Here is a 57,671-nt window from a genome sequence, read left to right as displayed (position 1 = left end):
CGCGGTGTCGAAGTCGCAGTCGGTGAAGACGATGTTGGGGTTCTTGCCGCCCAGCTCCAGGGCCAGCTTCTTCACCGTGGGCGCGACGGCCGACATGATCCAGCGCCCGGTGACCACTCCGCCGGTGAAGGACACCAGGTCCACGCGTTCGTCGGTGACCAGCGGCGCGCCCGCGGTGGCCCCCGAGCCGAGGATCAGATTGGCGGCGCCGCCCGGCAGCCCGGCCTCGGTCAGCAGCCGCATCAGATGGATCGCGGTGTGCGGGGTCAGCTCGCTGGGCTTGAGGACGAAGGTGTTCCCGGCCGCCAGCGCGGGCGCCACCTTCCAGGCCGTCTGGAGCAGCGGATAGTTCCACGGCGTGATCAGCACACATACCCCGACCGGTTCGTGCACCACCCGGCTGTCGATCTCCGGACTGCCCACCTCCACCACGCGGCCGCCGCTCCCGGAGGAGGCGAGGGTGCCGAAGTAGCGGAAGCAGTTCGCGATGTCGTCGAGGTCGTACTCGCTCTCGACCAGCCGCTTCCCGGTGTCCAGGGACTCGGCGCGGGCGAGCGTCGGCTTCTCGCGCTCCAGCAGATCGGCCACCCGCAGCAGCAGTCCGCCCCGCTCACCGGCCGGGGTGCCGGGCCACGATCCGCGGTCGAACGCGTCCCGGGCGGCCGCCACCGCCGCGGCGGCGTCCTTCGGCCCCGCCTCGTCGACCACGGCGACCAGTGAGCCGTCCGCCGGGCAGCGGATCTCGCGGCTGTGTCCGTCGAGGGCGGTCGTCCAGTGGCCGCCGATGAAAAGCTCCGGCATGGGTTCCTCCGGGCTCGGACGACAGGGCCGGTCCCGAGTGGATCCATCGACGCACCCGTCCGGCCCACACACCGAGCGTAAATGGCCCGGGTCCCCCTCGCACGACGTACGGGGGCCGCGGATGCGGGCGGGCGCGGGCGTGGGCGGGCGCGGGCGTGGGCGTGGTGGGGGATGTGCGTGGGCGCGGTGGGGACGTGCGGGCCCGGCGGCCCCGCGAGATCGGCGTGCCCGGTCCGGCGCGTGCCGGGGGTCGTTGCGGGGGTGTGGCTCGGCTCGGTGGGGCGTGGGGCGCGGGCGTGGGCGTGGTGGGGGATGTGCGTGGGCGCGGTGGGGATGTGCGCGGGCGTGGTGCGGACGGGAGTGGGCGCGGTGGGGGCGGGAGGGCGCGTCCCGGCGGCCATGCTGAGATCGGCGTGCCCGGCCGGGGTGTGTTCCCGGGGCCTTCGCCGGGGGCCGTCGCCGGGGTGCGGTTTGGCGGGGTGCGGTTTGGCGGGGCGTGGGGCGTCGGGGCCATGCGGATCGTGGCTCAGATGTGGCACGCGCGGGCGGGACGCGAGGGGGCGTGGCGGGCACGCGAGGGGGCGGGGCGAAGCCCCAGATGAAGCCCCAGATGTGGCACGCGCGAGCGAGCGTGGCCGGGCGCGAGGCGCCGGGGCGACGGGTGTCACGGGAAACCATCTTGCGGCGGGACGTGTGACCGCACGCGTGGGCGGCACAATCCCTGGCATGGTCAACGCGTCCGAAGCCCACCGCGGCCCCGAGCCTCCCCGCGCTCCCCAAGCCCATGGGGCTCCCGGAGCCGACGGCGGCTCCGAAGTCCTCGGCGTCCCCGATCCCCGGCGCGCCCTCGCCGACGAGCTGCTCGCCGCCCTCGACCCGCTGCCCTTTCCGCGCCGGATGCGGGAGCTGGCCGGGCGGGCGCGGGCGGCCAGCGCCGAGGGGCGGCTGGGCGCGCTGATTGAGGAGTTGGAGCGGCGCGGGACGTACGAGCGGCGGCTGGCGGCCGTGGCCGCGGCGGCGGGCGGGCGCACCGGCCATCTCGCGGCGCGGCTCGCCGACCCGGACCCCGTGGTGCGGCACCGCGCCCTCGACACCGCACGTCGCGGCGGCCCCGGCGCGGTCCCGGACGATGCGCTGGAGGCGGCGTTCGAGGACGCGCCCGCCACCGTACGGCGCGAACTGGCGCGCACCGTCGTGGCCGGGCGGCGCACCGCGCTCGCGGACCGGCTGATCGAGCCGTTCCGGGAGCGCTGGGGCGACGGCGAGGCCGCCCGGCTGCTCCCGGGCTGCGGGCCCGAGACCGTGGGGCGGCTGCTGCCCGAGCTGTTCCACGCCGTCCGCGGCTGGCGGCCCCTCGTCTCCCGGCATCCTCGCACCGTCCTGGACGAGGTGGCCCGCCAGCTCACCGCCCTGCCCGCACCGCTGCGCGCCGACTGGTGGACCCGCTACGCGCCCTGTATTGCGCTCGCCGCGCCCGTCGAGCCCGAGCGGGTGCTGGACCTGCTGGAGGACTACGGCCAGGGCCCGCTGCCGACCCCCGTACGGGCCCGGCTGTCCGCGCTGGTGGCCGCCGAGCCGAGCCGTACGCTGCGGCTGCTGCTCGCCCCCGAGCACGGTGGCACCCGGCGGCGGCTGGACCGGGCCGTGCTGCGCCGGTTCGTCCGCGCCGACCCGCCGGAGCTGGCCGAACTGGGCCGGGCCCTGCGGCACGACGCGGACCCCGACGCTCTCGCCCGGCTGCTGGCCACGCTGCCGCCCGCCCGCCGCTCCGCGTTCTACGACCAGGCGACCTTCGACCAGGCGACCTTCGACCGGGCCGCCGGCCGGGCCGCTCACGGTCAGGCCGCCTACCGCCAGGCCACAGACCGGGCTGCCGACGAGGGGGCCACCGACGGCCGGGTCACCGACGACCGAGCCACCGACGGCCAGGCCACAAACGCTCAGGCCACCCACGACCAGTCCGCCCACGACCAGTCCGCCCACGACCAGGCCACCCACCGCCGCGATGTCTCCCACGCCGTGATCGAGCCCGCCGTGCTCGAGGTCCTGCCGCGCCCTCGCCGTCAGGCCGAGGCCCGTCGGATGGCCGCTCAGGCGCGCGAGCGCGGCGCGCCCTGGACCACCGTGCTGGAGTCGGTGGCCCAGTTGCCGGTCGAGGAGGCGCGCGAGGAGCTGGAGGCCGCCGTGCGGCGCTCCTCGGCCGAGGACCGCGCCCTGGCCCATCCGCTGCTGATCCGGTGCGTCGCCCGATCCGCCGACCCGGACGCCCTCACCGAGCTGCTGCGCCTGCTGGAGCGGCTGCGCAACGAGCAGGACCCGGTGCGTTCCGCGGCGCTCGGCGCGCTCGCCCGCACCCATCCCGCGCTGTTCACCGACGACGCCGCCGAGCACCTGGACCGCATCGCCGCCGACGCCATCTCCGCGCGCGACTCGTCCTCCGCCACCCGCCAGGCGCTGCGCCACCTGGCCGTGGCGCTGCTGCGCGAACACGCCGTCACCGGGCGGCGGCAGCTGCTGGGCTGGGCGCTGCGCACCCTCACCCGGCTCGCGGGCAGCGTCGGCGCCGCCGACCTGGGCCGTCTCGACCACCAGTTGCGGCGCGGTCAGGAGCAGGCGGTGTTCGAGGCGCTGCGGCCGTGGCTGGAGGCGGGTGCAGAACGGGTCGACCACGAGCTGACCTTCGCCCTCGCCCGCTCCCTCGGGCGGCGCGCCCACGCCCTGCCCGAGCTGCAGGAACTCCTGTGGCAGGCCATCTCGTTCGGCAGCGACGCGACCGCCCGCACGGCCATCGGGCTGTGGCTGGAGCCACCCGCCGAGCGGGACGCCCGCGTGGCCGAGCTGCTCGCGCACGAGCCCTCGGCGGCCGTGCTGCCGCCCGTCCTGGCCGTGCTGACCCGCCGTCGCACCGATCTGCTCGACCTCGTCCTCGGCGACACCCCGCCGTACGGGCGCTTTCTGACCCCCGGCACCCACTGGACCCCGCCCACCGGGCGGGACACCGGCCGCTGGCTGCCCCGTCAGCAGGCCGCCGCCGCCCGCGTCCTGGACCGGGCCGCCGCCGACACCTCCCTGCGGCCGGGGCAGCGGGCGGCCGCCGTCGCCGACGCCGCGCCGATCCCCGGCCACGGCGCGGCCACCGTCCGGACCTGGACGGACACCGACGATGTGGTCCTGGCCGAGACCGCGCTCGCCGCCCTCGCCCGCACCGACCGCCCCGGCGAGGCCCTGCCCGCCCTGCTGGCCCACGCGGGCGACGACCGGGCCCGGGTGGCGATGTACGCGGCCACCCGAGCGTCCCGGTACGCCGAGCCGTCACGGCTGGGGCGACTGGTGCGCGGGGTGCTCGCACCGGACGGGGTCGCCACCGCCGTACCGCCCGTCCCCGCGAAGGTCACCAGCCGTAAGGAGGCCATCCGGCTCGCCGCCACCCTGCTCCCGGTGGCCGACGCCGCCGCACTGCTCGCCGACGCCTTCGAACTGCCCGGCCAGCACCCCGATGTGCAGGCCGCCTGTGTCGCCTTCGCCGCCGGGCTGCTCGACACCAAACGCGCCTGGGAGTTGCTGACCGCCGCCGCGAGCGGCCGCCGCGAGCTGCGCCACGCCGTGCTGCGCACCCGCCCGCTGGACCTCCCCGAGGCCCACCGCGGCCGCTACGCCCAGCTCATACGTGCCGTCTGCGACACCGACGACCCCGAGGTGGCGGCGGCCGGTTACGGGGCGCTGGCCCGCTGGTCGCCGTGGGCGCCGGACGCGGCGGCCGTACTGGTCGCGGCCGTCACCGACCTGGGCAACCGGGCGAGCTGGCGGCCCGCCGCCGACGCCCTGCTGGACCTGATGGCCGCGGCGCCCGACGGTTCGCCCGGTGACAACCCGCTGGCCTGGGCGCTCGCCGCGCTCGCCACCGCCGACGCCCGGCCCGGCGGCCCCGACGCCGAACCGGACCGGGACCGCCCCGCCCACCGCCGCATCCGGCACCTCGCCGACCGGCTCGCCACCCGGGCCCGGATGCGGCCCCGGGTGACCCGGCGCACCGCGCGGGCCGCCGGTGAACTCCTCGCCGGATACGAGACGTTCGTCCAGGAGGCCGCCCATGTGCTGGTGAACGCCCTCGACCTGGACTCCCGCCCCGGCCCGCTGACCGCCGCCCTCGCCCGCCTCGCCCGGCTGCACACCACCCGCCCCGCACTCGCCGTCCGTACCGCCGACACCCTGCGCCGACGGCTGAACACCGCCACGCGGCCGGGCTCCGACGCGGCCCTGCTGCGCGCCGCGCGGGAACTCGACGAGGACGGCGGCCACGCCTCCGGACTGTTCGCCGCGACCCTTACAGAGGTGGCCGGGGCCCGTACGGAGTGGGCGGAGCCCTGGCGGGAGCGGCTGCGCACGCTGCGCGGCCATCCGCACGCGGATGTGCGGGACGCGGCGCTGCGGCTGACGACGACGGTGGAGTGAGATGGCGGTGTGGCCGGGGGCCAGGGTCCGGGGGTTCCGGGGATTCCGGGGATTCCGGGGGTTCCGGGGATTCCGGGGGCGCGGGGGGCCCGGGGTCCCGGGGGCCCGGTATCCCTGGGACCCTCGGGTCAGTCGCTCTTGTGCCAGGTGCCGTCGGTGTAGTCGTAGGCGTAGGCGGGGCGGCCCTTGACGCTGCTGGTGCGGAACGGCGAGCCGTCGTCGTCGATCCGCACCGTCCCCGAGCGGCCGCCGCTCGACCAGTCCAGCTCCAGGTACCAACTGCAGTCGCAGCCCGCCGTCCGGGCCTTGACCAGTAACACCTCGGGGTCGGAGGCCGAGACGCGGTAGGGGAACTGGACGGCGGGGATCGGCTTGCCCGCGTCATTGCCGTCGATGGGGTGGGCCAGCGGACGGGCGGCGTCCAGATTCACCGAGAAGGCGCGCGGGGTGAGGGAGCCCCCGCAGCCGTTGTCCATGGCGAACGACGACCACGCGAGCGTGGTGCGGCGGCCCACGACCCGTACGTGCAGGGCTCGCAGGACGACGGCCGACGAGGCCCGGCCCTGCACCGTGACCTCGACGTTGGTGGTCCCGCCGTGCACCGCGTCATGGGCGGCGGCCCATGTCGGGGCGTCCTGCTCGGTGGGCGGCGGGGCGACCTGGGACGGGGGCCGGTCGATGAGATAGCGGTGGCCGCAGCCGTTCTCCCAGACGTGGGAACGGGTGGCGAGGGTGAGCGGGACCTGGGTGGACCCGCCGTGGCCCGGCCCCTTGGTCGCGCCGGACGTGGGGGACCCGGAGGCGTCCCCGTTGGCCCTCCGCTCCTTACCGCGTTCACCCTTCCCGTCGTCGCCGCGCGGTGCGCCGGACGCCTTGTCGTCGCCGTCCGTCGTCTGACGGTCCAGATGGCCCCGGGCGGTCGGCCCGGCGGGCGGCGTGGAGGACGGTGCGGCGGAGGGAGGCACGGCCGCGGTGTCCTTACGGTCGTCATCGCCGGGCGGCCGCACCTCGACCGCCGTAACGGCGAGCACGACAACGGCGGCGGCCCCGGCGAGCAGCGCCCATGGCCGGCGCACGCGTGAGGGGACGGCGGTGTCGGTGGTCCCTGCCGCCACGGCGCGCAGCCGGGCTCGTTTGGCGGGCGGGGGGTCGGTCTTGTTCGTGAGGGCGGGTTCGGCGTCGCCGCTGGGCGCGGGTCCGGGCTTGCCCGTGGGCGCGGGGCCGGTCTTGCCGGTGGGCGCGGGGCCGGTCTTGCCGGTGGCCGTGGCCGTGGGGCCGGCCTTGGCCTTGGCCGTGGATGTGGCCGCGGCCGTGGTCGCCGATCCGGCCTCGCCCGCGGGCACGCCGGGCGGTTGGGGCCGGGGGTCGTTGGTCCGTGTGCCGTCGGCCCGGTCGGTGTCGTCGGCGCGCCGGTGTGGGTCGCCGTCCGGATGTGCGGCCGCGCCGCGGTGCGCGGCACCACGAGCCCGTGCCGACCGGTCCGGGCCGTTGTCTTCTCCGGGGCGGCCCGATGCGGGGTCGGCCGCGGCGGACGCGCGGTGTGCGGCCGGGCGGGCGTCGGGCGTCGGAGCGGCCCTCGACGCGTCGTCGGCCGGGGTGGCGGCCTCGTGTCGCTCATCGGCTGCCGCGCGCGGCTGAGCGTCGCGCGAGCGCGCACCGGCCTCCGGCCCGGTGGCGCTGCCTCCGGCCGGCCCGGTGGCCGTGGACGCATCCGGGTGCGGGCCGGTCACCGGCCCCGGGCCGGGCGTGGCGACCCGCCCCTGACGACGGTCGGCGGCCAGAGGCACGGCGGGCGCCGCGGTGGTCCCGGACGCGTCCGACGCGGCGTCGGCGCCTCGTAAGTCGGCCGACTGCCGCGGCTCACCGCCACCGGACCGGCCGTCCGTCCCCCGTGCGGTGCCGTCCGCGGCCGGGCGGTCGGACGCGTCCCCGCCGTCGGACGCGTCCCCGCCGTCCGCGTCCCCGCCGTCGCCCCCGCGCGGTGCGGACACCTCGCTCTCGCGCGCACGGCGCTTCGCTGCGTCCGCGAGGATCCAGCGGCGGTGGAGGGCGACCAGCTCGTCCGGGGTTGCGCCGCACAGCCGGGCGAAGCGCTCGACGGGGGCGTAGTCCGCCGGGACCGCGTCGCCGTTGCAGTAGCGGTGCAGCGTGGACGTGCTGACGTGCAGTCGTGTGGCCAGCGAGCCGTAACTGCGGCCCGAGCGCTCCTTCAGCGCCCGCAGTCTCTCGGCGAAGTCCTCAACCTCTTTGGCGTTCCCCACGCCCACCACCCCCCAATATCGTCCCCGGGACCGCGAGTCGTCCCGTGGGCGTCCCACGAGCGCGTTCCAGGGTGTTGTCATACCCCCAAGTCAGCGTACGTGCAGGCGTTCCAGCGTCCCGAATGCCCCGCCGGTCGTAGCCGCCACGGCCAGGTGGCGCACACGCTTGTCCTGCCGCCGCGACCTCCCGGTGCGGCGGCGACATGCTGAAACCCTGAGATCGGGAAGAGACGAGGAAGCACCTCATGCGCAAGCCCACGCACTCATTCCGCGGCGCCGCGCTCGGCGTCGTGGCAGCGGCCGTGGCAGCGGCCGCGGTCGTGGCCGGGACCGGGCCGGCCCAGGCCCAGGCCCAGACCCAGACCCAGGCCCAGGCCCAGGCGGGGGCGCGGGCGGCCGTGCCCCAGCGCACCCCCGGCCACCTCGTGCCGAGGGAACTCCCGCCGCACCGCAGCTCCGACTGGTACGCGAGCGATGTCACCAAGGGCCTGCCCGAGACCCCTCCGTTCTGCGTGGAGCAGACCTTCCCGTCGGCCGGGACGACCCACCGCACGTTCTGGACCGAGTACGACACCGGCGCCACCCAGGTCGTGGTCAGGACCGGCACGGTGGAGGCGGCCCGCGAGCTGGCCGCCGCGGCCGAGAAGAAGATCCGGAACTGCGCCGCCGACTGGGAGCGCCAGTACCCGGAGGGCACCGCCTCCTGGCGGGACTACGGCGCTCTGACCGCCGAGGACGGCGCCCATGCCTACGGCGTCCACACCTCGTACCCGGACTCGGAGCCCGGCATCCACCTCTTCGGCGTGGGCCGCGACGGCCGGACCGTCACCGTGGTGACGTGGGGCGAGATGGGCGGCTACGACCAGGCGCCACTGGCCGACTTCAAGCGCACCACCACGACTGCCGTGGTCAAGCTGTACCACCCGTGAGCAGGGTCTGACGGAACCTGACGGGGTCTGACGGGGGACGGGGGACGGGGGATGCGCCCCGAGGGGCTGACGGGGGCGGGGTGGGACCGGTGGCGGCCACGCGTACACACGGGGGTACGCGTAGCCGCCACCTCCGCGTATCCCCGGGCCGCCGACCTGGGGGCCGTCGTGTCCGGGGAGGAGCCATGTCCCCGGGGGATGCCAAGAGCCGGGGAGGTGACGTGTTCCGGGCGACCGGGCCTCGGTCAGGTGACGTGTTCCCAGGAGGCGCGGAGACGCGTGGCGGAGGGTCGATCATGAGGGTGCGTGGCGGATATGGTCGAAGCACGCCCCCCACCGGACGCCCGACCGTCGGAGGTTTCCCGTGCCGAACGGATCGCTCTCCCTTGCCGCCTCGCTCTACCTGCTCTCCTACGACCCCGAGACCGGCGAGCCCGCCGGTGCTCACACCGCCCTCCTCGTCCGCGCCGCCGCGCTCACCGAACTCGTTCAGCGGGGCATGCTCACCGACGCCGACGGCAGCCCCTGCCCCGTGCCCGATGCCGCCACCGGCGACCAAGCGCTCGACGGGCTGCTGGAGCTGATCGGCGAATCCCGGCCGCGCAGCTGGCAGATCTGGGTGGGACATCAGCCGCGGCTGACCGAGCACGCGGTCCGCGACCAGATGGTGGCGGCCGGATATGTGCGGGCGAAGGGGAAGCGGATGCTGGGGCTGTTCCCGGCCAAGGAGTACACGCTGGAACGGCCCGACCAGGTGGTCGGGATGCGGGACGACGCGGTGCGCGTGCTGCACGGCGAGCAGCCGACGGCCGAAGTGTCCGAACGGGACGCGGCTTTGGTCACCCTGGCGGCGGCGGGTGAGCTGAGGTCCGTGGTGACGGCCACGGACGCCAAGGTCCGCAAACGGCGGATCCTGGAGCTGGGGGAGCGTTGCGGGGGTATGGGCCCGGTGCTGGAGAAGGTGATCGCGCAGGTGCGGACGGCGCTCGCGGCCGCCGTCGTCACGACCATGCTGGCGTCGACCACGGCAGTGACCGCCACCTGACCCCGCACCGCGAGGGCGGGCTCGAGCGTCCGTACGGGCCAGGGCGTCCGTACGGGCCAGGGCGTCCGTAAGGGCCAGGGCGTCCGTAAGGGCCAGGGCGTCCGTACGGGCTCGGCGTGTCCCGTAAGGGCCAGGGCGTCCCTACGGGCCCGAGCGGCCCGTACGGGTCCGGGGCCTCCGTGTACCAGCCAGGCGGCCTCCGTATACCGGCGCGGGCTTCCGTACGGGCTTCAGGCGTCTCTCAGCAGCGACGCCAGCCCCTCGTCCAGGTCGAGCTCCCCGGCCTCGCTGCCCTCGGGGACGACCGCGTACGACCGGCCGAGGAATCTGCGGAGGTCGGCGGTGTCGAACTGGACCATGGCCATGCCCTCGGGGGCGTGGAACTCCAGGACCGTCCCCTGCGGTCCGCTCGGCCACATCTGCACATCCCCGCTGCCCGCGGGGCCGCGCAGCCCGGCCGCGAGCAGCTCGCGGCCGAACGTCCACTCCACCGCGGAGCCGTCGAGGGACGCGGAGGGCGGGAAGGAGACGCGGACGGCGAACGGGTCGTCCCGCTCGTAGCGCAGGCACGCCGGAATCGCGCGTGACTCGGGTGTCGACGCGATGAGCTGTGCCTGGACGGCTTGGTCGATGACTGTGGTCACGTCGGCTCCCTTGCGATAGGTGCGGGGCGCGTCGCCCTTACGACCGTTAAGACGTTTGGGCGATCAGGCCAGTGCACCCACTTTCGACGTGACGTGCGTCACGACTGATTTTTCGTGGGGACATAGGGCATTTAGGCTTGCCAAACCATGCAAGGTCTCGGGCGCCGTGCGGAGCTGTTACAGAAACGTCGGCAATGACGAGGCACCCACCCCAGGGGTTGTTCCACCATGACCGAAGGTCACGCGGCGCTCGACGCGGCCGCCTACAGCCGAATCTACGAAGCCGAATATTCGCGTCTGTGCGGATATGCCCGAACTCTTACCGGTAACCCCTGGGTTGCGGGGGACCTGGTGGCCGAGGCGCACTACAGCGTGTGGCGTCGGATCCGCGCCGGGCATCCCCTCGGTGCCGACGCCGTCCCGGCCGAGCTGACGGGCGCCGTAAGGGCGCTGTCGGTCGGGGTGGGGAACGGGGGTCCGCCGCAGCAGGCGTCGTACCTCGAACCGCTCGTCCAGGTCCTCGACGAGCTGCCGCAGCGCTGGGTCAAGGTGCTGTGGCTCGCCGAGGTGGACGGGCTCCCGTCGGAGGAGGTGGCGTGGCGGGCCGGGGAGAGCCCGGACGGCGCGGCGGCCCTGGTGGAGCGCGTCCGGGAGAGCGTGCGCCAGGAGTTCCTGCGCGCCCAGCCCGGCTATCCGGCGAGCGCCGCGTGCGGTGGGCACTGGGAGGGGCTGCCCGATCATGTGCGGGGCGCGGACTCCCCTCACCAGGCCGAGCAGATCGCGGTCCACATCGACGGCTGCCGGGACTGCCGGGGCCGGATGGAGCAGTTGGTCGCGGCCGACGGCCGGCTGTCCGCGCTGACCGGCCCGGCGCTGCTCGCGCTGTACGACCGGGACATGGCGCGCTTCCTGGCGCCGCTGGCGGCCGCTGCCGCGGTGGGTGGCGCGGGGGTCGCCGGAGCGGCTGCCCTGGCGACCGGCGGCGGTGCGCACGCGGCGCCCTCGAACGGGCCGCTGGTCTCCTCCCGCCGTTCCATGCACCACCTCGTCCGCGGCCAGGTGCGCCAGGCGGGACCGGTGGCGGTCGCGGCGGCCGCGGGCGCTGTGCTGCTGGTCGCGGGGGCGGCGGTCATGACGGGGCTGGCGCTGACGGACGGCGGCTCGGCGGCGGCACAGCAGCCGGCGGCGGGCTCGGAGCCGTCCATGTCGGATACATCCGACTCCGCTGATTCTTCCGCTTCCTCCGCCACCCCGGGCGCCTCGCGGCACTCGGAGGGGGCGCGGGTGGGCGTTCCGGGGGAGGCGTCCCGGAACCGGCCGTCCACCGCGAGCGTGCCCACCGGGCACTCCCCGACGGATGTGCCGTCCAGCGCCGTATCCCCCTCGCGCAAGGCGCCGACGTCCGGTTCCTCCGCTTCGCCCTCGTCGCGACCGTCTTCGCCCCCTTCGTCCTCCGCGTCGAGCGGTCCGTCGCACCGGCCGACCGACGAACCGACCCAGAAGCCGACCGCGAAGCCGACGGACGGCGGTACGTCGGACCCGGGCAGCACCCCGAGTGGGCAGCCGACGCGGCAGCCCACGGACGAGCCGACGCAGCGGCCCACGGCCAAGCCGACCGACCCCGGAGGCTCCGGCTCCGGCGACTCCCGGGGCTGTGTCTCGCTCGTGGTCCGGCTCTGCGTCTCCCACTAGGCCGCTGGGGGTGCCCGCCGTGTCTTGGCGCCTGCGGCGGGCTGTTCCCCTCCCCGGGCTTCTTCAGACGCCCCAGCTCGCCGAACGCGGACTGCGCTGTGGACGCCCCCACGCTCAGGACGCAGAAATCGAGGCCATGGTGAAGGCCCGCTTGGATCGTCAGACGGTGCTGGATCGACCCAAACCGCCGCGCTGCTGGTTCATCCTCGACGAGGCCGTGCTACGTCGTCCCGTTGGCGGACATGAGGTGATGGGCGCTCAGCTGGCGTCTCTCCTCAAGCGTGGGACACAGTCACACGTGACCATCCAAGTGCTGCCCTTCACCGCCGGTGACCATCCTGAGAGAGGCGGATCTCTGACGCTGTTCACTATTCCCGGTGAGCCGTTGGTGGCGTACGACGAGGGCAGCCAATCCGGGGTGATCATTGAGGACCAAGAGGCTGTCGCACGACGTAGAGAGAACTACGATCTGCTCAGGGCCATGGCCCTCTCGCCTCTCGACTCGGAGGCGATGATCCGAGCCGTTTTGAAGGACTGGACCCCATGCCGACCACCCCGGACCTGAGCTGTGCCGCCTGGCGTAAGAGCAGCTACAGCAACAACGACGGTGGCAATTGCGTCGAGATCGCGGACAACCTCTCGGGCGTCGTCCCGGTCCGCGACTCCAAGTGCTCCGATGGCCCCGCCCTCATATTCCCTGCCGGGGCATGGGCCACGTTCATCGCAAGCCTCAAGATGGGCTGAACTCATGCCAACCACCCCGGACCTGAGCACTGCCGCGTGGCGCAAGAGCAGCTACAGCAACAGCAATGGCGGCAATTGCGTCGAGGTCGCCGACAACCTCCCGGGCCTCGTCCCCGTCCGTGACTCGAAGAACCCTGACGGCCCCGCCATCCTGTTCCCCGCCGGATCGTGGGTCGCGTTCATAGTCTCTCTCAAGGCGTGAGCGATCGCCGCATGCTGGAATACGAACGGTTTCATGACCATGCACCGTAGCGCCCGAGCGGTGAACAGGCGTCCGTAGAAGTCGAGTTGGGCAAGGCTCCGCCGGGGCCATCCGGACTTGGCGGTGGAGGTGAGCCATGAGGAAGGCGCGTGCGGGTCTTTCGGCGTTCGAAGCGAGAGCAGGAGAGGCCGCGCGGACCCTGCTGCACAACCAGGGCTACGACGGCGGGTGGGGTCTCACGCTCACGTCGGTGTCGTCGATCGTCAACACGAGCGAGGTCCTTCCGATCCTGCGGGCCGCCGGGCTCGCGGGGCAGCCGGTGCGTGAGGCACTCGACTTTCTGACCGGCGCCATTCCGGAGCACTGCCGACCCCGTCACAAGGGCGGCCGTGGTGAGCACACCCGTTTCGTCGCCTTTGGCCTGACCGGGCTGCTGTCGCACCCGCGTTTCTTCCACCATGACGGTGTCGTGGAGGCCGCCGCCTGGTGCGTCGGCTGGCTCGAGGACCATCGCGTTGACCACGGCTGGCCCGAGGTACTCGGTCTCGACGACACCTCGCTGCACCAGACCGCCCTCGCCGTGCAGGGGCTCGCCCAGCTCAGGGACACCCTCCACGAGCTCGGCCCGGGTTTCGTCCTCCCGGGCGGGGCGGACACCACGAGCCTGCTGGGGCGAGTCGAGCCACTGATCGACCACGGCCTCCATGGTCTTCTCTACCACCGCCGGTTCAGCGGCGCCTGGGGTTGGCGCACCTACGTGGATACCGACCCGAGCCCGAGCAAGACCGCGCTGTGCCTGCTGGCGCTCTCAGCAGTTGCCTCCGGGGCCGGTCCCGGAGGCGAACTGGCCTACCGGGACGCGCCCCGGGACGCCGGAGGCGTCCACGGCCCGGTGCAGAAAAAGCGGCTGTCCGAGGCGGTCGTCGAGGCCGGGCAGTGGCTGCTGCGCAACCACCACCGCTGGGAGAGCTTTGTCGAGGACGACAAGGACGTACAGGGCACCGCGTGGGAGCATATGGCGTACGCGCTGTGCACCCAGGCCGTCATTCGGGCCGGTGCCAACCCGCGCGATCCCCGGCTGTCCACGGCGTGGCGGCTGATGAACGACCTGTGGGAGCCCGAGGCCGGGATGTGGAACGAACCCGGCGCCTCTGGCAAGCGCGCCACCATCCGCGCGGCGTACTACACCGTCTCGGCCTACCAGGAGGCCCTCGGCCGTCTCGCCCGGATCGGCATCGGCGAGGAAGCCGGGGCCGGTGACAGCGACATTGCGGCGGAGATCCCCCTCATGGGCGCCGAGCTTGCCGCTGGGCACACGGTCCTGCTGATCACACCGGACAGCGACGGCCCGGTGGCATGTCAGCTCTCGGAGCGGCTGTTCGACCTGGCGAAGGTCGTGCACGACGGTCCTCGTGAGGGCATGTCGACCGAGCAGATCGCCCAGGCCCTGTTCGTTGCCCCGTCCTCGGTTCCCAAGTACGTCCAGCGACTGAACCAGGCGGTGTCCGCCGCCCTCGGCGGCGCCCAGGCCCGGTTGCTGATGGCCGACACCGTGAACGGAGCTGGCGGCTACGCCTGGGCCCGCTCGGAGGTGACCGGGTAGTTCAGCAGGGCGAAGCGTGCCAGGGAGCGGACCTGCTCGAAGGTCGGCAACCGCTCCAGGTCCTCCAGGCTGAACCACCCAGCCCCGTGCACCTCCTCCAACTGCGCCTCCACGGCCTGCTCGCCGGTGCCTGCCTGGCGGCGGACGTAGAAGAACTGGACCAGGGCGGGGATGGCGAACCCTTCCCGCTCGATGTCCACGTAGAACGGCACCGGCTCGGGGGTGGCGTTGTCGTCGGCCGGGTGGATGGCGGGCTGGCTGGAGATCGCCTCCACCAGCAGGCCGCTCTCTTCTTTGAATTCCCGCACGGCCGTTCCGGCGAACGACTCGCCAGGCTCGATGTGCCCGCCGGGCGGGACCCACTTGTCGAAGCGGTTGTGGTGGACGAGCAGCACCTTGCCGCGCTCGACGAGGTAGCCCGAGCAGATGTACACCAGACCGATGTCGCTGGTGGTCCGGCCGTCGTGAATGAGAATCGAGCGAGGCACGCTCGCCACGATAGCCCACTGGCCTTTTCCTGAACTCGCCGGCAGAGCAGGGGCTACGGGCGCCGGATGACATGTCATCGGCGATGACATCGCAATGTCATCGCATACACGTTATGACAGGCCGGAAGGTGGACGCGTGCCCCGCCACTGCCGATCGGCTGCGCGGGCGAAGGCCCTGTTCGGTGAGGGAAAGGACCGTGATGCGCATCCGCATCTCCGGCTGGCGTGCCCGCTACGATCAGTGGTTCACGGTCCCGCAGACCGTGGTTGTCCAGCCCACGACCTGGTGCAACCTCGACTGCCATTACTGCTACCTGCCTTTCCGCAAGCTCAGGCACCACATGCACCCGGATGTCGCGGCCGCCCTGGCGATGTCGGTCGCTCAGCTCACGGCCAGCGGCAGCCCGCCCATCGGGATCGTCTGGCACGGCGGGGAGCCCCTCGCGCTCGGCCCGCAGAAGTTCAGGGCGCTGCTCGCCCCCTTCGAGGATCTGCGCCGCGCGGGCCGCGTCCACCACTACGTGCAGACCAATGCCACCCTGATCACCGACACCTGGTGCGAGCTGCTGACCGCATACGACATCCGCGTGGGCGTGAGCATCGACGGCCCGGCCGCGTTGAACACCGAGCGGGTCGACCTGCGCGGCAAGCCTGCCTTCGACCGGATTCTCCACGGCATCCGGCGATTGCGTGAGCACGGCATCCCGTTCTCCGTGATTTCGGTCGTGGCCACCGAGTCCATCACTCGGCCCGATGAGCTGCTGGGATTCCTGGCGGAGCTGGGCTGCCACTCGGCGGGGCTCAACATCGAGGAGGTCGAGGGCGTCAATACCGACCGGCAGGCACCCACGCCCGCGCAGGCCGAGGAGTTCTGGCGCCGCACCCTCATCTGGACCCGCTCCCACGGCGACCGCCTGAAGGTGAGGGAACTCGAACGCCTCGCCGAGTACTTGCACCTGATCCGCACTGGACAGCGCGCGGCATGGGACGAGCGGCGCCTCGATCCGATCCCCACCGTCTCCGTCGCCGGTGACGTGGTGCTGCTCTCCCCGGAGCTTGCGGACACCACCGACCCTGCCTACGACGACTTCCGCGCCGGCAACATCCTCCACCAGCCCCTGCCCGTGATCCTTAGCGGCGCGCACCGACTCCGCTACGTCCGAGACTTCCTCAACGGCCTGGACCGCTGCCGGGCCGGGTGCGCGTTTTTCGACTTCTGTCGCGGCGCCCAGGCCGCCAACCGCTACTTCGAGAACGGCAGCCTGAAGTCCACCGAGACCAACTACTGCCGGGTCTCCCGGCAGGCCCTGGTCACGGCCCTGTCCACCCTCGCAACCAAGGAGAAAGGGCAAGCAACATGACACTCCTCGACGGATTAGCCACTTCCGACGCGCCGGTCGTGATGGACTTGATCTCCACCCACGTCGCTCCGGCTCCCATGACCACTGGGGTGGTGTGGGACAACCGGCCTACATGGGACAACTGGCGGAAGAGCCCCGCCCCCTTCGATAATCGGCCCACGTGGGACAACTGGAACAAGAAGAGGTAGCCCACCGTCGGCGGCGTGCCCGCGCGAGGGCGCACCGCCGGTGCCGCACCAGGCCCACCTCGTTGGAAGGCATCTCAATGGGAACCCGCACGATCCGTCGCACGAGCGTTACCCTGCCCTCGCTGGAGGAGCCCGGTCTGTACCTGACCCACGTGACCTCGCTCGAAGGCGGTCGTGGCCGGGTCGCGGAGTTCCACTACGGCGACGCGGATCTGCGCGTGCTGGACCTGGCCGACACGCACCTGATCGATGGGCGGATCTCCGGGCTCAAGACCCAGCGCGCCCGGCTGGAGAAGCTCCGCGTCGACTCTGTGGAATTCACCGGCTGCGACCTGTCCTCCCTGCGCTGGACCGACAGCAAGGTCACCCGCGCCGTCTTCCGAGACTGCAAGCTGATGGGCGCCATGTTGGAGGACGTCACCCTAGACGACGTCCTGTTTGAGAACTGCAAGCTCGACTACAGCACCTTTACCCGCGTCCGGGCCGTCGGACCCCTGATCTTCTCCCAGTGCTCCCTGCGCGAGACCACGTTCGATGCGGCCGACCTGAGCACAGCTGCGTTCGAGGACTGCGATCTACGGCTTGCTGAGTTCGACGGCGGCACGTACCGCCACCTGGACCTGCGCGGCAACGACCTCTCCCAGCTCCGCGGCCTCGCCTCACTCAAGCAGGTGATCATCGACCATGGACAGACCCCGCAGCTGGCCGAGGCTCTCGCCGCAGAGCTCGACGTCACCTACGGCGAAGACCTCGACGACAAGTAGCCCCTTACCCGCCCTCGGGAGGGCGCCATGGGTCCGCGGCTCTTATACACAGCGTTTGACGACATACGCGGCCAGAGCGGGCATGTGGCTGTCCGAGGTGCTGAACTACAGCAAGTCCGCCAGCGCCCGTGTCGTCCTTACGGTCCCCGTGCCGTCTTACGGTCGCTGCTGGCGGTGTTCGGCGAGCGCCGGGGCCGTACGCGTGGCCAGGAACTCGGTGATGGTGTAGTCGCCGACGCCCGCGACCACGAAGGGGTCGCTCGCCACCATCTCCTCGATCCTGGCCCGGTCGTCGCCGAGCGCCAGGATGACCCCGCCGTCGCGGGGGTTCTTGGGCCCGGAGGCGAGGAAGACGCCGTTCGCGAAGTGGTCGTCCACCCAGACGAGGTGCTCGGGGAGGGCGGCCTCGACGCGGTCCGCCGAGGCGGTGTACGTGATCTCCAGTACGAACATGACGGGCAGGCTAGTAACGTGAACCGCACGATGACCAGGGCCGTCGATCCACGATATGAGCTGCCCCGCGACTGGCCCACGACCGAGGCCGAGGCCATCGCCGTCCAGGAGCGGACGCGGGGGTCCGTGGTCGTCGGCGGGGAGGTGCCCGAGCCGGGCACCGGCACCGGCGCGGTCGTCGGGGTGGATGTGGCGTACGACGACGAGCACGACCTGGTTGCGGCCGCCGCCGTCGCCCTGGACGCCCGTAGCCTTGCCGTCGTCGCGGAGGCGACCGCGGTGGGCCGGGTCTCCTTCCCGTACGTCCCCGGGCTGCTGGCGTTCCGTGAGATCCCGGCCGTCCTCGACGCGCTGGGCGACCTCGACCGGCGGCTCGGCCGCCCAGCCGACCTGGTGGTGTGCGACGGCTACGGCCTCGCCCACCCCCGCCGGTTCGGGCTGGCCAGCCATCTCGGGGTGCTCACCGGGCTGCCCACCATCGGCGTCGCCAAGAACCCCTTCGGCTTCCGTCACGCCGACCCGGGGCCGCGCCGCGGTGACTGGTCGCCCCTGCTCGACGGGGACGAGGAGGTCGGCCGGGCGCTGCGCACCCGCGACGCGGTGAAGCCGCTCTTCGTCTCCGTCGGCCATCGGGTGACCATCGCGGACGCCTGCGCGTACACCCTGCATCTGGCCCGTGATTTCCGGCAGCCCGAGACGACGCGGCGCGCGGACGCGCTGTGCCGCCGGGCCCTGAAGGCCGCCACGCCCTGAAGGCGGTGCGGTGAGCCCGACCTCCGGACGTGGCGGCTGTGCACGCGGTACTCCGAGCGCTGTGCGTGCGGTACTCCGAGCGCGGCGCCGGGCGAACCCCTGTACCCCCCGGCGTCGCCCGCCCCGGGGTCGCCCCAGGGTCGCCTCAGACCCGCCGCGTCTCGGCCAGGAAGCAGCCGAACTCGACGGCGCGCACATGCACCGCCGCCACCCGCGGGTCCCCGTACAGCTCGGCCAGCCCCTCCTCGATCGTCGGCTCGCCGTCGTTCAGCAGCCGGCCGCCGAGGATGTTGCCCTCGGCCGTGTACGCCCGCAGCACCCGCCGCCGGCCCCGGACGCCGTCCGCGATGCCGGGGCCGGTCCAGCCGTCGCACTCGTCGAGGTGGATGAAGACCGGGCCGACCTCGTTGTAGGGGCCGGGCGTGGCCCCCGTCTCCCGCGCCCAGCGGCGCAGCGGGGCGTAGGAGACGAGCGCGATGGTCTCGTGCGGCCGGCTCCGGCCCAGGCAGCAGCGCATCGGGCTGCCGCCCTCCTCGTCCTCCACCACCAGGCGCGGCGGGTTCCCCGCGTCATCGGTGATCCGTAGCTGCTTCAGCGCCTCGGGCGCGATGGCCCGCATCTCATGGTTTTCGTCCATGTGCCCAAGACTGGCCGGTGGGCTCGCGGACCGCTGGCGGGATTCGGACGAGGCGCTGCGGCGGGAATGTACTTGACAGGGCGATGGCGCTCCGTCAGATTCGGGCCCAAACATAGGACGTCCCACGTCCCAATTGTCCCGCTATCCAGAAGGCTGGGTGTCGATGAGTCTTCCGGCTCCCCTTACCGGTGTCGTTCCGCCCCTGTGCACCCCGCTCACGCCCACGGGCGAGGTCGACACGCGTTCCCTCGCCGCGCTCGCCGAGCGGCTGATCGACGCGGGGGTGAGCGCGCTGTTCGCGCTCGGGTCCAGCGGAGAGGCCGCCTATCTGAGCGACCGCGACCGCCGTACGGCCCTTACGGCGGTCATCGAGGCCGCCGACGGCCGGGTTCCCGTGCTCGCGGGGGCGATCGACATGACGACCGCGCGGGTGCTCGATCACGCCCGTACGGCGGCGGAGTCGGGCGCGGACGGCATCGTGGCCACCGCGCCCTTCTACACCCGCACCCACCCCCTGGAGATCGCCGACCACTTCCGGCGGCTGCGCGACGGCGTGGACAGGCCGCTGTTCGCGTATGACATCCCGGTCTCCGTCCACTCCAAGCTGACGCCCTCGATCCTGCTGCCGCTGGCCGCCGACGCCACGCTGGCCGGGGTCAAGGACAGCAGCGGGGACGACGGGGCGCTGCGGCGGCTGCTGGTCGAGGTCCGCCGGCGCGGTCTCGCCGACACCTTCACGGTGCTCACCGGCTCCGAACTGTCGGTGGACGGCGCCCTGCTGGCGGGCGCCCATGGCGTCGTCCCGGGGCTGGCCAACGTCGATCCGGCCGGGTTCGTCCGGCTGTACGAGCACGCCCGCGCGGGGCGCTGGGAGCAGGCGGCCGCCGAGCAGGACCGGCTGGCCGCGCTCTTCGCCATCACCGACGCCGGGGATCCGGCCCTCATGGGCGGCAGTTCCTCGGGCCTGGGCGGTTTCAAGGCCGCGCTGCGGCTGCTGGGCGTGATCGATTGCGCGGACACCGCCGCGCCCCAGGTGCCGCTGGGCGAGGCGGCCGTCAAGACCGTACGTCAACTCCTGGAGGAGGGAGGGCTGTTGCCGTGACCGAAGCCGCCAGGGTGCCCTGGTACCGCGAGGTCTCACCCGGTCAGTGGAAGTCCCTGTTCGCCGCCTGGATCGGCTATCTGCTCGACGGTTTCGACTTTGTGCTGATCACGCTCGTCCTGACCGAGATAGCCGACGAGTTCGACCTGAGCACCGCGTCGGCGGCGAGCCTGGTCTCGGGCGCCTTCATCACCCGCTGGCTCGGCGGGGCGGTGCTGGGCGCGCTGGGTGACCGCTACGGCCGTAAGGCCGCCATGATCACCAGCATTCTGCTCTACTCGCTCGCCACCTTCGCCTGCGGGTTCGCCTGGAACTACATCAGCCTGTTCGCGGCCCGCCTAGTGATTGGCATGGGCATGGCTGGCGAGTACAGCGCGAGCGCCACCTATGTCCTGGAGAGCTGGCCCGCGCGACTGCGCAACCGCGCCTCCGGCTTCCTCATCTCGGGCTACTCGGGCGGCACCATCATCGCCTCCGAGCTCTACAAGTGGGTGGTGCCCCACTGGGGCTGGCGCTGGATGTTCTGGATCGGCGTGCTGCCGGTGCTGGTCGCCCTGTGGGTGCGGCGCGCCCTCCCGGAGGCCGGGGACTGGCACGAGGAGGTGGGGGCGGCGCGGGCGCGGCCGAACCCCTTCCGGCCGCTGTTCGCCGGACGTGTCCGGGCGAGCGTCAACACGGCGCTGACCGTGGCCGCGAGCGTCGCGCTGTTCCTGGTCTTCACCCCGGCGGGCGCGGGCTGGCGCCGGCCGCTGTCGGTCCTGGCGGCGGGGTGCCTCTTCGCCTTCGCGGCCCAGCTCGGCGGGCGGCGCCGCTGGCCGCTGTATGTGTCCCTGATGTGCACGGTCTTCTGCGCGTTCCTCTACAGCTGGCCGATCCAGGCGCTGCTGCCCACCTATCTGAAGGAGCAGCTCGAGTACTCCCCCTCCGAGGTCACCGATGTGATGTTCTACGCCGGGTTCGGGACCATGGCCGGCTGCTGGCTGGCGGGCTTCGTGGGCGACTGGCTCGGCACCCGCCGCGCCTACGCGGTGACCCTGCTCGCGTCGCTGGTCTTCGTCTTCCCGGTGTTCGCGGTGCAGGACTCGCTGGTCGGGCTGGGCGTGCTGCTGTTCTTCCTGCTCGCGTTGAGCCAGGGGATCTCCGGCATCCTGCCGAGGTACATCGCGGGCCACTTCCCGACCGGGAGCAGGGCGGCCTCGCTCGGCTTCGTCTACAACACCGGGGCGCTCGGCGGCGCGGTGGCGCCGGTGCTCGGCGCTCATCTGGCCGAGGGCATGTCCCTCGGGCGGGCGCTGGCCGTGCTCACCTTCGGGCTGACGCTGGTGGTGATCGTGCTGGTCGGTGCGGACGTGCCGGGCCGGCTGGGCCGGCTGACCGATCCGGAGGGCGACGAGGACCATCTCGTGCCCGGACAGCGACCGTCGATGGCGGGGCCCGATCCGAAGAAGACCTGATCCGAAAAGCCCGGTCGGCGCCACACCCGGCCCGCCGCGCGCCCGCACGGCCGAACCCCCTTTCCGGCCAAGGGGTTTGGTTGTCCACAGGCCCGGGAGAGGGCTTGTGGAATGCGGGACGCGTTCTTAGCATCGGCGGTGTTACAGCGGTGGTGTCACACGATTGGGGGACGGCATGACGGTGGCGGCGGAAGGGGCGGCGAGCGGTCCGCTGGCCGGAGTGCGAGTGGTGGAGCTGGCCGGGATCGGGCCGGGCCCGTTCGCCGCCATGGTCCTCGCCGACCTCGGAGCCGATGTGGTGCGCGTCGACCGCCCCGGAGGCGCCGGGGGCCTGCGGATCGACCCGGAGTACGACCTCGCCAACCGCAACAAGCGCTCGGTGCTGATCGACCTGAAGGCCGACGGGGGCACGGCCGCCGTGCTCGACCTCGTCGAGCGCGCCGACATCCTCATCGAGGGCTACCGCCCGGGGGTCGCCGAGAAGCTGGGTCTCGGCCCGGACGACTGCCTGGCCCGCAACCCCAAGCTGGTCTACGGCCGGATGACCGGCTGGGGGCAGGAGGGCCCGCTCGCCCGGACCGCCGGCCATGACATCGGCTATATCGCCGTCACCGGCGCCCTCAGCATGATCGGCGCCGCCGACGGCCCGCCCATCGCCCCCGTCAACCTCCTGGGGGACTACGCGGGAGGCTCGCTGTACCTCGTCATCGGCCTCCTCGCCGCCCTGCACCACGCCCGCGCGGGCGGCCCCGGCCAGGTCGTGGACGCCGCGATCGTCGACGGCACCGCCCATCTGACCGCCGTCACCCACGGAATGATGGCCGCCGGCGGCTGGCGGGACCAGCGCGGCACCAACCTCCTCGACGGCGGCTGCCCCTTCTACGGCACCTATGAGACCGCCGACGGCGGCTATATGGCGGTCGGGCCCCTGGAGCGCAAGTTCTACGAGGAGTTCATCGAGTTGCTGGGGATCGCCGACAAGGCCCCGGCCCGCGACGACTTCGACAGCTGGGCCGCGCTGCGCGCCGCCATCGCCGACCGCTTCAAGGAGCGCACCCGCGAGGAGTGGACCGCCGTCTTCGGCGCCTCGGACGCCTGCGTCGCCCCCGTACTGTCGCTGCGGGAGGCCCCGGCCCATCCGCAGCTCGCCGCCCGCTCCACCTTCGTCGACCACGGCGGGATCACCCAGCCCGCGCCCGCCCCTCGCTTCTCCGCCACCCCGGGCGCGGTGCGCCGCGCGCCCGCCCGGCCAGGGGCGGACGCCGACGAGGTGGCCCGCGACTGGGGAGTCACCTCGCTCATCGAGGGAAACCCGTCATGAGCCCCCTGTCTCCTTCCCGCCGGACCACCGAGCCGTCCCCGCCGCACCCCTCCCCTTGAAAGGCCGCTGACGTGAGCACCGAAGCGTATGTGTACGACGCCATCCGCACCCCGCGCGGGCGCGGGAAGGCCGACGGCGCCCTGCACGGCACCAAGCCCGTCGACCTGGTGGTGGGCCTCATCCATGAGCTGCGGCGGCGGTTCCCCGAGCTCGATCCGGCGGCGATCGACGACGTGGTCCTCGGCGTCGTCAGCCCCCTCGGCGACCAGGGCTCCGACATCGCCAAGATCGCGGCCATCGCGGCAGGGCTGCCGGACACCGTCGCGGGCGTCCAGGAGAACCGCTTCTGTGCCTCGGGCCTCGAGGCCGTCAACCTGGCGGCGGCCAAGGTCCGTTCCGGCTGGGAGGACCTGGTGCTCGCGGGCGGGGTCGAGTCGATGTCACGCGTGAAGATGGGCTCCGACGGCGGGGCCTGGTTCGCGGACCCGATGACCAACTACGAGACCGGTTTCGTACCGCAGGGCATCGGGGCCGACCTCATCGCCACCATCGGCGGCTACAGCCGCCATGACGTGGACAGCTACGCGGCGCTCTCCCAGGAGCGGGCCGCCCGCGCCTGGAAGGAGGGGCACTTCGACCGCTCCGTGGTCCCGGTCCGCGACCGCAGCGGGCTGACCGTCCTCGACCACGACGAGCACATCCGCCCCGGCACCACCCCCGAGACCCTGGCGGGCCTCAAGCCGTCCTTCGCCGCCATCGGCGAGGCGGGCGGTTTCGACGCGGTGGCGCTGCAGAGGTACCACTGGGTCGAGGCGATCGACCACGTCCACCACGCGGGCAACTCCTCGGGCATGGTGGACGGCGCCGCCCTGGTCGCCATCGGCAGCCGTGAGGTCGGCGAGCGCTTCGGGCTGACACCGCGCGCCCGGATCGTCTCCGCCGCCGTCTCCGGCGCCGACCCGACCATCATGCTCACCGGCCCGGCTCCCGCCACCCGTAAGGCGCTCGGCAAGGCCGGGCTGACCATCGACGACATCGATCTGGTCGAGATCAACGAGGCGTTCGCGGCGGTGGTGCTGCGTTTCGTGGACGACATGGGGCTGAGCCTGGACAAGGTCAACGTCAACGGCGGCGCGATCGCCATGGGCCATCCGCTGGGCGCCACCGGCGCGATGATCCTCGGCACGGTGATCGACGAGCTGGAGCGGCGCGACGGGCGGTTCGGGCTGGTGACGCTGTGCGTGGGCGGCGGGATGGGCATCGCGACGGTGGTCGAGCGGCTCTAGGGGTGTCCGACGGATCGTGACGGACACCGCGTAGAGCCGAGCGGCTCCCCAGACATCGCGTAGAGCCGAGCGGCTTCCAAGACATCGCGTGGAGCCGAGCGGCTCCCCGACACCGCCGTTCCTCCGCCTTCCGCCCCCGCCCCCCGCCCCCGCCCCCCGCACCTTCGCCCTGGAGACCTCAGATGACCCACCCCACCACCGCCTCGACCATCCGCTGGGAGCAGGACGACGACGGCGTCGTCACCCTGGTGCTCGACGACCCCGACCAGTCCGCCAACACCATGAACGCCGCGTTCATCGACTCCCTCGACGCGATCGCCGACCGCGTCGAGGCCGAGCGGGACGCCATCCGCGGCATCATCGTCACCTCCGCCAAGAAGACCTTCTTCGCCGGTGGCGACCTCAACGACCTCATCCAGGTCGGGCCCGGCCAGGCCCAGGAGATCTACGACAAGAACCTCCGCATCAAGCGTGCGCTGCGCCGGATCGAGACCCTCGGCAAGCCCGTGGTGGCCGCGATCAACGGCGCGGCGCTCGGTGGCGGGCTGGAGATCGCGCTCGCCTGTCACCACCGCATCGCCCTCGACGCCCCCGGGGCCCGCATCGGCTTCCCCGAGGTCACCCTGGGCCTGCTCCCCGGCAGCGGGGGCGTCGCCCGTACCGTACGGCTGCTCGGCGTCACCGACGCGCTGCTCAAGTGGCTGCTCCAGGGCACGCGTTACAGCCCCCTGCGCGCACAGGAGGCGGGGCTGGTGGATGACGTCGTGACCACCCGCGAGGAGCTGCTGACCCGGGCGCGGGCCTTCATCGCCGCCCACCCCGAGTCGGCCCAGCCCTGGGACGACAAGGACTACCGGATCCCGGGCGGCACCCCGGCGCAGCCGAAGTTCGCCGTCAATCTGCCCGCCTTCCCCGCCAATCTGCGGAAGCAGCTGAACGGCGCGCCCTACCCGGCGCAGCGCAATATCCTGGCCGCCGCCGTCGAGGGGTCCCAGGTGGACTTCGAGACCGCGCAGATCATCGAGGCCCGGTACTTCACCGAGCTGGTTGTCGGCCAGACCGCCAAGAACATGATTCAGGCGTTCTTCTTCGATCTGCAGGCGGTCAACTCCGGTGCCAACCGGCCGCAGGGGATCGAGCCCAGCCAGGTCCGCAAGGTCGCGGTGCTGGGCGCCGGGATGATGGGCGCGGGCATCGCGTTCGCATGCGCCAAGGCGGGCATCGAGGTCGTCCTCAAGGACGTGTCCGTGGAGGCCGCGGCCAAGGGCAAGGCGTACTCCGAGGAACTGCTGGCCAAGGCGCTCGCCAAGGGCCGGACCACCGAGGCCAAGCGGGACCAGTTGCTGGCCCGGATCACCCCGACCGCCGATCCGCGCGACCTCGAGGGCTGTGACGCGGTCATCGAGGCGGTCTTCGAGGACCCGGCGCTCAAGCACAAGGTGTTCCAGGAGATCGAGGGCATCGTCGCCCCGGACGCCCTGCTGTGCTCGAACACCTCCACCCTCCCCATCACCCTGCTCGCGGAGGGGGTGCAGCGCGCCGACGACTTCATCGGGCTGCACTTCTTCTCGCCCGTCGACAAGATGCCGCTGGTCGAGATCATCAAGGGCGAGCACACCGGTGACAAGGCGCTGGCCCGCGCCTTCGACCTGGTGCGGCAGATCGGCAAGACCCCGATCGTGGTCAATGACTCCCGCGGCTTCTTCACCTCCCGCGTCATCGGCCACTTCCTCAACGAGGGCGTGGCGATGGTGGGGGAGGGCATCGACCCGGCCTCCGTGGAGCAGGCCGCCGCCCAGGCCGGATACCCGGCCAAGGTGCTCTCCCTGATGGACGAGCTGACCCTCACCCTGCCGCGCAAGATCCGCGAGGAGACGCGCCGGGCCACGGTGGAGGCGGGCGGCGAGTGGCGGCCGCATCCTGCCGACGCGGTCATCGACCGCATGGTGGAGGAGTTCGGGCGCCCCGGCCGCAGCGGCGGTGCGGGCTTCTACGACTACGACGAGACGACCGGCAAGCGCACCGGGCTGTGGCCGGGGCTGCGCGAGCACTTCGCCCCGGGCGGCTCCGGCGGGTCCGGCGGCGCCGGCGGGTCCGGCGGGTCCGGCGGCGCTGCGCGTGAGGGCACCCGCATCCCCCTCGAGGACATGAAGGAGCGGATGCTCTTCTGCGAGGCCATCGACACGGTCCGGCTGCTGGAGGAGGGCGTGCTGACCTCCGTCGCCGACGCCAACATCGGCTCCATCCTCGGCATCGGCTTCCCCGGCTGGACCGGCGGAGTGCTCCAGTACATCAACGGATACGAGGGCGGAGTGGCCGGTTTCGTGGCCCGTGCCCGGCAGCTGGAGGCGGCGTACGGGGAGCGGTTCGCCCCGCCCGCGCTGCTGGTGGAGAAGGCGGAGCGCGGGGAGCGCTTCACGGACTAGGGCCTGCGGATCTCGGCGCCCGCGGCGGGCTGTTCCCCGCCCCGCCCCTCCCACAACTGGGGCCCCGCCCCGGACCCCAGGCCGGACGACCCGGACGTGCGCGGGCGCCCGCCCGATATCCGCCGCGTCGGCGCGCCGACCGCGATCAGCCCGTCGGGGCAGGTGCTCACGGCGCCGACGGCCGGCTCGTCGACGCTCGGGGTCCAGGGGCGGGAGCCCCGGCCACGCGCCGGACGCCCCGTGGCCGCTCGTACGGCTTTCCGTACCGCTTCCCCTGTGCCGCTGGACGGGCCGGGCCGCCCGGCCCGTCAGCGCGTGCCGAGACGGCGTTCGAGTCGCTCGGCCACCCCCGGGCACCGCTCCCGGGTGATGTCCAGGAAGGCCGCCAGCACGGGGGAGCGGTCCTGGGCGCGGAAGGACATCACCAGCTCCGGCAGTTCCACCCGCGGACTCACCTCGCACACCCGGACGTCCGGCCGCGCCGCCCCCCGCAGACACGCCGGACCGAGCCCCACCCCGACCCCGCACGAGGCCAGCCCGATGATGGTGTGCGCGTCCCACGCCTCCGTGACCCCACCGGCCCGCGCGGACGTGTCGGCGCCCTCGCCCAGCAGCCCGGTCAGCCAGGCGGCGACCGTCGGCTCCTCCTCCGCGGGCGCGACGATCAGATGCTGCCCCTTGAGCTGCTCGAGGCTCACCTTGGCCTGCCCGGCGAAGGGATGGGCGGCCCCGACGACCGCCACCAGATGGTCCCGGCCGACCGTGACCGACACCAGATCCTCGGCCCCGTCGCCCCGGGGCGCACCGCGCCCGATGGCGAGGTCCAGCTCGCCCGCGAGCAGCGCCGAGGTGGACCTGCGGGTGGACATCTCCCGCAGCCCCAGCCGCACCTCGGGGCGGTCGCGGATGAACGTGCCCAGCACGGACGGCAGAAGCTCCAGCAGCGCCGAGCCGATGAAGCCGAGCCGCAGCCGCCCCGTCTCGCCCCGGGCGGCCCGGCCCGCGTCCGACACGGCGGCCGACATCTCGGCCAGCGCCCGGCGCGCCCTGGTCAGGAACGCCTCACCCGCGGCGGTCGGGAACACCCCGCGCGCCGTACGGTCGAAGAGCCGCGCGCCCAGCTCCCGCTCCAGGGCGGCGATCTGCTGGGACAGTGGGGGCTGGGCGATCCCGAGGGCGGCCGCCGCCCGTCCGAAGTGCTGATGCTCGGCCAGCGCCAGGGCGTAGCGCAGATGACGTGACTCCATCGGTCCGAGGATAACCGAGGCGATATTCAGGAAATATCGGCGGCGGGGTTGTCAGATATGAGGGTGGATAACGCGCGGCCGTGCCGGTGGACTGTCCCCATGAGCGCCACGAGCCCCAGAACCCCCCGCACCGATTCCCACCCCGGCCCGGTTCCGCCCGGCACCGTGTTCGTGCTGGTCCACGGCGCCTGGCACGCGTCCTGGCAGTGGGCGTCCACCCAGCGCGCCCTGGCCCGGCTCGGCGCGGCGAGCCTCGCCGTCGATCTGCCGGGGCACGGCTTCGAGGCACCGCTGCCCTCGGGCCTCCTTCTCCCCGGCCAGCCGGGTCTGGCGACCGAGAAGTCGGCGCTGGCCGGGGTGACCCTGGAGGAGTGCGCGGAGGCCGTCGTCACCGCGCTGCGATCGGTCCGCCGGTATCCGAAGGTCGCCCTGGTCTCGCACAGCGCCGGTGGCGCCCCCGCGTCCCTGGCCGCGGAGCGGGCGCCCGAGCTGGTCGACGAGCTGATCCATCTGTCGTCCTTCGTCCCGGCCGGGCGCCCGCGCTTCGCCGACTACCTGACGTCCCCCGAGCAGACCGCGACCGTGCGGGGGCAGGGGCTGATGCTGGGCGACCCGGAGGCCATCGGCGCGTTCCGGATCAATCCGCGCTCCGCCGATCCGGCGTATGTGGAGGAGCTGCGGCTGGCCTTCTACGACGACGTCCCCGCGGAGTCCTTCGCCCGCTGGTACCAGGCCCTGAGTCCCGATCTGCCCTTCGCGGTGCCGACCACCCCGATCACTCTGACCCGGGAGCGGTGGGGCCGGATCCCGCGTACGTTCATCCGGTGCGCCGAGGACTGGGCGTGCACTCCCGCGATGCAGGATCTGATGATCGCGGAGGCCGACGCGGCCATGCCGGACCAGCCCTTCACCGTACGGCCGCTGCCGGGCAGCCACTCGCCGTTCGCCGCCCGCCCCGAGGCGCTCGCCGCCGCGCTCACCGGCGGCCGCTGACCCACTCATCGGCGGTGGACACCCACTCATCGGCGGCCGCTGACCCACTCACCGGCGGTGGACACCCACTCACCGGCGGTGGACCCACTCATCGGCGGCCGCTGACCCACTCACCGTACGGCCGCTGCCCAGCCGATTCGCCCCGGGGCGGGGGCCGCCGTGCCGCCCGCCCGGGGGCCCGCTCAGTCCGCGTCCTGCCCGTACCAGGCCCGCAGCTCCTGCTTCATCGACCGCTGGAACGCGATCACCAGCGCCTCCACCACCAGCGGCTGCATATGTGCCGACAGCGACTTCTTCGCCTGCATCCGCTCCGGTCCGCTCCCGGACTCGTGATCGCGCTCAGGCCCCCACACCTCGTCCCGGAACAGCCGGCTGAGCTCGCGCGCCGCGGAGCGGGTGTGCTCCAGGACGACCGCGTGGGCCGTGCGTATCGTCTCCAGCTCGATCGGCACCTCCAGCAGCCGCAGCCCCAGATGGAGCGCCCTGGGGTCGATCCGGAACCGATCCGGGTCGTCGGTGCGCTCCAGCGCCTCCAGTGCGGTCAGCCGGTCGATGTCCTCCTCGGTGAGCTCCCGCCCGGCCCGCCGGTCCAGTTGCTCGCGGGTCGCCTCCTCGGGGGCGTCCGGGCCCCAGGAGGCGACCAGGGCGCGGTGGATCGCCAGATCGTTCTCGCTCAGATCCGGTGGCAATTGGTTCAGATAGCGCTCGATGGCGGACAGGGTCATGCCATGGCGCTGCAACTGTTCGATCAGCGCGAGCCGGGAGAGGTGTTCGGCGCCGTAGTGCCCGACCCGGCGCGGGCCGATCGCGGGCGGCGGCAGCAGCCCGCGGGTGCTGTAGAAGCGCACGGTGCGCACGGTCACCCCGGCGCGGGCCGCCAGCTCGTCGACGGTGAGGGTGGGTTCCTCGGTGCCGGGGGTGGTCATCGGTCGTGCCTCGCTTCCGCGTCGTCCTGCTCCGCTGTGCTGCTGCCCGATCGGGTTCATCAGTATTGCTGTCGCATCATCGCTGTGAAACCTCCCACCGCCACACGGCGAACACCGGGATCGGTAGGACCTGTTGACGCTCTCTTTACCGATGAATAGCGTGCGACGCCGTTCAGCTGTGTTGGTTTTCTTCCGAATCTGTGAGGTGGGGTCGGATTGAGCTCGGAACGCGGCAGGTATCGAATACGGAGATTGATCGGGGCGGTGCTGGCCATGACCACCGCCGTGGGTCTCGGTCTCACGGCCGCGGACACGGCCGTCGGGAGGTCGTCGGACGCGGGCAAGTTCCCCGCCGATGTGCACACCTACCTCGAGGACCCGGAGCGCACCGGCGAGGGCCAGGAACCCCCGCACACCCGGCTGCGGCCGGACGGGCCCGACGGCGCGCGGTGGGAGCGCAGCCTGGACGGATCCTGGCGGTTCGCCCTGGCCGACCGGCCGGAGGACGCGCCGGGCGGCTTCTGGAAGGACGGCTACGACGCCTCGGCGTGGCAGCGCGTCCAGGTACCGCACACCTGGCAGACCGACGACCTCGACCATCCGGTGTTCCGCAACGTGCAGAGCGAGATGTCGCCGGACGATCCGCCCAAGGTGCCCCGTGACACCAACCCGACCGGGGCCTACATCCGGGACGTCGCGGTGCCCCGGAACTGGGACGGGCGGCGGCAGGTGATCCGCTTCGACGGGGTCACCTCCGGCTGGTTCCTGTGGATCAACGGCCACTACGTCGGCTACGACCAGGGCGGCTATGTGCCGGCCGAGTTCGACGTGACCGACTATCTGCGGCCCGGCGCCACCAACCGGATCGCCGTCCAGGTGCACCGCTGGAGCGCGGGATCGTATCTGGAGGACTACGACCAGTGGCGCTACGCGGGCATCTTCCGCTCCGTCTCGCTGTACTCCACGCCGACGACCCGCATGGAGGACGCGTACGTCACCACCGATCTCGACGCCTCCTACCGGGATGCCACCCTGCGCACCGAAGTGGACATCGCACGCACCGGAAGCGACAAGAGCGGACCTCATCAGGTCACCGGGGTGCTCTACGACCCCAAAGGGCGCGAGGTACGGCGGCTGACGGCCGCGGAGAAGGCCGGGAAGGCGGAGCTCACCGGGCAGATCGCCAACCCCGCCAAGTGGTCAGACGAGACGCCGAACCTCTACGCGCTGGTGCTCACCCTGCGCGATCCGGAGGGCAAGGCGATCCAGACCGTTCGCCAGAGCGTCGGATTCCGTGAGATCGAGGTCAAGGACAAGCAGCTCAGGCTCAACGGCAAGCGGATCCTGATCCGTGGCGTCAACCGCGCCGAGACCGACCCGGCCACCGGACGCCATGCCACCCGCGCCCGGATGGAGCAGGACATCCGGCTGATGAAGCGGCTGAACGTCAACGCGATCCGCACCTCGCACTACCCCTCGGACCCGTACCTCTACGAGCTCGCCGACCGCGAGGGCATCCTGATCGACGACGAGATGGAGGTCGAGACCCACAGCCACGAGAACTGCCCGGACGACTGTCTGGCCGAGCGCCCCGCATGGCAGAAGGCGTTCCTCGAGCGCCACCAGGGCATGGTGGAGCGCGACAAGAACCACCCCAGCGTGATCATGTGGGACACCGGGAACGAGGCCGGTCTCGGCAAGGCGCACTACGCCATGGCCGAGTGGACCCGGGCGAACGAGCCCACCCGCCCGCTCTACCACCAGTCCAACCGCCCCGACGGCGACGCTCCCTACGCGGACATCGCCGGACCCCGCTATCCGACCCCGGCCTCCCTCGAAACCAAGGCCAAGACCTTCACCAAGCCCATCGTGATGGGCGAGTACGCCCACGCCATGGGCAACAGCCTCGGCAACTTCCGCGAGTTCTGGGAGGTGATGCGCGCCCACCCCAGCGCCCAGGGCGGCTTCATCTGGGACTGGGCCGAGCAGAACATCCGCCGTCCGCTGATCACCACCCCCGACTCCTCCGGCCATGACATCGCCGCCTCCCTGTCCGGCAAGCCCAAGGTGGTCGACGGCTACGGCGGCAAGGGCAAGGCGCTGTACCTGTCCGGTCTCGACGACTTCGTCGAGACCTACCGCGATCCGCAGCTCGACCTCACCGGCACCGCCGTCACCCTCGACGCCCGCGTCAAACCGGCCGAGCCCTGGACCGGGGACTTCACCATCGTCAGCAAGGGCGATCAGTACGTCCTGCGGATGAAGGACGCGGACACCCTCGAATTCACCATCACCAGCGGCGGCAAGCCACGTACCGTCACCGCCCCGGTGCCCGACGGCTGGACCGGCGCCTGGCACCGGGTCACCGGCACCTACGACGGCACCGCGCTGCGCCTCTATGCCGACGGTAAGGAGCTCGCCAGGACCGAGTGGAGCGGGCACATCGACTACACCGGCTTCGACCTCGGCGTCGGCCGGAACAACGACACCATGGAGGACGGCTGGACCGGCCGGACCGCCAAGGGGACGATCGACCAGGTCCGGGTCTACGACACGGCGCTCGGCGCGGAGCGGCTCGCCGCCGGCCAGGACCCCGAGCGCGACGCCCTGATCGCCCTGAACTTCGACGACTTCACCCGTAAGGGCAGCTATCTCTCCTACGGGCTCTATGAATCCGGCGTGGACGGCCTGGTCACCGCCGACCGCGACCCGGAACCCGAGACCGCCCAGCTCGCCTGGGTGCAGGCCCCGATCCGCATCACCGACCCGGGCGGCGAGGGCGCCCGCACCGGCAAGGTGGAGGTCACCAATGAGCGCGCCTTCACCGGCACCGACGACCTCCGGCTGCGCTGGACGGTGACCGAGGGCGCGCGGACCGTCGCGAGCGGCACCCGCGCCCTGGACGTCGGGCCCGGCGAGAGCGCCGTGGTCCAGCTCCCGGCCCCGCCCGCCAACCCCGGCGGCTATGAGCGCCATCTGACCGTAAGGGCCGTCACCGCGCACTCCACCGACTGGGCCAAGGCCGGGCATGTGGTCTCCTTCGGCCAGTTCGCGGTCGGCGGCGACAAGGTGCCCGAGCCCGCCCCCGCCCCGGCCGCCGAGGGCCCCGCCAAGGCCGTCGAGAGCGGCGACGCCGTACAGGTCAGCGGCGAGGGCTTCCGCTACACCTTCGGCAAGAAGGAGGGCACCCTCACCTCGATGCGGGTGGCGGGCCGCGAACTGCTCCGCTCCGGCCCCGAACTGGACGCCTGGCGCGCCCCGATCAGCAATGAGCGCTCCGACTGGGGCACCGCCGAGGGCAAGCGCTGGCGCTCCCTGGGTCTTGACCGGCTGCGCACCACCGTCGACGGCGTCGAGGTGACCCCCGGCGACGACGGCACGGTCACCGTCACCGTCCGTTCCACGGCCGCCGCGCCCGATGTGACCGGCGCGTCCTTCGACCAGACCGTGGCCTATCGGGTCGACGGCGCGGGCCAGGTCCGGATCCGGCACCAGGCCGAGGCGCGCGGCGACTTCCGCACCCTGCCCTATCTGCCCAGGATCGGCCTCAAGCTGAAGGTGCCCGAGCGGTACGGCACCTTCCGCTGGTACGGGCGCGGACCGGTGGAGAACCTCAACGACCGTAAGGACGGCACCCCCATGGGCGTCTGGTCCTCCTCGGTCGAGGACCAGTACGTGGAGTATCTGAAGCCCCAGGACCACGGCAACCACGACGATGTGCGCTGGGCGTCCCTCACCGACGGCAGCGGCGCCGGACTGCTGGTCTCCGGCGATCTGGAGGCGGGCGCCAGCGCCTACGACGAGCTCGACCGCGCCGCCTACCCGCACTTCCTGAAGCGCAACGACGGCTGGAACACCCTGCACGCCGACCACGCGGTCACCGGCGTCGGCGACACCCCCAACCCGGTGCGCGACCAGTACCGGGTGAAGGCCGACGGCGCCTACGACTACACGCTCACCCTGCGCCCGCTCGACGGCGGCGCGAGCGCGCACACTGGAACAGGAGGGAAGTAACCGCACCACCGATGGACTCATGAGCACGCAGAGCCCCCGCCACACCGCCGCAGGCCACGATCCGCCCCCTGCGGGCGGCATCCTGTGGGCCGTGGCGGGGGAGCTGCGCAGTGTGCTCGCCCTGCCGGCCGCGATGACCATGCAGGTGGCGCATCCGGCCATCGGGGCGGGCGTGGACCAGCACTCCGTCTTCCGCACCGACCCCTGGGGGCGCGGGGAGCGCTCGCTGCGGTCCGTGCAGCTGTGGGTGTACGGCGGTGCGGAGGCCGAGGCGGAGGGCCACCGGCTGCGCAGGCTCCACGCGTCCATACAGGGCGTGGACGTGCACGGCCGCCCCTACCGGGCGCTGGACCCGCCCGTCTACGCGTGGGTGCACGCCACGGGCTACCCCGTCTATCTGCGCGCCCAGCGCTATCTGGGCACCCGCCCCTTCACCGCGGCCGAGGAGCGGCGGCTGTACGCGGAATGGCTGCGGATCGGACGGGTGCTGGGCATCGACGAGCGCGAGATGCCGGGATCCGTCGAGGAATTCTGGCCCTACTACCGCGCGATGGTGCGGGACCGGCTGGAACCGACCGTCGTCGCCCGTGAACTCGCCGCGCCCGACGCGGCCGTGCCCCCGCCGGGCGCGCTGCCGCTCCGTCTGCTGTGGCCGCTGCTGCGCCCGCTGTTCACCCGCTTCCGTGCGTTCCTCACCGTCGGGCTGATGCCGCCGGACGCGCGGGAGGCGATCGGGCTGGACTGGACGCGGGGGCAGGAGCGGCGGCTGCGGTGGTTCGGGAGGGCGGCGCGGGTGGTGGTCCCGCTGCTGCCCGAGCGGCTGCGCTATCTCCCCATCGCCCGCGAGGCCCGGCGCCGTGCCCGCGCCGGACGGCCGTGATCAATGGCTTCCGTGGCGTGCCGGGCCCCGGCCGGGGTGGGGGGACCCGGCCGAGGCCCGGGTGGCTCAGAGCCGGTGGGCGCTGTGCGTGTCCTGGATCCGCTGCCATGACTTCGGCCGCGCCGGAGCCTTGTCCGGGCTCACCTCCGCCGCCCGCGCCTTCGCCGCGGCCGGCTTCGACGGGGTGAACAGCCAGGTGTCGAAGAGCGAGGCCAGCGGCTTGCCCGACACCTTCTCCGCATAGGTCACGAAGTCCTTGACGGAGGCGTTCCCGTACCGGTGCTCCGCCGTCCAGCCCTTCAGGATCGCGAAGAAGTCCTTGTCGCCGATGTGGTTCCGCAGCGCCTGGAGGGCCAGCGCGCCCCGGTCGTACACCGCGTCATGGAACTGGTTCTCCGCCCCCGGGTCGCCCGGCTCGACCTTCCAGAAGGGGTCGTCGGCCGGGTAGGAGGCGTAGGTGTAGTCGGCCAGCTCCTGTGCGGTGCCCTCGCCCTCCTTCTCCGACCACAGCCACTGTGCGTAGCTGGCGAAGCCCTCGTTGATCCAGATGTCGCGCCAGTCCTTCAGCGAGACGCTGTCGCCGAACCACTGATGGGCCAGCTCATGCACGACCAGCGAGGTGTTCGCGCCCTTGGCGAACCCCTTCGGGCTGTAGAACGGCCGGGTCTGGGTCTCCAGCGCGTAGCCCGTGGGCACATTGGGCACATAGCCGCCCAGCGCGTCGAAGGGGTACGGGCCGAAGACCGTGGACTCCCAGTCCACGATCTCCGCCGTCCGCTCCACGCTCGCCCGCGCCGCCCCCGCGTTGTTCCCGAGGTCCTTGCTGTAGGCGTTGATCACCGGCAGACCGTTGGCGGTGGTGTCCGTCGTGATGTCGAACTTGCCGACCGCCAGCGTGGCCAGATACGTGGCCTGCGGCTTGCTGGAGCGCCAGTTGTAGCGGGTCCAGCCCAGCTTGGAGCTGGTGGACTGCAGGGTGCCGTTACTGAGCGCCTGCGTTCCGTCCGGCACCGCCACCGACACGTCGTAAGTGGCCTTGTCCAGCGGATGGTCATTGCTCGGGAACCACCACCACGCCGACTCCGGCTCATTGGCCGCGATCCCGCCGTCCGGGGTGCGCAGCCAGGAGGTGAAACCGCTCGCCACGACCTTCGAGGGCGTACCGCTGTAGCGCACGACGACGGTGAAGGGGCGGCCGGAGGTCAGCGGCGTGGCCGGGGTGATCTCCAGCTCATGGTCGCCGGTCGCCGCGAAGGCGGCCTTCTTGCCGCCCACCAGCACCTCGCTCACATCGAGCGCGAAGTCCAGGTTGAACCGGGACAGGTCCTGCCGGGCGTCGGCCACGATCGTCGCCGTGCCCTCCAGCCGGTCCGTCTTCGGCTGGTACTTCAGCCGCAGGTCGTAATGGGAGACGTCGTATCCGCCGTTGCCGTACGTGGGGTAGTAGGAGTCCCCGATGCCGGGGGCGCCCGGCGTGGGATCGGCCGCCGATGCCGGGATCGCCAGCAGCAGGCAGGCCACGGCCGCGCCCGGAACGAGGAGTCTGTGGTGACGCACGAGTCCTCCAACTCGTAGGGGAGAACGATCACTCGTGACCTTATGTACTCCTCACACGCACCTCACGTCCATCACGCCGTCCGACATCCAATCGACATCCGGACGCAATGCGCATCGACCCGGACATGCCCAGGACACGTATCGCCCTCTTCTGTACAGGAGTTGACTCGCGCTACCGTCCGCCCGTGCTGCTACAGACGCGGAGATCCCGCATCCCCTGGACCACACTCGTGCTGTCGGCGGTCACCGCGCTGGTCGCCGCCGCCGTTTCGCTGCTGCCACCGCTCGGCGCCCCGGCCGCCCACGCCGCTTCCGCCGCGCCGAGCAGATCGGACAGCAAGGCGGAAATCCCATCAGAAAGCAGACCCGTCTACTCCTACGAGAACGCCATCCGCGAATCCGTATGGGTGGACACCACGATCGACGGCGACGCGGACGGACGGACCGACCGGGTCGCCGTCGACATCGTGCGGCCGCGCGAACCCGCAGCTCAAGGCCGTCGCGTCCCCGTCATCATGGACGCCAGCCCGTACTACTCCTGCTGCGGGCGCGGCAACGAGAGCCAGACCAAGACCTATGACGCGGCCGGGAATCCGGTCCAGTTCCCGCTCTTCTACGACAACTACTTCGTACCGCGCGGCTACGCCACCGTCCTGGTCGACCTCGCCGGGACCAACCGCTCCGACGGCTGTGTGGACGTCGGCGGCCGTTCCGACATCCTCTCCGCCAAGGCCGTGGTCGACTGGCTGAACGGCCGCGGGACCGCGTACCGCACCCGCGCCGGCGGGGAGCGGACCAAGGCGAGCTGGACCAACGGCGCCACCGGCATGATCGGCAAGAGCTACGACGGCACCATCGCCAACGGGGTCGCCGCCACCGGCGTCAAGGGGCTCAAGACCGTCGTGCCCATCGGCGCCATCTCCTCCTGGTACGACTACTACTTCGCCAAGGGCGCCGCGCTCTTCGACTCCGGCCCCGACGGGCTCTCGGACGCCGTCGAGAGCGATGGCGCCCACGCCCGCTGCGCCGCCGTACAGAAACGTCTCGTCGAGGGCGCCCCGCGCAATGGCGACTGGACCGATCTGTGGACCGACCGCTCTTACGTCCCGGACGTGGACAAGGTGCGGGCCAGCGTCTTCGCCGTTCACGGGGCGCAGGACCTCAACGTCCGCACCAAGCACCTCGGCCAGTGGTGGAACGCCCTCACCGACGCGGGCGTCGAGCGCAAGATCTGGCTCTCCCAGGCCGGGCACGTCGACCCGTTCGACTTCCGGCGCGGGGAGTGGGTGCGCACTCTGCACCGCTGGTTCGACCACTACCTTCTCGGCATCGACAACGGCATCGAGCGCGAGCCGATGGCCGACATCGAGCGCGCTCCCGACCAGTGGTCCACCGACCGGGTCTGGCCGCCCTCCGGCACCCGGCAGACGACCCTGCGCCCGCGCGGCGGCGCCGGCGCGGGAGTGGGCGTGCTCGGCACCGAGCCGGCCGAGCCCGGCTCGACCGAGACCTTCACCGACGACCCCGCGCTGAGCGAGGCCGACTGGTCCGCGGCGATCGACACCTCGACGCCCGGCAAGGCGGGCTTCACCACCGGTCCGCTCACGAAGGACCTGCGGCTGTCCGGTTCCGGCACGGTCACCGTCACCGCCACGCCCTCCACCACCAGCGCCCATCTCTCCGCGGTCCTGGTCGACCTCGGCCCGGCCACCATCCGCGACTACACGGCGGCGGGGGAGGGGATCACCACCCTCGACCGGCGCACCTGCTGGGGCAGCAGCAGGGCGGGCGACAGCGCCTGCTTCAAGGAGACCGCCGCCGACAAGGAGGACGTGGACTACACGGTCTTCAGCCGGGGCTGGGCCGACCTCGGTCACTTCACGGACGACGGCAAGGGCCGTGCGCTGACCCCGGGCAAGGCGTACACCATCACCCTCGACCTCGCGGCGACCGACCATGTGGTCCCGGCCGGTCACCGCCTCGGCCTGATCATCGCCGGTACCGACGCGGGCCTGATCGAACCGCCGTCCACCACCCCGCGGCTGACCCTGGACCTGCCCCGCACCTCGGCCCGTCTGCCGCTGGTCGGCGGCGCCCCGAAGGCCGCGGCCGCCCCCTCGCGCACGGCGGCCGCACCGCCCCTGAAGGGCGTACGGGCCCCGCACCACCGCGCCCCGCTGCCGTCCGTGTCCACCCACGACTGACCCGCGCCGGTGGGCCCCCGCCGCCGCGCGGGGGCCCACCGACGGCGGGCCCGGCAGGACGCCGTCACCGATATCGCCCCCGCATCCCCTCACCCCAGGAGGTCCTTCGTGTTCTCGCGGTCCCCCCTCATCCGCGGCGCCGCCTGTGGCGCGATCGGTGCGCTGCTGACCGGGTCGTTCCTCAGCGCGCCCGCACGGGCCGAACAGCGCCCGCCGCGTACGGGGTTCGAGATCAGCCATGGCGCACGGTGGACCGGCCAGGACGAGGAGGCGGACTTCCTCGCGGCGGTCGACAAGGCCGCACCGCGCGTCGCCGTCGACCGGATCGGCGCCACCGCGCAGGGGCGGCCGCTGCGGCTGGTGCGGATCGGCGCACCGGCCGCGCCCGCCGATCCGGCCCGTGCCGCGCGCGGCAACGTCCTGCTGCTGATCTGCTCCCAGCACGGCGACGAGCCCTCCGGCCGCGAGGCGTGTCTGACCACCATCCGCGACCTCGCCTACGCCAAGGACGGCCGGACGCGGCGCTTCCTGGAGCGCACCCAGGTGCTCGTCGTCCCGACCGCCAACCCCGACGGCCGCGCCGCCGACACCCGCGGCAACTCCGACGGCGTGGACATCAACCGCGACCACATCGCGCTCTCCAGCGCCGAGTCCCGCGCGATGGCGGGCGTCATCCGCGACTGGCGCCCGGACACCGTCTACGACCTGCACGAGTACGGCGCCACCGCCCCGTACTACGTGAAGGACCTGCTGGCGCTGTGGCCGCGCAACCTCAACACCGCGGGCCCGGTGCACCGCGAGGCGCGCACCCTGTCGGACGCCTATGTGCGCCCGAGCGTCGAGGCCGCGGGCCACACCACCGGCGTCTACGGCATCTGGACCGACCCCGAGACCGGTGAGCCGGTCAAGCAGGTGGCAGGCGACGGCCAGGAGCGGATCCTGCGCAACACCGCGGGCGTCAAGAACGCCGTCGGGCTGCTGGTCGAGACCCGGGTCGACCCGCTCACCGACGCCGAGAAGGCCGACCCCGCCCTCAACAACCGCCGTCGGGTGGGCTCCCACCTGGCCGCGCTGAACGGCGCCTTCGACTTCATCACCCAGCGGCGCGCCCGGATCGAGGCGGCCACGACGGCGGCGCGGCTGGCCGGGTACGCGGACCGGGGCCCGGTCCACCTCGGCGGCGCCGACAACGAACCGCCGGAGGAGGACACGGTCCTCGAGGATCCGCCGTGCGGCTACCGGCTGGACGCCGAGAGTTACGGCGAGGTGCGGGACGAACTGGCCCTGCACGGGGTGACGGCGCACCGCGTCAAGGGTGACGGAAGCGCCTTCGTACCATTGCGGCAGTCGGCCCGCGCGCTGGTGCCACTGCTGCTGGACGGCCGTGCCGCGTACCACCTCACCGCGGGGCAGCCGGTGGACACGTGCTGATATGACGCCCCGACGGTGCTGACCTGACACCTTTGACGGCGCTGACCTGACGCCCTGACGGCACACGAGAACACCGGCCGTATGGCCGGTGGCATGCATCTCCGGGTACTGGGTAGCCGGAAATCCGTCGGATAAACCCCCAGTGAAAGGTCTTTTGCGTGCCGCAGACAGGTACAACCACGGGGGACGTCAGCGGCGATCCTCCGGTGACCGTGGACCTTCCCGGCTCCGACCCCGCCGGGCCCCATCGGACCCCCCGGACGGACCGCGTGGTCTTCGGCGTCTCCGCCGCGCTGACGGTCGCCTTCGTCATCTGGGGGTCCGTGGCCAGCGACACCCTGGAGAGAGTCTCGGACAGCATGCTCTCCGGGCTCATCCACAACGGTGGATGGGCCTTCGTCCTGGCCGCGTCGGGATTCGTGATCTTCGCCCTCTGGCTGGCCATGAGCCGCTACGGCAAGATCACCCTCGGCAAGGAGGGCGAGGAACCCGAGTTCCGCACCGTCTCATGGGTCGCGATGATGTTCAGCGCGGGCATGGGCATCGGTTTGATGTTCTACGGCGTGAGCGAGCCGCTGTCGCACTTCATGACCCCGCCGCCCGGGACCGATCCCGGCACCGCGGCCGAGAAGATGCAGACCGCGATGTCCACCACGCTCTTCCACTGGACGCTGCACCCCTGGGCCATCTACGCGGTCGTCGGCCTGGCCATCGCGTACAGCACCTTCCGCCGCGGCCGCCGGCAGACCATCAGCGCGGTCTTCACGCCCCTCATCGGCTCCAAGAACGCCAACGGCTGGGGCGGCCGGGTCATCGACATCCTGGCCATCTTCGCCACGCTCTTCGGCTCCGCCGCCTCGCTCGGCCTCGGCGCGCTGCAGATCGGCAGCGGTATCGAGGTGCTGGGCTGGAAGAGCGACGTGGGCACCGGGCTGCTGGTCGCCGTCATCGCGGTCCTCACGGCCGCCTTCATCGCGTCCGCCGTCTCGGGTGTCGCCAAGGGCATCCAGTGGCTGTCCAACATCAATATGGTGCTGGCGCTCTTCCTCGCGGTCTTCGTCTTCGTGGCGGGCCCGACCATCATCATCCTCGATCTGCTGCCGACCTCGATCGGCTCCTACGTCGGCGATCTGCCGCAGCTGGTGGGCCGCACCGAGGCCACCGGCGGCAAGTCGGTCGCGGACTGGCTGAGCAGCTGGACGGTCTTCTACTGGGCCTGGTGGATCTCCTGGACGCCGTTCGTGGGCATGTTCATCGCCCGGATCAGCCGCGGCCGCACCATCCGGCAGTTCGTGGGCGGCGTGATCCTGGTCCCGAGCACCGTGAGCCTGATCTGGTTCGCCATCTTCGGCGGCTCGTCGATGAAGCTTCAGGCCGCGGGGCGGCTGGGGAAGGAATCCACCCCCGAGGGGCAGCTGTTCGGGGTGCTGGAGCAGTACCCGATCGCCGGTGTGATGAGCGTGCTGGTGATGATCCTCGTCGGCATCTTCTTCGTCTCCGGCGCCGACGCGGCGTCCATCGTGATGGGCACGCTCTCGCAGAAGGGCGCCTTCGAGCCGACCCGCTTCGTGGTCGTCTTCTGGGGCGTGGTCACCGGCGCGGTGGCGGCCGTCATGCTGCTGATCGGCGGTGGTGGGGGCGACGCCCTCACCGGGTTGCAGAACCTGACGATCCTGGTGGCGGCCCCCTTCACGCTGGTGATGGTGGGGCTGTGCTGGGCACTGCTGAAGGATCTCCGCCGCGATCCGCTGATCGTCCGGGGCGAGAAGGGCGAGGAGGCCGTCGAGATGGCGGTCATCGCCGGTCATGAGAAGTACGCGGGCGAGTTCGAGATCCGCATCGGCCCGGCGACCCCGTCCGACGGCGACTCCCCGTCCGAGAACGCGGACGGCGCGGCCGGGGCGGACGACCGCACCGCCGCGGCCAAGACCCGCTAGCTCACCGGCCGCCGCTTTCGGGCGCGGCCGTGTCCTGCCGCCCGGACCCCCGGTCCGGGCGGCGCACCGCCGGTTTCCCCTGATACCGCCCCGAAGCGGGAATACTTGGGGCATGACCTCCGAGTACGTGACCTTCGGGCTGGCCCCGGCGATGCGCGCGGGCGGTGTGCTGGCCGACGGCGCGTACCAAACCCACCGCGACTTCCTGGACTTCGTGGTGGACGGCAGCCCCCTGCTGGCGCGCCTCGCCGACCTCGACGCGGTCTCACCGCTCGCCGCCGGCATCGGGCCCGCCGCCCTCGCCGAGCAGGTGCGGACGCTGCTGCTGGAGACGGAGGCGCCGCTGGAGGGGAGCCGGTTCGTCCTCTACGGCTGCCCGGAGTGCGAGGGGCTGGAGTGCGGGGCCGTCACCGCCGTCATCGAGCGGGACGGTCCCGATGTCGTCTGGCGTGACTTCGCCTGGCAGACCGGCGAGACCCCGGACGACGAGCGCGACGGCTACCACGACCTCGGCCCTTACCGCTTCCACGGCGAGCAGTACCGGACCGCGCTGAAGGGGCTGCTGACCGCCGACGGCGCGCTCGGGGCCGAGCTGCCGAGCGAGCTGTCGAACGGCCCGAGGGCGCTGCTGATCGGGCCGCGCGCCGCCGTCCTCGCCAAGCTGGCCGCCGCGCTGCGCCGCATCGGCGTCGGCGCCGAGATCACCCTGGACGCGGCCGGCGCCCACGCGGATGAGCTGCGCAAATACGGTGCGGTGGTCTTCGGCCGGACGGTGGGTCAGGACGACCGGGACGCGGTCCGGGACGCCTTCGCGGCGGCGCGCTCCGACGCGGTGTGCGTCACCGCGCTCGCCCCGATCGTCCCCCTGCTCGTCGCCCAGGTCGAGCAGGCCCTGGACCGCACCCCCCACGACCGCCGCCGCCTCCTCGGCCTGACGACGGTGGCGGGCGGCGCCGAGGCGGTGGTCGAGGTCGCGGCCACCTGCCGGGTGGCGCTTGTGGCCCACCGCCTGGGCCGGCTCTCCCGGCCCCATACGCGCGAACTCTTCGACGCCGTCCTGGAACCGGGCACCCACCACGTTCCCCTGGACCCCCGCGCCCTCCGCGGCCGCTCCTACCTGGTGGCCCGCACCAGCGAAGCGGTCCGGGTCGCCTCCGTGGAAAGGTGACGGCGGCCGCCGACCCGCCCCCGCGCGGCCCCGCCGTCATGGCGAGGCCGACCGGGGGCGGACCGCTCGCGGAGGGCTAGCGGTTCTTCGGGTCCAGGAGGCCCGCCCGCCGCAGGGCGTCCGCCATCGCGCCGTTCGCCGGAGCCGCGTCGCGGCCGCCGCCGCGCTGGCCGCGGCTGCCGCCCTGGCGCTGCTGGGGCGCGCCGCGACGGCCCCCGCCGCGCTGGCCGCGGCCCTCGTCGGAGCGGCTGCGGTCACGGTCACGGCCGCCGCCGGACGGGGCGCCCGCCTCGTCGTCGAGCCGGAGCGTCAGCGAGATCCGCTTCCGCGGGATGTCGACGTCCAGGACCTTCACCCGCACGATGTCACCGGGCTTGACCACGTCCCGCGGGTCCTTGACGAACGTCTTGGACATCGCGGAGACATGCACCAGACCGTCCTGGTGCACACCGACGTCCACGAACGCGCCGAACGCCGCCACATTGGTGACGACGCCCTCCAGGATCATCCCGGCCGACAGGTCGCCGATCTTCTCGACGCCCTCCTTGAAGGTCGCGGTCTTGAAGGCGGGACGCGGGTCGCGGCCCGGCTTCTCCAGCTCCTTGAGGATGTCGGTGACGGTCGGCAGACCGAAGGCGTCGTCCACGAACTCGTTCGGCCGCAGACCGCGCAGCACCGAGGTGTTGCCGATGAGGGTGGTCACGTCGCCGCCCGCCGTGGTGGCCATCCGCCGCACCACCGGATACGCCTCGGGGTGCACGCTCGACCCGTCCAGCGGGTCGTCGCCGCCGCGGATGCGCAGGAAGCCCGCGCACTGCTCGTACGCCTTGGGGCCGAGCCTGGCCACGTCCTTGAGCGCCTTACGGTTGTGGAACGGGCCGTTGGCGTCGCGGTGGGAGACGATGTTCTCCGCGAGGCCGGTGCCGATGCCCGAGACCCGGCTGAGCAGCGGGGCGGAGGCCGTGTTGACGTCCACCCCGACACCGTTCACACAGTCCTCGACGACCGCGTCGAGCGAGCGGGAGAGCTTCACCTCGGACAGGTCGTGCTGGTACTGACCGACGCCGATCGACTTGGGGTCGATCTTGACCAGCTCGGCCAGCGGGTCCTGGAGCCGGCGCGCGATGGAGACGGCGCCGCGCAGCGAGACATCGAGGTCCGGCAGCTCCTGCGAGGCGAAGGCGGAGGCCGAGTACACGGAGGCGCCGGCCTCCGACACCATCACCTTGGTGAGCTTCAGCTCGGGGTGCTTGCCGCACAGCTCGCCCGCCAGCTTGTCGGTCTCGCGGGACGCCGTACCGTTGCCGATCGCGATGAGCTCCACCTTGTGCTCACGCGCCAGCGCGGCCAGCTTGGCGATGGCCTCGTCCCACTGGTTGCGGGGAACGTGCGGATAGATCGTGTCCGTGGCCGCCACCTTGCCGGTCGCGTCGACCACGGCCACCTTGACGCCCGTACGGAAGCCGGGGTCGAGGCCCATCGTGGCGCGGGTCCCGGCGGGGGCGGCGAGCAGCAGATCGCGGAGGTTGGCGGCGAAGACCCGGACGGCCTCGTCCTCGGCGCCCTGGCGCAGCCGCAGCCGCAGATCGATGCCGAGGTGGACCAGGACGCGGGTGCGCCAGGCCCAGCGCACGGTGTCGGCCAGCCACTTGTCGGCGGGGCGGCCGCGGTCCGCGATGCCGAAGCGATGGGCGATGGAGCGCTCGTAGGAGGTGGGGCCGGTCTCCTCGGAGGGCTCCTCCGGCTCCAGGGCGAGGTCGAGGACCTCCTCCTTCTCACCGCGGAACATCGCCAGCACCCGGTGCGAGGGCAGCTCGGTGAACGGCTCGGCGAAGTCGAAGTAGTCGGCGAACTTGGCGCCCGCCTCCTCCTTGCCCTCGCGCACCTTGGTGGCCACCCGGCCGCGCTCCCACATGCGCTCACGCAGCTCGCCGATGAGGTCCGCGTCCTCGCTGAACCGCTCGGTGAGGATGGCCCGCGCGCCCTCCAGCGCGGCGGCGGCGTCCGCGACGCCCTTCTCGGCGTCCACGAAGGCCGCCGCGGCGGCCGTGGGCTCCACGCTCGGGTCGCCCAGCAGCCCATCGGCGAGTGGCTCCAGCCCCGCCTCGCGGGCGATCTGGGCCTTCGTGCGCCGCTTGGGCTTGTAGGGGAGGTAGATGTCCTCCAGCCGGGCCTTGGAGTCCGCGGCGAGGATCTGCGCCTCCAGGGCCTCGTCCAGCTTGCCCTGGGAGCGGATCGAGTCGAGGATCGCGGTGCGCCGCTCCTCCAGCTCCCGCAAATAGCGCAGCCGCTCCTCCAGGGAGCGCAGCTGCGCGTCGTCGAGCATCTCCGTCGCTTCCTTGCGGTAGCGCGCGATGAACGGCACGGTGGAGCCGCCGTCGAGCAGCTCGACGGCGGCTTTGACCTGCCGTTCCCGTACGCCGAGTTCCTCGGCGATCCTGCCTTCGATGGACGTCGTCACGATCACGCTCCGCTTTCGGTCTGCACTGCTCCTGCATTGTGGCAGGTGGCACTGACGAAGCGGTCGCGGCCGACGCTTTCGGCGGGCCGGGAGGCCCGGGTACGGGGCCGGGCGGACACCGGTATCAGCCGGAAACGGTCATCACACCCGCCTGCGGCGCGGTCCGCTCGCCGCGTCGGAGACACCGCCGAAGAGGCGGGCCACGGCACGGAAGGGAAGCGTCACCACGGTCGCGATGGCGGCACCGATGGCACGGAGCACGTCGGCGATGGCGCGGAACACGGGATACCTCCTGTCGGTCGGTGGCGGCTCGGCGGCGGCCGCCGGGCACCGTTCGCTACGCGGCGCACGGGCTGCTGCCGGCGTACGCGGCGCGCGGTGTGGGCGCCCGGTTGTCAGACGGCCGATCGCGCACAACAAGCGGGTATCCCGATGTGCCCCTGCCAAACGCGACCCCCGGCGGGGCCGCCGACCAGGGCTCCACCGGGGGCCGCGCCGGGCCGACGCCGTGGCCGGGCCTCCTGGCCAGGCGCCCGGCCCGGGTGGTCAGGGCCGTCCGTCAGTTCTTGCCGCGGAGGTCGGCCGGGAAGGCGCCGTTCTCGCGGGCGGTGGTGGAGAAGGCGGTGGCCAGCTCGGTGAGCCGGGACACGCCCTCGGCGCCGAGGTGCTCGTACGGCGCCGCGTCCAGGCGGTCGGTCTCGGCCTCCAGGTCCTGGCGCAGCCGCTCACCGGCCTCCGTCAGCTCGTTGTCGGCGGTGAGCAGGCCGCGGTCGCGCAGCCGTCCGCGGCCCGCCTCCCACTCCTCGGCGCTGTAGCCGCGCGTCCGCAGGATCCACTTGGTGGACATGCCCTGACCGGTCGCGGTGTGGGAGGCCAGCGCCTCGACCGCGTCCAGCCCGGCGCCGACCAGGGTCATCAGATGGGCGTCGCCGCGGTGTTCGCGCAGCAGCGTGGCGGCGTGCCACAGCGCCAGGTGCGGGGCGTCCGGGACGGGCAGATCGGCGTGGGCGGCGTACAGCGGGCGCGCCAGGCGCGAGCACGCCTCCGTCGCCCGCAGGGCCAGCTCCGCGGCCTCGGCCATCTCCTTGGAGGCGATGATCTCCTCGCCCAGCACCCGTCGCAGCACCGAGTCGGCGGCCCGCAGCCGGGCCTCCAGGGCGACCTCGGGGGAGACCACGTCCCACGCGGCCGGAATGTGTCGGGCGACCAGGTCGTGGCTGAAGTTGAAGAAGGTCGCGGTGACGGTGCCCGCGCCCACCCGTCCCAGGGGCGCCGCGCGGCCGACGAAGTACGCGGCCGCGCCGTCCTTCAGCCCCCGCTCGGCGAGTTCCTCGCCGAAGTCGGGGGAGAAGTAGATGGCGGAGTGGAGGGGGTTGACGACGCTGTAACAGCGACGGGCGGCAAGCTCGGGAAGTGTGGTCATGGGCCGCACGCTACCGACAGGTAGTCACCCCCGGTAGCCCGGGTCTCACCAGCCCTCATCGGCCCCGCCGGATCCGGCCACTCCTCGGCCGCCGTGACGCCCTTACGGTTCCCATGAACCCTGCTCGGTCCCGCCACGACCGGCCGCCGTGACGCCCTTACGGTTCCCATGAACCCTGCCCGGTCCGGCCACGACCGGCCGCCGTGACGCCTTTACGGATCTCATGAACCTTGCCCGGTCCCGCCACGACCGGCCGCCGTGACGCCCTTACGGATCCCATCAACCCCGCCCGGTCCGGCCGCGTTCCGCCGCGATCATTCGGCCGGTGGGGTCCAGCGGAACCGCGGCGGGCGGCGCTCGAAGAAGGCCGCGATGCCCTCGGCGGCCTCCTTGCTGTCCCCCGCCTGCTCCTGCCAGTACGCGACCCTCTCCGGCGCGACGGACCCGGCCGCGAACTCCTTGACCGCGGCCTGGGTGAGCTGCGACCGGGAGACCAGCACCCGCGTGAACTCCGCCACCCGCTTGTCGAGTCCGCCCGCCGGCAGCACCTCGTCCACCAGCCCGGTGCGCAGCGCCCGCTCGGTGTCGATCAGCTCGCCCGAGAACAGCAGGAACTTGGCGGTGGCCGGTCCCACCAGCTCGACCAGCCGGCGGGTCGAGGTGGGCGCGTAGACGATGCCCAGCTTGGCCGGGGTGATCCCGAACTGGGCGCCCTCCTCGGCGAACCGCAGATCGCAGGCGGCCGCGAGCTGACAGCCGCCGCCCACGCAGTAGCCGCGCACCGCGGCCAGGGTCGGCTTGGGGAAGGCGGCCAGCGCCTCCTCGGCGGGCAGCGCGATCCCGGCGGTCTCCTCGTACGTGGCGCTCAGCGAGCCGATGTCGGCGCCCGCGCAGAAGGTGTCGCCCTCGCCGGTGAGCACCAGCGCCCGTACGGCGGGGTCGGCGGCGAGCCGGGCCAGCAGCGGGGGCAGCGCCCGCCACATCCCGGGGGTCATGGCGTTGCGCTTGGCGGGGTGGCGGATGACGACGGTCGCTATGCCGTCCGCGACCTCGTGCTCCAGAGAGGGCTCCATGCGGCGGATCGTATCCGGGCCGCTCGTATCCGGGCCGCCCGTATCCGGATCACTGGTGTCCGGGCCGCGCGGTGGCGCCTCCGACGGCATCCGGGCCGGGGCCCAGCGCCGGGACCCGGCCGTTCGAGCCGGTCACGGTGGAGTCAAGGCCCGGAATCCAGAGAGTCAATGCACGGAATCCACACGAGCAGGAACAGTCGAGCGCGTGACCCTGGCATACGCCAACGATCAAAAACGCTCGATAAGCGTCAAGTTGTGCGTAGTCCATCGGTCAGTACCAGAGCTTCCCAACACTCGATACGAGAGGTCGGGCCGCGGCGAGGGGTGGGTATCGCACATGGAGATCGTCGGGAGAGTCCCCTCCGAAGCGGGACACGCCCCACCGGCGCCCCCGGCCCCGGTCGGCTACGAGGGGACCTGGCGGTTCACCGCACCGGCCCTGGACTCCTCCGTGCCACAGGCCCGGCACGCGGTGCGCGAGCTGCTGGTCCATCAGCGAGTGCCGGTGAACGACGAACTGGTGGAGGGTCTGCTCCTGATCGTCTCCGAGCTGGTCACCAACGCGGTGCGGCACGCCGCGCTGCTCTCCCCGCAGATCGCCGTCGAGGTCTCCCTGAGCCGGGACTGGGTCCGGATCGCCGTCGAGGACAACCATCCCTACCGGCCCGTCGCGCTGATGGCGGACCAGGGCGGGACCGGTGGGCGGGGACTGCTGCTGGTGACGGCGATCACGGAGGAGGCGGGCGGGGTCTACGACGTGGACCAGACGGCGAGCGGCGGCAAGGTGGTCTGGGCCGCCCTTCCGCTGCCCGGCGCCGCTACCAGCCCGCCGCCGTCCCGGTGAGTTCACGGACCGCCGGGCGGGCCGCGTCCAGCACGGTCATGAACCACGCCGAGAACGGGCCCTCGTCACGCAGCTTCTCCAGCTCGTCGGGGGTGACGAAGGCGATCTCGCCGATCTCCTCGGGGTCCGGGCGCGGGGTCGTCCGCACCAGCCCCGCGAAGAGGTGGTTGTACTCCTGCTCCACCAGGCCCGAGGCCGGGTCCGGGTGGTTGTAGCGGACCGTGCCCGCCTCCCGCAGCAGCGCGGGCGCCACACCCAGCTCCTCGCCGGTGCGCCGGGCGGCGGCCACGAACGGCGGCTCACCGGGGTAGGGATGGCCGCAGCAGGTGTTGGACCAGACTCCGGGGGAGTGGTACTTGCCCAGCGCACGGCGCTGCAGCAGCAGCCGCCCCTCGTCGTCGAAGAGGAAGACGGAGAACGCCCGGTGCAGCTTGCCGGGCGCGAGATGTGCGGAGAGCTTCTCCGCGGTGCCGATCGTCGTACCGTCCTCGTCGACCAGCTCGAGCATGATCGGCTCTGCGGAACCGCTCGGCGCGGCGGTCTCGGCGGTCTCGGCGGAGCCGCCGTTGGCAGGTGTGATCGGCATGACCATCCTCTAGTTCCGACTCGTGAACGTCCAAGTCTGCCGCACATGTGCCCCTCGTCCATGTCAGTGGCACAGCTTGGCTTCGTGATCAGCATGCCCACCCGGCTCCAGCTGGAACGTGCAGTGACCGACGTCGAAGTGCTCCCCGAGACATCCCTGGAGGGCGTGCAGCATCCGCTCGTGGCCCATCGCTTCCAGGGCCCCCGGAGCGACCACCACATGCGCGGAGAGCACCGGCATTCCCGAGGTGATGGTCCAGACATGGAGGTCGTGCAGCCCCTCGACCCCGGGCAGCCCGAGGATGTGGGCGCGTACGGCCGCCATGTCGACATTCCGCGGCGCCGCCTCCAGCAGCACGTTCAGCGTCTCGCGCAGCAGCTTGTACGTCCGCGGGACGATCATGAGGCCGATCACCAGGGAGGCGATGGGATCGGCCGTCTGCCAGCCGGTCGCGAGGATGATCCCGGCGGACACCAGCACCGCGACCGAGCCCAGCGCGTCCGCCGCGACCTCCAGGAAGGCGCCCCGGACGTTCAGGCTGGTGCGCTGCCCGCCCCGGAGCAGGGCCAGCGACACCAGGTTCGCCGCCAGGCCGACGGCGCCGAAGAGGATGGTCAGCCCGCCCTCGGTGGCGGCCGGGGTGAGGAACCGCAGCACCGCCGCACAGAGGATGTAGCCGCCGACGCCGAACAGCAGCAGACAGTTGGCCAGCGCCGCCAGGATCTCGGCGCGGGCGTAGCCGTAGGTGCGGTGCGGGCTCGGGGGACGGCCCGCGAAGTGGATCGCCAGCAGCGCCATCGCGAGCCCGAGCGCGTCCGTCGCCATATGGCCGGCGTCCGCGAGCAGGGCCAGGGAACCGGCGAGCAGACCGCCGACGATCTCCACGGCCATCACCGTGAGGGTGATCGCCAGGGCGATCCGCAGCCGCCACCGGTGGGCGGCGCCCGCAGTGGGCCGGCCGCGGGCGTGGTCATGACCTGCGCCCATGTGCGTAGGGGCCTCCTCCCGGCGCCGCGGTCCCCTGCTCACCAGTGAACTACGGCGCCGGGGCGGGGCCGGGTCAGCCGCGCCGATACCCGATGCCCGGTGGGGCGGGGGCCCGTGAGGCCGGTGGCCCCGGTCAGCCGCGCCGGGCCTCGGGGTGGTGCAGGCACCAGCCCGCCCAGGCCGACTCCACCATCGCGCGCACATCGTGCCGGGCGCTCCAGCCCAGCTCCTTGGCGATCAGTTCGGTGGATCCGACGACCCGGGCCGGATCGCCCGCCCGGCGCGGCCCCACCACGGGGACGAGCTCCGGGCGGCCGGTGATCTCGCCGATCAGATCGGACATCTCCCGCACCGAGACGCCCCGGCCGGTGCCGATGTTCACCGTGAGGTCGCCCGGCCCCGGCTGTGCGGCCAGCCGACGGGCCACGGCCAGATGGGCGGAGGCCAGATCCTCGACATGGATGTAGTCGCGGACGCAGGTGCCGTCGGGAGTGTCGTAGTCATCACCGAAGATCCGTGGCGGCTCTCCCTCGGTGATCCGCTCGAACATCATCGGGATGATGTTGAACACTCCGGTGTCGGAAAGCTCGGGGCGCGTGGCACCCGCCACATTGAAGTAGCGCAGACAGGCCGTGGAGAGGGAATGGGCCGCGCCCGCCGCCCTGACCAGCCATTCTCCGGCCAGCTTGGTCTCTCCGTACGGGTTGATCGGCAGACACGGGGTGTCCTCGGTGACGAGTTCCACATCGGGCATGCCGTAGACGGCGGCGGAGGAGGAGAAGAGGAAGCGGCTGACACCGGCCGCGACCGCCGCCTCCAGCAGCACCGTGAGCCCGTGCACATTCTCCCGGTAGTAGCGGAGCGGCTGCTCCACGGACTCCCCGACCTGCTTCTTCGCCGCGAGATGCACCACACCGGTGACCCCCAGCTCGGCGAACGTGCGGTCCAGCAGCTCACGGTCCAGGGTGGAGCCGCGCACCAGCGGCACGTCCTCGGGCAGCCGCGCCCGGACGCCGCTGGTCAGGTCGTCGAGCACGGCCACGGACTCGCCTGCCTCGGCCATGGCCCGCACGACATGCGACCCGATATATCCGGCACCACCTGTGATCAGCCATGTCATGCCCCGCACCCTATCCATGGCGCGGCGATCGCCGTTTGTGGAGGACAGCCGCCATCCACCATGATGATCGGCGGCGCGCGGAAGTGGTCGTTCCCCCGATCGTGTGGTGAATGTGCGGTGAACGGCGGCTTCCATCGATCCGATAGCCTCTGCCGGACGTGCCGCCGGCTCCACGGGACCAGGGCGTGCGATGCCCATGGCCCGGAGGGTCCCGGGCCAGTGCCATCAGCGGCGCGGCCACCATGTCAGCTGCCAAGGAGTGAGTTCGTCTGTCGACCGCGATTCTCACCGGTGCGCCGGTCGCCGGCTCGTCCCTCGAGGACGACCTGCGGTCGCTGGGCTTCGCCGTGCGTACGGCGACCGAAGCCGCCGGGGTCACGGCGGAGCTCGCCGCCGTCCCGGCGCATGAGCGGGTGGCCCTCGTGGACCCCCGCTTCGTCGGCCATGTCCATGCCCTGCGGCTGGCCCTCACCGACCCCCGCTTCCCGGCCGCCACGGTGCGCGGTGCGCTCACCGTCCAGGCCGAGGCCCGTACGGCTCTGACCCGCGCGGTGACGGCTGCCGCCGCCACGGCGCGGACCCCCGGGAACGGAGGTGGGGCCCCCACCGCCGCTCCCGGCGTCGCCACCGCGCCCACGGCCGCCGCACCCGGCGAGGCCACGGACGGGGCCTCGCCGGACCGCGCCGCCGCCGTCGGCGTACACGCGGACGCCATGGCGGCTCACCGGTCCGCCACGCAGGCCGGTGAGCCGGTGGGCGCGGGGCACGCCGCCGACGGCCTCGTCGCGCCGTCGCGGTCCGTGGCCCCCGCCGGGGTGGCGGCCACGCACGGCGCCGCCGACGCCCACTCCTGGGTGGACGACATCGCCGTGGCCCTCGACGCCGACGGCGTCGCCCCGCACCGGCCCGAGCTCGGGGTGCTCGTGGCCGCCGTGCCCGTGGACGACGCCGCGCGGGCCGCGGCGCGGGACGCCGTGGACGCGGTGGACGACGAGCGGGTGCGGCTGCGGTCGGCCGTGAAGTCGCGGGACGGCTTCTTCACGACCTTCTGCATCAGCCCGTACTCCCGCTACATCGCCCGCTGGTGCGCCCGGCGCGGGCTGACCCCCAATCACGTCACCACCGCCTCCCTCCTCACCGCGCTCATCGCCGCGGCCTGCGCGGCCACCGGCACCCGGCCCGGGTTCGTCGCGGCCGGTGTGCTGCTGATCGCCTCGTTCGTGCTCGACTGCACCGACGGGCAGTTGGCCCGCTACTCGCTCCAGTACTCCACGCTCGGTGCCTGGCTGGACGCCACGTTCGACCGGGCCAAGGAGTACGCGTACTACGCGGGCCTCGCGCTCGGCGCCGCCCGCGCCGACGGCGACGACGTCTGGGCGCTCGCGCTCGGCGCGATGGTGCTCCAGACCTGCCGCCATGTCGTGGACTTCGCCTTCAACGAGGCCAACCACGACGCCACCGGCAACACCAGCCCCACCGCCGCCCTCTCCGGCCGCCTCGACAGCGTCGGCTGGACGGTCTGGGTACGTCGCATGATCGTGCTGCCGATCGGCGAGCGCTGGGCGATGATCGCCGTGCTGACGGCGTTCACCACGCCCCGTATCACCTTCTACGCACTGCTCGTCGGCTGTGCGCTGGCCGCGTGCTACACCACGGCGGGCCGGGTGCTGCGCTCGCTGACCCGCCGGGCCGAGCGCACGGACCGGGCCGCCGGCGCCCTCGCCGAACTGGTCGACTCCGGCCCGCTGGCGGAGCTGGTCGTCAAGGCCGCCCCCCGCGGGACGAGTTCGTACCTCGCCCCGCTTTCGGCCGCCCTCGGCACGGCGGTCGTCCTGGTCGGCGCCGCGGCCGCCGGTTTCGGCTCCTGGGTGCCCGTCGGGTGCGCCGTGCTCTACGCGGTCCTCGCGGGCGTCGCCGTCGCCGCGCCCCTCAAGGGCCCCCTCGACTGGCTGGTGCCGCCGCTCTTCCGCGCGGCCGAATACGGCACCATCCTGATCCTGGCAGCTTGCTCGGAGGTGAACGGCGCCTTGCCCGCGGCTTTCGGGCTCGTTGCGGCAGTCGCCTACCATCACTACGACACGGTGTACCGCATCCGCGGCGGCACGGGGGCACCCCCGCACCGGCTGGTGCGGGCGATCGGCGGGCACGAGGGGCGGACGGTGGTGGTCACGGCCGCCGCTGCCCTGCTGCACCACCAGAACCAAGGTTTCACCATCGCGTTGACCGCTTTGGCGGCGGTCCTCGCGCTGGCGGTGCTCATCGAGAGCATCCGCTTCTGGGTGTCCACAGGAGCACCCGCTGTACACGACGAATCAGGAGAACCCGCATGATCGGCCTCGTGCTCGCGGCCGGCGCCGGACGGCGTCTGCGCCCCTACACCGACACGCTTCCCAAGGCCCTGGTGCCGGTAGGACCCGAAGGGAAGGAAGGTGAGACCACCGTCCTCGACCTGACCCTCGGCAACTTCGCGGAGGTCGGTCTGACCGAGGTCGCCATCGTCGTCGGCTACCGCAAGGAGGCCGTGTACGAGCGCAAGGAGGCCCTGGAGCAGGCTTATGGCGTCAAGCTCACGCTGATCGACAACGACAAGGCCGAGGAGTGGAACAACGCCTACTCCCTCTGGTGCGCCCGTGACGCGATCCAGCACTCCGTGATCCTCGCCAACGGCGACACCGTGCACCCGGTCTCGGTCGAGAAGACCCTGCTCGCCGCGCGCGGCAACGGCCAGAAGATCATCCTCGCCCTGGACACGGTCAAGCAGCTCGCCGACGAGGAGATGAAGGTCGTCGCCGACCCCGACAAGGGCGTCCAGAAGATCACCAAGCTGATGGACCCGGCCGAGGCGACCGGTGAGTACATCGGCGTCACCCTCATCGAGGGCGAGGCCGCCGCCGACCTCGCGGACGCACTGAAGACCACCTTCGAGCGCGACCCCGACCTCTACTACGAGGACGGCTACCAGGAGCTGGTCAACCGCGGCTTCAAGGTCGACGTGGCCCCCATCGGCGACATCAAGTGGGTCGAGATCGACAACCACGACGATCTGGCGAAGGGCCGTGAGATCGCGTGCCAGTACTGACGAGGCTCATCCCCTCGCCGCTCGTCGTCGACATTCGCGCGGGCGCCCTGGACGATCTCGCGGGGGTCCTCGCCGACCAGCGGATCTCGTCCTCCGGCAAGCTGGCCATCGCCATCAGCGGCGGCTCCGGCGCCCTGCTGCGCGAGCGGCTGGCGCCGGCGCTGCCGGGCGCGAGCTGGTACGAGGTCGACGGCGGCACCCTGGATGACGCGATCAAGCTCGCCGACCGCATGAAGTCGGGGCACTACGACGCGGTCGTGGGGCTGGGCGGCGGGAAGATCATCGACTGTGCGAAGTTCGCCGCGGCGCGCATCGGCCTCCCTCTGGTCGCCGTCGCCACCAACCTCTCGCACGACGGTCTGTGCTCCCCGGTCGCGACCCTCGACAACGACGCGGGCCGCGGCTCGTACGGGGTGCCCAATCCGATCGCCGTGGTCATCGACCTCGATGTGATCCGGGAGGCGCCGGTCCGCTTCGTCCGCTCCGGTATCGGCGACGCCCTGTCCAACATCTCCGCGGTCGCCGACTGGGAGCTGTCCAACCGGGAGACCGGCGAGCAGATCGACGGCCTCGCGGCCGCGATGGCGCGCCAGGCCGGTGAGGCCGTGCTGCGCCACCCCGGCGGGGTCGGCGACGACGGTTTCCTCCAGGTGCTGGCCGAGGGACTGGTGCTCACCGGCATCTCGATGTCGGTCGCGGGGGACTCCCGCCCGGCCTCCGGTGCCTGCCACGAGATCAACCACGCCTTCGACCTCCTCTTCCCCAAGCGCGCCGCCAGCCATGGCGAGCAGTGCGGTCTGGCAGCCGCCTTCGCGATGCGGCTGCGTGGGGCGCATGAGGAGTCGGAGCACATGGCCGAGGTGCTGCACCGGCACGGGCTGCCCGTACTGCCCGAGGAGATCGGCTTCACCGTGGACGAGTTCGTCCAGGTCGTGGAGTTCGCTCCGAAGACGCGCCCCGGCCGCTACACGATCCTCGAGCACCTCGACCTCTCAACCGACGCGATCAGGGACGCATACGCCGACTATGCCAAAGCAGTCAGTCAAGCCATCAGTGGCTGAACTCCGCCCGGTCGTCCACCCCGCGGGGGTGAAGGACCGGCGGAGCGGTGAGCACTGGGCCGGGCGCCTCTACATGCGGGAAATCTCGCTGCGCATCGACCGGCACCTGGTGAACACGCGGGTCACGCCCAACCAGCTGACGTATCTGATGACCGTCTTCGGCGCCCTCGCCGCCCCGGCCCTGCTGGTGCCGGGGATCGCGGGCGCCGTGCTCGGGGTGCTGATGGTCCAGCTCTACCTGCTGCTGGACTGCGTCGACGGCGAGATAGCCCGCTGGAAGAAGCAGTTCTCGCTGGGCGGTGTGTATCTGGACCGGGTCGGCGCCTACCTGACCGACGCCGCGGTGCTCGTCGGCTTCGGGCTGCGCGCCGCCGACCTGTGGGGCTCCGGGCGGATCGACTGGCTGTGGGCGTTCCTCGGCACCCTCGCCGCGCTCGGCGCCATCCTGATCAAGGCCGAGACTGACCTCGTCGGGGTCGCCCGGCACCAGGGCGGTCTGCCGCCGGTGAAGGAGTCGGCCTCCGAGCCGCGCTCGTCCGGTATGGCGCTGGCCCGCAAGGCGGCCGCGGCGCTGCAGTTCCACCGGCTGATCCTCGGGATCGAGGCGTCGCTGCTCATCCTCGCGCTGGCGGTCGTGGACCAGGTGCGCGGCGACCTGTTCTTCACCCGGCTGGGCGTAGCCGTACTGGCCGGTATCGCCCTGCTGCAAACCCTGCTTCACCTCGTGTCCATCCTCGCGTCGAGCAGGCTCAAGTGAGCATGAGCACCATGAAGCTCGGAGCGGTCGTCCTGACGATGGGCAATCGCCCCGAGGAGCTGCGCGCACTCCTCGACTCGGTCGCCAAACAGGACGGCGACCCGGTCGAGGTGGTCGTCGTGGGCAACGGTTCGCCGCTGCCCACGCTCCCCGAGGGCGTCCGGACCATCGAGCTGCCCGAGAACGTGGGCATTCCGGCGGGCCGCAACGTGGGCATCGAGGCGTTCGGACCGGGCGGGTCGGACGTCGATGTGCTGCTGTTCCTCGACGACGACGGGCTGCTGCCGGGCACCGACACGGCCGAGCTGTGCCGCCAGGCGTTCGCCGCCGACCCGAAGCTGGGCATCATCTCGTTCCGCATCGCCGACCCCGACACCGGCGTCACCCAGCGTCGCCATGTGCCCCGGCTGCGCGCCTCCGACCCGCTGCGGTCCTCCCGGGTGACCACCTTCCTGGGCGGTGCCAACGCGGTCCGTACCACGGTGTTCCAGCAGGTCGGCGGGTTGCCGGACGACTTCTTCTACGCCCATGAGGAGACCGATCTGGCCTGGCGGGCGCTGGACGCCGGATGGATGATCGATTACCGGTCGGACATGGTGCTGCACCATCCGACGACCGCCCCGAGCAGGCACGCGGTCTACCACCGCATGGTGGCGCGGAACCGGGTCTGGCTGGCCCGGCGTAACCTTCCTGCGCTGCTCGTCCCCGTCTATCTGGGAGTCTGGCTGCTGCTCACACTGGCCAGGCGTCCTTCGAAAACCGCACTTCGGGCCTGGTTCGGAGGGTTCCGCGAAGGCTGGAAGACACCGTGTGGTCCACGCCACCCCATGAAGTGGCGTACGGTATGGCGCCTGACCCGACTGGGCCGACCTCCTGTCATCTGACAAGCTCGTTACGAAGAGCATCGGGCGCGACCCGGGGCGCGGCCCCGCTCAGCGCACCCTGAAGACGAAAGTGTCAACTGTGAGCGAGACTACGCACGACGGTGCGGTAGCCGTGAGTGGCCCGCCATCAGCCGACGACGGCCTTTCCCCGTCCGAGCTGGCGCGGAAGTACGAGCTGTCGGTGAGCGGCGCCCGGGTGGGGCTCGGCGAGTACATCCGCCAGATGTGGGGCCGGCGTCACTTCATCGTGGCCTTCTCGTCGGCCAAGCTCACTGCCCAGTACAGCCAGGCCAAGCTGGGTCAGGTGTGGCAGGTGGCGACCCCGCTGCTCAACGCGGCGGTCTACTTCTTCATCTTCGGCATGCTGCTCAAGAGCAGCCGCGGTATGGCGAACGACATGTACATCCCGTTCCTGGTGACGGGTGTGTTCGTC

The 57,671-nt window shown here is 72.3% G+C and carries 47 protein-coding genes (1 of these 47 running past the window's edge); 31 read left to right on the top strand and 16 right to left on the bottom strand.

The annotated features are described in order from the left end of the window. A protein-coding gene (locus NP777_RS32915; RefSeq protein WP_256653828.1) for an aldehyde dehydrogenase family protein crosses the window boundary here: on the bottom strand, positions 1-801 show its 5' portion. The gene continues 669 nt to the left of window position 1, outside the view; the window shows 801 of its 1,470 coding nt (coding positions 1-801); the start codon lies at positions 799-801; its stop codon lies beyond the left edge, outside the window. A gap of 726 nt (positions 802-1,527) precedes the next feature. Between NP777_RS32915 and NP777_RS32910 the strand changes: the two genes are divergently transcribed. Continuing rightward, positions 1,528-5,253, top strand: coding sequence for a hypothetical protein (locus tag NP777_RS32910; protein WP_256653827.1), 3,726 nt, complete (start codon positions 1,528-1,530; stop codon positions 5,251-5,253). A gap of 128 nt (positions 5,254-5,381) precedes the next feature. On the opposite strand, the gene NP777_RS48620 is transcribed toward NP777_RS32910, so the two are convergent. Next, positions 5,382-7,514, bottom strand: a complete 2,133-nt coding sequence (locus NP777_RS48620) for a transcriptional regulator (protein ID WP_391858623.1) — start codon at positions 7,512-7,514, stop codon at positions 5,382-5,384. A gap of 245 nt (positions 7,515-7,759) precedes the next feature. Here NP777_RS48620 and NP777_RS32900 point away from each other — a divergent pair, with 245 nt between their 5' ends. Together NP777_RS32900 and NP777_RS32895 are read left to right on the top strand one after the other, a co-directional pair. Beyond that, the gene (locus NP777_RS32900; protein ID WP_256653826.1) at positions 7,760-8,443 is read left to right on the top strand and encodes a hypothetical protein; all 684 of its coding nucleotides are present in this window, start codon (positions 7,760-7,762) and stop codon (positions 8,441-8,443) included. 364 nt (positions 8,444-8,807) lie between these two features. Beyond that, entirely contained in the window at positions 8,808-9,488 is a 681-nt protein-coding gene (locus NP777_RS32895; RefSeq protein WP_256653825.1) for a GOLPH3/VPS74 family protein, read from the top strand. A gap of 230 nt (positions 9,489-9,718) precedes the next feature. On the opposite strand, the gene NP777_RS32890 is transcribed toward NP777_RS32895, so the two are convergent. After that, the gene (locus tag NP777_RS32890; RefSeq protein ID WP_198281932.1) at positions 9,719-10,132 is read right to left on the bottom strand and encodes an SsgA family sporulation/cell division regulator; all 414 of its coding nucleotides are present in this window, start codon (positions 10,130-10,132) and stop codon (positions 9,719-9,721) included. Between the two features lie 228 nt (positions 10,133-10,360). On the opposite strand from NP777_RS32890, the gene NP777_RS32885 reads away from it, so the two are divergent. From NP777_RS32885 to NP777_RS32865, 5 genes are all read left to right on the top strand, one after another. Continuing rightward, positions 10,361-11,824: a hypothetical protein gene (locus NP777_RS32885; RefSeq protein ID WP_256653824.1), complete on the top strand. Its 1,464-nt coding sequence runs from the start codon at positions 10,361-10,363 to the stop codon at positions 11,822-11,824. Next, a complete protein-coding gene (locus NP777_RS32880) occupies positions 11,787-12,389 on the top strand; it encodes a DUF5753 domain-containing protein (protein ID WP_256653823.1) in 603 nt (200 codons plus the stop codon). The genes NP777_RS32885 and NP777_RS32880 overlap by 38 nt, the downstream gene beginning before the upstream one ends. Further along, on the top strand, positions 12,368-12,568 hold the full coding sequence (locus NP777_RS32875; RefSeq protein WP_256653822.1) for a DUF397 domain-containing protein: 201 nt from the start codon (positions 12,368-12,370) through the stop codon (positions 12,566-12,568). The genes NP777_RS32880 and NP777_RS32875 overlap by 22 nt, the downstream gene beginning before the upstream one ends. 4 nt (positions 12,569-12,572) lie before the next feature. Next, positions 12,573-12,770 carry a DUF397 domain-containing protein gene (locus NP777_RS32870; protein ID WP_256653821.1) on the top strand — a complete coding sequence of 66 codons (198 nt, stop codon included), beginning with the start codon at positions 12,573-12,575 and terminating at the stop codon, positions 12,768-12,770. Positions 12,771-12,906: 136 nt separating this feature from the next. After that, on the top strand, positions 12,907-14,373 hold the full coding sequence (locus tag NP777_RS32865; RefSeq protein ID WP_256653820.1) for a hypothetical protein: 1,467 nt from the start codon (positions 12,907-12,909) through the stop codon (positions 14,371-14,373). On the opposite strand, the gene NP777_RS32860 is transcribed toward NP777_RS32865, so the two are convergent. Beyond that, positions 14,340-14,861, bottom strand: a complete 522-nt coding sequence (locus NP777_RS32860; protein ID WP_256653819.1) for an NUDIX hydrolase — start codon at positions 14,859-14,861, stop codon at positions 14,340-14,342. The genes NP777_RS32865 and NP777_RS32860 overlap by 34 nt on opposite strands. Before the next feature lie 200 nt (positions 14,862-15,061). Between NP777_RS32860 and amcB the strand changes: the two genes are divergently transcribed. The 3 genes from amcB (at position 15,062) to NP777_RS32850 (ending at position 17,174) form a co-directional block, all read left to right on the top strand. Next, positions 15,062-16,222, top strand: coding sequence for a cyclophane-forming radical SAM peptide maturase AmcB (amcB, locus tag NP777_RS32855; protein ID WP_256653818.1), 1,161 nt, complete (start codon positions 15,062-15,064; stop codon positions 16,220-16,222). Beyond that, the gene (gene amcA / locus NP777_RS48615) at positions 16,219-16,410 is read left to right on the top strand and encodes a multiple cyclophane-containing RiPP AmcA (RefSeq protein WP_391858622.1); all 192 of its coding nucleotides are present in this window, start codon (positions 16,219-16,221) and stop codon (positions 16,408-16,410) included. The genes amcB and amcA overlap by 4 nt, the downstream gene beginning before the upstream one ends. Before the next feature lie 77 nt (positions 16,411-16,487). After that, positions 16,488-17,174, top strand: coding sequence for a pentapeptide repeat-containing protein (locus tag NP777_RS32850; protein ID WP_256653817.1), 687 nt, complete (start codon positions 16,488-16,490; stop codon positions 17,172-17,174). 156 nt (positions 17,175-17,330) lie between these two features. Here NP777_RS32850 and NP777_RS32845 read toward each other — a convergent pair whose 3' ends face one another. After that, a complete protein-coding gene (locus tag NP777_RS32845) occupies positions 17,331-17,627 on the bottom strand; it encodes a YciI family protein (protein WP_256653816.1) in 297 nt (98 codons plus the stop codon). Positions 17,628-17,657: 30 nt separating this feature from the next. On the opposite strand from NP777_RS32845, the gene NP777_RS32840 reads away from it, so the two are divergent. Further along, positions 17,658-18,380 carry an endonuclease V gene (locus tag NP777_RS32840; protein ID WP_256653886.1) on the top strand — a complete coding sequence of 241 codons (723 nt, stop codon included), beginning with the start codon at positions 17,658-17,660 and terminating at the stop codon, positions 18,378-18,380. 145 nt (positions 18,381-18,525) lie between these two features. On the opposite strand, the gene NP777_RS32835 is transcribed toward NP777_RS32840, so the two are convergent. Next, on the bottom strand, positions 18,526-19,017 hold the full coding sequence (locus NP777_RS32835; protein WP_256653815.1) for a DUF1203 domain-containing protein: 492 nt from the start codon (positions 19,015-19,017) through the stop codon (positions 18,526-18,528). Positions 19,018-19,180: 163 nt separating this feature from the next. Here NP777_RS32835 and NP777_RS32830 point away from each other — a divergent pair, with 163 nt between their 5' ends. From NP777_RS32830 to NP777_RS32810, 5 genes are all read left to right on the top strand, one after another. After that, positions 19,181-20,119: a dihydrodipicolinate synthase family protein gene (locus NP777_RS32830; RefSeq protein ID WP_256653814.1), complete on the top strand. Its 939-nt coding sequence runs from the start codon at positions 19,181-19,183 to the stop codon at positions 20,117-20,119. Then, on the top strand, positions 20,116-21,573 hold the full coding sequence (locus NP777_RS32825; protein WP_256653813.1) for a sialate:H+ symport family MFS transporter: 1,458 nt from the start codon (positions 20,116-20,118) through the stop codon (positions 21,571-21,573). Before NP777_RS32830 ends, NP777_RS32825 begins: the two co-directional genes overlap by 4 nt. Before the next feature lie 175 nt (positions 21,574-21,748). Next, a complete protein-coding gene (locus tag NP777_RS32820) occupies positions 21,749-22,894 on the top strand; it encodes a CaiB/BaiF CoA transferase family protein (RefSeq protein ID WP_256653812.1) in 1,146 nt (381 codons plus the stop codon). Between the two features lie 71 nt (positions 22,895-22,965). Continuing rightward, positions 22,966-24,180 (top strand): acetyl-CoA C-acetyltransferase, encoded by a 1,215-nt coding sequence (locus NP777_RS32815; protein ID WP_256653811.1) that lies wholly within the window; start codon positions 22,966-22,968, stop codon positions 24,178-24,180. Positions 24,181-24,362: 182 nt separating this feature from the next. Next, positions 24,363-26,606, top strand: a complete 2,244-nt coding sequence (locus NP777_RS32810) for a 3-hydroxyacyl-CoA dehydrogenase NAD-binding domain-containing protein (protein WP_256653810.1) — start codon at positions 24,363-24,365, stop codon at positions 26,604-26,606. Between the two features lie 308 nt (positions 26,607-26,914). Here NP777_RS32810 and NP777_RS32805 read toward each other — a convergent pair whose 3' ends face one another. Beyond that, on the bottom strand, positions 26,915-27,853 hold the full coding sequence (locus NP777_RS32805) for a LysR family transcriptional regulator (protein WP_256653809.1): 939 nt from the start codon (positions 27,851-27,853) through the stop codon (positions 26,915-26,917). Positions 27,854-27,952: 99 nt separating this feature from the next. Between NP777_RS32805 and NP777_RS32800 the strand changes: the two genes are divergently transcribed. Next, positions 27,953-28,846 carry an alpha/beta hydrolase gene (locus NP777_RS32800; protein WP_256653808.1) on the top strand — a complete coding sequence of 298 codons (894 nt, stop codon included), beginning with the start codon at positions 27,953-27,955 and terminating at the stop codon, positions 28,844-28,846. Between the two features lie 182 nt (positions 28,847-29,028). On the opposite strand, the gene NP777_RS32795 is transcribed toward NP777_RS32800, so the two are convergent. Next, entirely contained in the window at positions 29,029-29,772 is a 744-nt protein-coding gene (locus NP777_RS32795) for a MerR family transcriptional regulator (RefSeq protein WP_256653807.1), read from the bottom strand. A 273-nt stretch (positions 29,773-30,045) separates the two neighbouring features. Here NP777_RS32795 and NP777_RS32790 point away from each other — a divergent pair, with 273 nt between their 5' ends. Together NP777_RS32790 and NP777_RS32785 are read left to right on the top strand one after the other, a co-directional pair. After that, entirely contained in the window at positions 30,046-33,786 is a 3,741-nt protein-coding gene (locus NP777_RS32790; protein ID WP_256653806.1) for a glycoside hydrolase family 2 TIM barrel-domain containing protein, read from the top strand. A gap of 19 nt (positions 33,787-33,805) precedes the next feature. Further along, the gene (locus NP777_RS32785; RefSeq protein ID WP_256653805.1) at positions 33,806-34,666 is read left to right on the top strand and encodes an oxygenase MpaB family protein; all 861 of its coding nucleotides are present in this window, start codon (positions 33,806-33,808) and stop codon (positions 34,664-34,666) included. Between the two features lie 66 nt (positions 34,667-34,732). On the opposite strand, the gene NP777_RS32780 is transcribed toward NP777_RS32785, so the two are convergent. Beyond that, positions 34,733-36,223: a M1 family metallopeptidase gene (locus NP777_RS32780; protein ID WP_256653804.1), complete on the bottom strand. Its 1,491-nt coding sequence runs from the start codon at positions 36,221-36,223 to the stop codon at positions 34,733-34,735. 125 nt (positions 36,224-36,348) lie between these two features. Between NP777_RS32780 and NP777_RS32775 the strand changes: the two genes are divergently transcribed. The 4 genes from NP777_RS32775 to NP777_RS32760 all read left to right on the top strand — a co-directional run bounded on the left by NP777_RS32775 (position 36,349) and on the right by NP777_RS32760 (position 42,963). Continuing rightward, positions 36,349-38,427, top strand: a complete 2,079-nt coding sequence (locus NP777_RS32775; RefSeq protein WP_305890367.1) for a Xaa-Pro dipeptidyl-peptidase — start codon at positions 36,349-36,351, stop codon at positions 38,425-38,427. A 108-nt stretch (positions 38,428-38,535) separates the two neighbouring features. Further along, positions 38,536-39,858 carry a M14 family metallopeptidase gene (locus NP777_RS32770; RefSeq protein ID WP_391858621.1) on the top strand — a complete coding sequence of 441 codons (1,323 nt, stop codon included), beginning with the start codon at positions 38,536-38,538 and terminating at the stop codon, positions 39,856-39,858. Between the two features lie 206 nt (positions 39,859-40,064). Further along, complete coding sequence (locus tag NP777_RS32765) at positions 40,065-41,795, top strand: BCCT family transporter (protein WP_256653884.1); 1,731 nt, start codon at positions 40,065-40,067, stop codon at positions 41,793-41,795. A gap of 112 nt (positions 41,796-41,907) precedes the next feature. Further along, positions 41,908-42,963, top strand: coding sequence for an oxidoreductase (locus tag NP777_RS32760; protein ID WP_256653802.1), 1,056 nt, complete (start codon positions 41,908-41,910; stop codon positions 42,961-42,963). 76 nt (positions 42,964-43,039) lie between these two features. Here NP777_RS32760 and NP777_RS32755 read toward each other — a convergent pair whose 3' ends face one another. The 4 genes from NP777_RS32755 to NP777_RS32740 all read right to left on the bottom strand — a co-directional run bounded on the left by NP777_RS32755 (position 43,040) and on the right by NP777_RS32740 (position 47,920). Continuing rightward, positions 43,040-45,424, bottom strand: coding sequence for a Tex family protein (locus NP777_RS32755; protein WP_256653801.1), 2,385 nt, complete (start codon positions 45,422-45,424; stop codon positions 43,040-43,042). Positions 45,425-45,565: 141 nt separating this feature from the next. Continuing rightward, a complete protein-coding gene (locus NP777_RS32750) occupies positions 45,566-45,706 on the bottom strand; it encodes an LPFR motif small protein (RefSeq protein ID WP_020867265.1) in 141 nt (46 codons plus the stop codon). Positions 45,707-45,983: 277 nt separating this feature from the next. Then, on the bottom strand, positions 45,984-46,847 hold the full coding sequence (locus tag NP777_RS32745) for an SCO6745 family protein (RefSeq protein ID WP_256653800.1): 864 nt from the start codon (positions 46,845-46,847) through the stop codon (positions 45,984-45,986). A gap of 314 nt (positions 46,848-47,161) precedes the next feature. Then, positions 47,162-47,920, bottom strand: a complete 759-nt coding sequence (locus NP777_RS32740) for an enoyl-CoA hydratase/isomerase family protein (RefSeq protein ID WP_256653799.1) — start codon at positions 47,918-47,920, stop codon at positions 47,162-47,164. A 337-nt stretch (positions 47,921-48,257) separates the two neighbouring features. Between NP777_RS32740 and NP777_RS32735 the strand changes: the two genes are divergently transcribed. Then, complete coding sequence (locus NP777_RS32735) at positions 48,258-48,764, top strand: ATP-binding protein (RefSeq protein ID WP_256653798.1); 507 nt, start codon at positions 48,258-48,260, stop codon at positions 48,762-48,764. Here NP777_RS32735 and idi read toward each other — a convergent pair. The 3 genes from idi to galE all read right to left on the bottom strand — a co-directional run bounded on the left by idi (position 48,739) and on the right by galE (position 51,457). Then, positions 48,739-49,350, bottom strand: coding sequence for an isopentenyl-diphosphate Delta-isomerase (gene idi, locus NP777_RS32730; protein ID WP_256653797.1), 612 nt, complete (start codon positions 49,348-49,350; stop codon positions 48,739-48,741). The two genes, NP777_RS32735 and idi, sit on opposite strands and share 26 nt — an antisense overlap. A 63-nt stretch (positions 49,351-49,413) precedes the next feature. After that, entirely contained in the window at positions 49,414-50,337 is a 924-nt protein-coding gene (locus NP777_RS32725; RefSeq protein ID WP_256653796.1) for a cation diffusion facilitator family transporter, read from the bottom strand. A gap of 133 nt (positions 50,338-50,470) precedes the next feature. Further along, positions 50,471-51,457: a UDP-glucose 4-epimerase GalE gene (gene galE, locus NP777_RS32720; RefSeq protein ID WP_256653795.1), complete on the bottom strand. Its 987-nt coding sequence runs from the start codon at positions 51,455-51,457 to the stop codon at positions 50,471-50,473. Between the two features lie 347 nt (positions 51,458-51,804). On the opposite strand from galE, the gene NP777_RS32715 reads away from it, so the two are divergent. The 6 genes from NP777_RS32715 to NP777_RS32690 all read left to right on the top strand — a co-directional run. After that, positions 51,805-53,787 (top strand): DUF5941 domain-containing protein, encoded by a 1,983-nt coding sequence (locus tag NP777_RS32715; RefSeq protein WP_391858620.1) that lies wholly within the window; start codon positions 51,805-51,807, stop codon positions 53,785-53,787. Then, on the top strand, positions 53,784-54,536 hold the full coding sequence (locus tag NP777_RS32710; protein ID WP_256653794.1) for a phosphocholine cytidylyltransferase family protein: 753 nt from the start codon (positions 53,784-53,786) through the stop codon (positions 54,534-54,536). The genes NP777_RS32715 and NP777_RS32710 overlap by 4 nt, the downstream gene beginning before the upstream one ends. Then, entirely contained in the window at positions 54,524-55,597 is a 1,074-nt protein-coding gene (locus tag NP777_RS32705) for an iron-containing alcohol dehydrogenase family protein (protein WP_256653793.1), read from the top strand. The genes NP777_RS32710 and NP777_RS32705 overlap by 13 nt, the downstream gene beginning before the upstream one ends. Continuing rightward, entirely contained in the window at positions 55,563-56,354 is a 792-nt protein-coding gene (locus NP777_RS32700) for a CDP-alcohol phosphatidyltransferase family protein (protein ID WP_256653792.1), read from the top strand. Before NP777_RS32705 ends, NP777_RS32700 begins: the two co-directional genes overlap by 35 nt. A gap of 11 nt (positions 56,355-56,365) precedes the next feature. Next, positions 56,366-57,238: a glycosyltransferase family 2 protein gene (locus NP777_RS32695; RefSeq protein ID WP_256653882.1), complete on the top strand. Its 873-nt coding sequence runs from the start codon at positions 56,366-56,368 to the stop codon at positions 57,236-57,238. A 79-nt stretch (positions 57,239-57,317) separates the two neighbouring features. Beyond that, positions 57,318-57,671 (top strand): ABC transporter permease (locus NP777_RS32690; RefSeq protein ID WP_391858619.1); only part of this gene is annotated, 354 nt, incomplete at its 3' end.

This window comes from Streptomyces rugosispiralis (genome assembly GCF_024505145.1).
Classification (GTDB): domain Bacteria; phylum Actinomycetota; class Actinomycetes; order Streptomycetales; family Streptomycetaceae; genus Streptomyces; species Streptomyces rugosispiralis.
This window is presented reverse-complemented; position numbering and strand designations above follow the sequence as displayed.

Coding starts and splice junctions, on each gene's coding strand:
- NP777_RS32910 (WP_256653827.1), top strand. CDS start 1,528: ATGGTCAACGCGTCCGAAGCCCACCGCGGCCCCGAGCCTCCCCGCGCT.
- NP777_RS32900 (WP_256653826.1), top strand. CDS start 7,760: ATGCGCAAGCCCACGCACTCATTCCGCGGCGCCGCGCTCGGCGTCGTG.
- NP777_RS32885 (WP_256653824.1), top strand. CDS start 10,361: ATGACCGAAGGTCACGCGGCGCTCGACGCGGCCGCCTACAGCCGAATC.
- NP777_RS32875 (WP_256653822.1), top strand. CDS start 12,368: ATGCCGACCACCCCGGACCTGAGCTGTGCCGCCTGGCGTAAGAGCAGC.
- NP777_RS32870 (WP_256653821.1), top strand. CDS start 12,573: ATGCCAACCACCCCGGACCTGAGCACTGCCGCGTGGCGCAAGAGCAGC.
- NP777_RS32865 (WP_256653820.1), top strand. CDS start 12,907: ATGAGGAAGGCGCGTGCGGGTCTTTCGGCGTTCGAAGCGAGAGCAGGA.
- amcB (WP_256653818.1), top strand. CDS start 15,062: ATGCGCATCCGCATCTCCGGCTGGCGTGCCCGCTACGATCAGTGGTTC.
- amcA (WP_391858622.1), top strand. CDS start 16,219: ATGACACTCCTCGACGGATTAGCCACTTCCGACGCGCCGGTCGTGATG.
- NP777_RS32850 (WP_256653817.1), top strand. CDS start 16,488: ATGGGAACCCGCACGATCCGTCGCACGAGCGTTACCCTGCCCTCGCTG.
- NP777_RS32845 (WP_256653816.1), bottom strand. CDS start 17,627: ATGTTCGTACTGGAGATCACGTACACCGCCTCGGCGGACCGCGTCGAG.
- NP777_RS32840 (WP_256653886.1), top strand. CDS start 17,658: ATGACCAGGGCCGTCGATCCACGATATGAGCTGCCCCGCGACTGGCCC.
- NP777_RS32835 (WP_256653815.1), bottom strand. CDS start 19,017: ATGGACGAAAACCATGAGATGCGGGCCATCGCGCCCGAGGCGCTGAAG.
- NP777_RS32830 (WP_256653814.1), top strand. CDS start 19,181: ATGAGTCTTCCGGCTCCCCTTACCGGTGTCGTTCCGCCCCTGTGCACC.
- NP777_RS32820 (WP_256653812.1), top strand. CDS start 21,749: ATGACGGTGGCGGCGGAAGGGGCGGCGAGCGGTCCGCTGGCCGGAGTG.
- NP777_RS32810 (WP_256653810.1), top strand. CDS start 24,363: ATGACCCACCCCACCACCGCCTCGACCATCCGCTGGGAGCAGGACGAC.
- NP777_RS32805 (WP_256653809.1), bottom strand. CDS start 27,853: ATGGAGTCACGTCATCTGCGCTACGCCCTGGCGCTGGCCGAGCATCAG.
- NP777_RS32800 (WP_256653808.1), top strand. CDS start 27,953: ATGAGCGCCACGAGCCCCAGAACCCCCCGCACCGATTCCCACCCCGGC.
- NP777_RS32795 (WP_256653807.1), bottom strand. CDS start 29,772: ATGACCACCCCCGGCACCGAGGAACCCACCCTCACCGTCGACGAGCTG.
- NP777_RS32790 (WP_256653806.1), top strand. CDS start 30,046: ATGACCACCGCCGTGGGTCTCGGTCTCACGGCCGCGGACACGGCCGTC.
- NP777_RS32785 (WP_256653805.1), top strand. CDS start 33,806: ATGAGCACGCAGAGCCCCCGCCACACCGCCGCAGGCCACGATCCGCCC.
- NP777_RS32775 (WP_305890367.1), top strand. CDS start 36,349: ATGCCCAGGACACGTATCGCCCTCTTCTGTACAGGAGTTGACTCGCGC.
- NP777_RS32760 (WP_256653802.1), top strand. CDS start 41,908: ATGACCTCCGAGTACGTGACCTTCGGGCTGGCCCCGGCGATGCGCGCG.
- NP777_RS32745 (WP_256653800.1), bottom strand. CDS start 46,847: ATGACCACACTTCCCGAGCTTGCCGCCCGTCGCTGTTACAGCGTCGTC.
- NP777_RS32740 (WP_256653799.1), bottom strand. CDS start 47,920: ATGGAGCCCTCTCTGGAGCACGAGGTCGCGGACGGCATAGCGACCGTC.
- NP777_RS32735 (WP_256653798.1), top strand. CDS start 48,258: ATGGAGATCGTCGGGAGAGTCCCCTCCGAAGCGGGACACGCCCCACCG.
- idi (WP_256653797.1), bottom strand. CDS start 49,350: ATGCCGATCACACCTGCCAACGGCGGCTCCGCCGAGACCGCCGAGACC.
- NP777_RS32725 (WP_256653796.1), bottom strand. CDS start 50,337: ATGGGCGCAGGTCATGACCACGCCCGCGGCCGGCCCACTGCGGGCGCC.
- galE (WP_256653795.1), bottom strand. CDS start 51,457: ATGACATGGCTGATCACAGGTGGTGCCGGATATATCGGGTCGCATGTC.
- NP777_RS32710 (WP_256653794.1), top strand. CDS start 53,784: ATGATCGGCCTCGTGCTCGCGGCCGGCGCCGGACGGCGTCTGCGCCCC.
- NP777_RS32700 (WP_256653792.1), top strand. CDS start 55,563: ATGCCAAAGCAGTCAGTCAAGCCATCAGTGGCTGAACTCCGCCCGGTC.
- NP777_RS32695 (WP_256653882.1), top strand. CDS start 56,366: ATGAAGCTCGGAGCGGTCGTCCTGACGATGGGCAATCGCCCCGAGGAG.